We start from the raw sequence: 57,671 nt of genomic DNA, 5'->3' as shown, positions 1-57,671 counted from the left end.
CCATGTGTCCGAAACAGATACACCCCCAAAGCCGCTCCGATAATCATCCCCAAGCGTGCAGCCCAGGAAAAGACCACATTACCTGCGCTGCGAAAAGTGGAATTGGTGATATCGATGGCCAATGTGATGCCTGCCGTGGCAGCCATTCCAAAGGATAATCCCTGCACAATGCAAAGCATCAACAGATGTGTTGCGTTCTGCACCAACGTATAACCGGCTGTTGCTGCAACCATTACCCCAAACGAAAGCATACATATATATTTCCGCTTGTAAACATCGACCAAATAGGCATGGAACGGGCCGATAAAAAACATTGCAAGCGTAAAAAGTATAAATATGACTCCCGTCTGACTGACAGGCACGCCTAAACGTGAAGCCATCATTACCGGGAGTACAGGGTACAACAAATACAGGGACATGAACAACAATAAATTAGCAAGGCATATCCGCATAAAATGCAATGTCCATAATTTAGTCGCCATACGACAATTAATATTGTTCTTTCTCGTTCGGGAAGTCGCAGTTCTTTACATCTGAAACATAGTGACTGATAGCATCGGTCATTACCGTATAAAGATCGGCATAACGACGAAGGAAGCGCGGGCGGAAACCGTTATTCATACCCAACATATCCTGAATTACCAATACCTGTCCGTCTACATCTCCACCGGCACCGATACCGATCACCGGAATGGTCAGTTCGCTTGCGACACGTGATGCCAATGCTGCAGGAATCTTTTCAAGAACAAGTCCGAAACATCCGGCCTCCTCAAGTAAATGTGCATCACGAATCAATTTCTCTGCTTCGGCATCATCCTTGGCACGAACCGTGTATGTACCATATTTATTGATAGATTGTGGCATCAGTCCAAGATGTCCCATCACGGGGATACCGGCACTCAGAATACGTTTCACAGTATCTATAATCTCTTCACCACCTTCCAGTTTCAATGCATCGGCATGACTCTCCTTCATTATGCGGATAGCTGAAGCAAGCCCTTCCATTTCATTACCCTGATAAGAGCCAAAAGGCATATCCACTACTACCATTGCACGCTTTACACCACGTACAACCGATTTTCCATGATAGATCATCTGATCCAGGGTAATAGGAAGTGTAGTCACATTACCTGCCATCACATTCGATGCGGAATCGCCTACAAGAATTACATCGATACCGGCACCGTCGACAATCTGTGCCATTGTGTAGTCATACGATGTAAGCATAGATATTTTTTCGCCTCTTTGCTTCATTTCGATTAGGCGATGAGTCGTCACTTTTCTTGTGTCATCTGATATATAACCAGCCATATCCAATCTTTTTAAATTAAAAATCGGGCGCAAAGGTATAACTTTTAATTCATACCATACAAGTAAAAGTGAATAAATTAGCGGATCCACATTAAAAGGTCAGCAACCATTTTTGTAGTTCATCAGTCCATAACTCCTTATATATGAAACTGTCACGAAATCCGAAGCTATGTCCGCCTTCCGGATAAATATGCAGTCCGGCAGAGACTCCATGTTTCAATAATGCTGTATAATAGACAATACTGTTGAGAGGAGATACGGCCTGATCATCCTCGGCCAAAACGATGAATGTAGGAGGAGTATCGGCTGTGACGTGAAGTTCAAGGGATAGTGTTTCTTTCAAACCTTCAGAGATAGTTTCTCCCAACATACGTTCGCGTGAAGGCCAATGAGTCAGCCTGTCGGTCATGCTGATAACGGGATAAAGCAATACTTGAAAGTCGGGCCGGTCTGTTCCGGTATAAAGAGTTGCGGCAGTAGCAGCGATATAGCCTCCGATAGAAGCTCCCATAACACCCAGTTGATGGATTCCCCACTCTGCCGACTGACGGCGGATCAGGCGAATCGCTTCACGAATATCCTCACGAATCACTTCAACATCACCGTGAGGCATGCGATAATTCAGTACGGCATATGTGATGCCCTGATTATTAAACCACGCAGCAAAATCACGTCCTTCATGATCTGAAGCTATCTGATTGAACCCACCACCGGGACACATAATAATGGCTTTACCTCTTGGCTTGCGAGCCGGATAAACCCAAAGGACAGCCGAAGAAGCATCTTTTCCTAATGAATATTCGATAAAACTCTGTTCCATAACTTTATTCCTTATCATTTAATTTCCTGAATCATTTTTTTCACTATACCCGGCCCTTCATAAATAAACGAAGAATAGATTTGTATCAGATTGGCCCCCGCATCCAACATCCTACGGGCATCAGCGGGAGTAATGATTCCGCCTGCCCCTACTATCAGAAGGCTTTTTCCGGCATGGGCACGCAAATAGCTGACGGCTTTTAATGACCTCTCCCCTATCCCGCGTCCACTGATTCCACCGGAGCCGATCTTCTGTAATTGTGCAGGTGAATAACCTTTTAAGTAACTCCGCTCCATGGTAGGTCCGGTAGCTATCACTCCATCTACCCGGTACAGACGAGTACAGTCGATCACATCATCCATTCCTTCTTCTGTGATATCGGCAGGAAGTTTGAGTAACAACGGAACATGTATGTTTTGCTCCACACGAAAAACTGCCAACCCCTGTAGCACCTGTTTCATCAGAGCAACATCCACAGATCCCCAATTAAGTGTGAAATAACCGACATGAGGATGTAACTCCTTATACAGACGCAAAAAGTCAGCCACCGCCTGCTCTCCTTCCGAAGAGGGATTCTTATTTATATTTACACCTAAAACATACGAACCGCTTTTCTGTTCAAGACGGCGTTTAATAACATCCAATCCGGGATTATTGAAGCCCGTACGGGAAATTAAAGATTCACACTGAGGCAAGCGAAAAATACGCGGACGGGGATTTCCATCCTGAGAATCGGGAGTTACAGTACCTACTTCGATAAATCCGAAACCACAATCGGCCAATTCATCAAAAATTTCGGCTCCTTTATCGAAACCGGCCGACAGACCGATACGGTTTCGAAAAGTAAGATGATTCCATATCAACTGTTTGTCGGAACAAGTATAAAGGTGACGTATCCAGCATCTGCACCATGGCAAATGCCGGTAACATTTGAGGCAGGAAACCAACAAGGCATGTACCTTTTCGGGTTCCATCAGAAATAAAACAGGACGAATCGTTTGCTTATACATGGCTTTCTCTCTTTTTAAATACCATGCAAAGCTAAGGGATTCTTCCCTGAGATGCTATTCAATCTTTCTTATCAGATATAACGTGAAGTTATAGTCAGCAGTTTTTCGTAAGTCATCCCTCTGAAATCGTCTATTACATAGTCTGCCTTGTCGGCAATGGCTTCGCGTGAATTCGTAGTTGCCAATCCGACAACAATGGCTCCGGATGATCTACCGGCCTGCAAACCATGAAATGAATCTTCGAACACATACGAATCTTTTGAATCGGAACCGAAAATTGTCATTCCCAACAAGAAACATTCAGGATCAGGCTTAGAACGCTTAAAACGCTCTGCAGTCAATATTTCATCAAAAAGGGATTTAAACTCGGGATGGGCATGATAAACATTCTCCATTTTTGCCGTATTGGAACTGGTAACCAAAGCTATTTTCACACCATGCCGACGCAGATCTGCTATAAACTCAACTATTCCGGGAACATAGTCATAATTCATTTTTATTTCAAAGCGGTTCAATGCCTCGGTTATATCCCGCTGTTTTTCCGGTTCTCCTGCAAAGTATTTATCATAAATCTGTACCAGTGTCTGGCCCTTAACCTTGGAACCAAAGTTTGCATCATTTACATACTTTTGGCCCATTTCATTCCAGAAAACGGTATACTGCCCTTCTGTATCGACAATTACACCATCACAATCGAATAATGCCGTTATTTTCTTTGTTGCATCCATAAACATTCTTTTACGTGTTTGTTAAACTCTGTGGGCAAAGTTCAGAATAATCATCGAATCAGGCAAATTATTTGTACCTTTGCTGCACTTAAAAATATGTAACGCTTCACTATATGGCACAACAAACCGATCCCCGCATACTGGGTACAGAACCTATTGGCAAACTTCTGTTACAATATTCCATCCCGGCCATCATCGGAATGACTATTACGTCACTTTATAATATCATCGACAGTATTTTTATCGGGCACGGTGTCGGTCCCATGGCTATCTCCGGACTGGCGATCACCTTCCCGCTAATGAATCTGGTCGTAGCGTTCTGTGTACTGATTTCGGCAGGTGGAGCTACCATCTCATCCATACGCTTGGGACAAAAAGACATCAAGGGTGCGACCGATGTTCTGGGAAATACATTGATGCTTTGCCTGACGAATGCAGTGCTGTTCGGTGGATTGGCTTATCTATTCCTGGACCCGATATTGTTTTTCTTCGGCGCCAGTACCGGTACACTTCCCTATGCCCGTGATTTTATGCAAGTGATTCTCTTGGGAACTCCCATCACTTATACCATGATAGGGTTGAACAACGTGATGCGTGCTACGGGATATCCGAAAAAGGCCATGTTGACATCCCTGGTGACAGTTATTGCCAATGTCATCATCGCTCCTGTCTTCATTTTCCATTTCGGCTGGGGGATTCGGGGAGCTGCTATGGCTACAGTCCTGTCACAGTTTATCGGAATGATATGGGTAGTAAACCACTTCCGTAACAAAGAGAGTTTTGTCCATTTCATGCCGGGTTTCTGGAAAATGAAGAAACGCATCATCGGCAGTATCTTCTCCATAGGAATGTCTCCTTTTGCCATGAATGTTACGGCATGTATCATTGTCATACTCATTAATAATAGTTTGCAAAAATACGGTGGCGATATGGCTATCGGTGCCTATGGTATCATTAATCGCCTGCTGATGCTGTATGTAATGGTGGTAATGGGGTTGACTATGGGAATGCAACCCATCGTCGGATACAATTACGGTGCACAGAAGATCGACCGTGTAAAGCATACACTCCGTCTCGGTATCATTGTCGGTGTATTGATAACGAGTAGCGGTTTCATTATCTGTGAACTTTTTCCGCACACAGTTTCGGCCATCTTTACCGATAGCGATGAATTGATTGACATGGCATCGTCCGGGCTGCGCATTTGCACGTTGATGTTCCCGTTTGTAGGTGCACAAATCGTTATATCAAATTTCTTCCAGAGTATAGGAATGGCTAAGATCAGTATTTTTCTGTCACTTTCGCGCCAGTTAGTATACCTGCTCCCGGGATTACTTCTGCTTCCACCCTTATATGGTGTAAAGGGGGTATGGATCAGCATGCCTGTCTCTGACGGATTGGCTTTTGTAACAGCGGTAGTGATTTTGATGGTGTATATCAAGAAAGTAAAAGAGAAAACATCCGGACAGAAGCTATAAACCGGTGAAACAGAGACTTGATACAGACAAAAGAAAGGCCCGGTTTCAGCGAAACCGAGCCTTTCTTTCATGGAATTGAAACATTACTCAGACTTGATGCTGTTCACCGGATTTTCATTAGCGATATGCCAGGATCTCCCTATAATGAAAACAAAGATAAAGACCAATAAACAAATAGCTGTCACTACATACCAACCTGCATAAACACAGATTGTATCTTCAAATTGACTTATCCACAACAGACTCATGTAGTAAGCTCCGTATGTACCGATGGCAACCGAGAGAATTGCAACCCAGAAGATATCTTTAGATAATAAAAAGAGAATAGATCTGGCTTCGGCACCATTTATTTTACGAATAGCTATCTCTTTGCTACGCCGACGGACTTCATCATTTATATAACCAATCAATCCCATCAGAGTGATAAACAGTATCGTTATAAAAGCCAAAAAAGTGGCGTCACGAAAAATTATTGTGGGGCGATAGTATCGTTCTAAATCCTGTTCTAAAGACCTAAACTCTATATCCTCTTGCGGATATATCTTTTTCATTTCATTATTCAGTCTATGCAAGTTCTCTGTAAAAGGTTCCTTGAGACGAACATGGACATTCCTCAAATTAGTACCATATTCAATTTCCAAAGGTTCATTATCAGCCGGAAGCACACCACAACAAAAAGGAGCAAGCACGCCAACCACCGTACCTCGATTAGGAACTATCTCGCCAACCCCACTACCCTTCCAGCCCATCTTCTCTACATATGGCTGATTAACCAGAAACTGCCTTTCACCTGTAAAATTACGCCCGGTCTTGATATGAAGTCCCAATAATGGAACAAAGTCTTTGTCGAATGCCGCACAACGAGGAGTGAAAAGAACTTTTCCACCTTCATCAGTTACCTCCCGATTCCCAAACCAGGTCATACTTCCACGAATAGAAGCTACCCCCTCCACATAAGGTAAAGATTTCAGGTTATTACGTGCGTTGTCAGGTTCAGCAAAATCATGCTTACAAGATGCAACACCCTTCGGCTGATATCCCATATCCCTATTTATAATGTAGTGACACTGAAGATATGCCACACACATCAATCCAAAGATAAAAGCCACCCCTGCAAATTCAATAAACAACAATATCCTTTTCCATCCCCTATTCTCTTTAATATAGGGATGGAAGACCTGAGTAACGGGAATCAAAGAAAATATTTTTCCGGGCAATATGCCTCCAATAACAAACAGAAAGGTAACTACCGATAATGGAGCCCATAAATTATGCCAGGTAAAAAGAGATGATAAGGATACCTCTGCCAATTCTTCGATCTTTTCCTGAAATTGGAATAGAAATATGATCATAAGCACCAAGGAAACACCGATAATCAAAGCCGTTTCATATATAAACATAGAAAATATAGCCTTATCGGATGCACCGTTACACTTATGAATTCCAATTCCTTTGGCACGCTGAGAAAGTGAGGAAACAAAAATAAGCACATAGTTCATGGTGGCCGCAAAAAGAATGGCGAATCCTAACAAAGATAATATGAGAATCGTCCTTTTCACATCTGAATGTTCCAGGTGAATAGTCCGCAAAGGAACCACAAACATATGTAAGTGCATATTCATGTCTGAGGGAATATGTTTTGCAATTACTTTATCAATGTCAGTATTAATAACATCAGCACTCCTTTCTCCATCTTTTAAACGAATAAAGGCATTGTAATTACCACCACTCGTCCAGCCAGGACGTCCCCAACCATATTTACTATGACTGGCAAAAGACAGGACTGCTTCGTGACGTTCCAACGATACATTATACGGAAGATCGGCAAATACTCCTTTTACCAAAGCTTCTACGGGAGTGCCCCAAACCATCATATGCAAAGTCTTTCCAATAGGATTTTCTTCACCGAATGCTTCTCGTGCAACCGACTGTGATAAAAAGAGCACATCAGGATTGGTCAAATCATTCGGATTACCACTAATGACCTCAATTCCCATAGTACGGAAATAAAGGGAGTCTGATAAAATAAAAGATTTATTCATCTTCCGATTACCTATTTTGAAAATAGCTTCAAAAGATATACTTGAGCAAACCGCACTTTCCACCTCCTTCGGAAACTCCTCAGCAACTGTCGATGCTATCGGTATTAATGTATATGATCCTGCATTTCCTTTGATCACTCCATCCTTAATCCATTCCGTCTTTACAATGTAAAGGTTGTCCACATCCTGAAAACAGTTATCATAGCTCAGTTCGAAAGCTACCCGAGAAAATAAAATGATAGATACCAATAATCCCAACGACAATGAGATCACCTTAATGACACAACTTCTACGATCGCGAATTAATGTCTGAATGGTATAATGGAATTGTTTCATTGTTTTGTCTTTTTACATATTAAATCATCACTATTCGTTCTTGATACTGTTCACCGGATTCTCATTAGCCACATTCCAGGACCTCCCGATGACACTTCCTATGATCAACAACAAGATAATTATGATCACGACAAGAAAATGTCCCCCATTGACTGATACCCGGTCAGAAAACTGTTCCAGCCATTTATTACTTACAATATATGCAAATACTATTCCGACCAGAACAGCACTTAGTGCCGTCCAGAAAATATTCCCGGAAACCAAACGAAGAATATCCGGCACTTCGGCACCGTTCACTTTACGAATGGCAATTTCTTTGCTACGACGTTGAATTTCATCATTTACAAAGCCGAACAGTCCCATCAAAGCAATCAACAGGATAGCAATAGAAGCTATAATCACGACATTACGGAAACGGCGGACCTCTTGATATTGCTTATCAATCTCCTGACGGGCAGAACGGAATACAATATCTACTGTCGGAAAAGCCTCTTTCATCAATGTGTTAATCTTAGCCAGGTTCTCACCAAAAGGTTCTTTCAAAATAATATTCCGTTTATTAAGCACATTCATCCATTCCAAATTACTCATCAGTGCTACAGGAGCCTGTGGCATGTACGCACTTTGTACAACATAGTCTTTCACAACTCCGACAATCGTACCAAAGTTATTTTTGCCATCTTCCAGATTCTTACCGATGGGACTATCCGTCCAACCAATTTGACGAACCATCTCTTCATTAATCAAGATCTCTTTATCTTGCTGGATATTCCTGCCTTTTATAATCTGAAGTCCCATAACCGGAACATAATGTTCATCAACAAATTCGATACGTCCCATAAATTCCTTCCCATGTGCATCTGTGTAAGGTTGACCCATGTAGCCACCATAAATAATCGTACTTGCATTACAAAACTCCTCAACTATGGGCAGTCCTCGGAGAATACCGTCCATTTTATCAATTTCTCTATATGGCGACCACCCAACTGCCAAATTATCGACCTTATATCCCATGTCACGGGTCATCACCTGATGATACTGTAAAAGAATAACCATCAACAGGCCTAAAATAAATGCAATTCCCGCAAACTGTATAAAAAGCAATGATCGCTTCCAGACAAAACGATGTGCAGTAAAACGATGGAAAACTTGTGTCACAGGAATAGCGGCAAACAACTTGCCCGGAAATAGTCCGATGACCAGAAATAAAACCAAAGAAACCAAAATCGGTACCCACAGAGTTTGCCATGTAAATAAAGCCTTTAATGAAGCTCCGGAAAGATCTTCTATCTCCAACTTAAAAGTGAATAACAGGACTGTCACGAACAATAAAGAAAGCAATATCAATAGTGCTGATTCATACAGAAACATACGATAGATATGCCCATCAGAAGCACCATTACACTTATGTATGCCAACAGACTTAGCTCGTTGAGCCAATGATGAAACAGAAATCAAGACATTATTCATGCCGGCAACCAACAAGATGGCAAATCCGAGTATTGAAAGAATCATAACTATTTTACGAGATTCCGGTTTTTGCAAATGATACTGTGAAGGAGTCATAAACGAATACTCCTCTGATTGACCCTTATAGTTGTGTATATACTTTTTCAGCATTTCAGGCATACGTACCTCCACTTTCTCTCTTTCATCGGGATGGCGGAAACGAACCATACAATGATAACTGGAATCATATCCCCAGCCACCACGTTCAGAACCATATTGCTTAGATCGGGTATCGAAGGAATAAACTCCGTCAAAATGAAATTCGGTATTTTCCGGAATATCCTCAAAAACTCCTTGCACAGTCAACGGATAATCAATTTCAATATTGATTGTTTTTCCGATCGGATTTGCGTCTGCAAACAAACGCCGGGCAAGTGAACGGGAGATAAAAATAACATCCACTCTGTCGAGTTGGGAAACATCTCCGAGTAAGACTTTAATACCTAAAGTAGAAAAAACGTGACTTTTAGAGGTTGCTAAGATTACATGTTCCATCTTCTTACCCTCATGATAGAGAGGACTCTGGCTAAAGAGATCAAGCACGGTCGCATCTTCTACTTCATCTGGGAAATTTTCGCGAATGGCCTCTGCTAACTTACCATAGTTATCGATATTCGGCTCTTTTTTTATCCCATCCGAAATACCCGTACGTAAAGTTATACACAAATTCTCCGGTTCCGAATAATAACTATCATAATTCAGCTCGAATGCAACGCGAGCAAACAGCAGAATTCCTACCAGCAATCCCAGTGTCAGTGAAATTACTTTAATTACATTACTTCCACGTCCCCGTAGTAATGTTTGAATGGTATAGTAGAGTTGTTTCATTATGTTTTTTTATTGGTTAAGCTTTCACACTGGCCACTATGCTACCATCGAACAGATGTATCGTACGATGTGCAAACGAAGCATCGTGCTGAGAGTGCGTAACCATAATTATCGTTGTACCTTCACGATTCAGCTCTGTCAACAGATTCATCACTTCTGCACCATTTTTAGAATCAAGATTTCCTGTAGGCTCATCGGCAAGAATCAGTTTTGGATTGGTAACCACAGCGCGGGCTATGGCCACACGTTGTTGCTGCCCACCCGAAAGCTGTTGGGGAAAGTGTTTGGCACGATGGCTAATATTCATCCGATGAAGAATATTGTCTACCATTCGGCGGCGTTCCGAAGCCTTGATATTTAAATAAGTAAGCGGAAGTTCCACATTTTCATAAACATTCAATTCATCTATCAGATTGAAACTTTGGAATACGAACCCCAACTTCCCTTTACGCACACGGGTACGTTCCTTTTCATGAAGATCGGCTACCTCCTGTCCTATGAGTTTATAAGAACCCTCCGTAGGATTATCGAGAAGTCCCAGGATATTGAGTAAAGTAGACTTTCCACAACCGGAAGGCCCCATAATGGCCACAAATTCACCTTCTTCTACATTCAGGCTTACATGATTTAACGCTACGGTTTCTACTTCTGAAGTACGAAACACTTTACTAATGTCATTAATTTCTATCATAATCATTATTTTTAATTACTCGTTCTTAATACTGTTTACCGGATTTTCGTTAGCAATGCGCCAAGATTTTCCGGTGACACTTCCTAAAATCAATAATAATATTAATAAGAGAAGCAAAAGAAAATGCCCTGCGTTGAGATTGATCTGATCGGTAAATTGTTCCACCCATTTATGTCCGACGACATAGGCTAAAGCGATTCCAACAAAGATAGCCGGTAAAGCAATCCAGAAAATATTATGATTCAAAAGATTAATAATATTTCCCGACTCAGCCCCATTCACCTTACGAATGGCAATTTCTTTACTGCGCCGTTGTACTTCATCATTCACAAATCCGAATAACCCCATCAATACGATTACTACAATCGAAACGGAAGCTACAATCACAATATTGCGGAAACGGCGTACTACCTGATACAGATTATCGACCTCCTGACGAGCAGAACGGAACTGAATATCCTCCGTAGGAAATGTTTCTTTCATCAAAGCCCTGATTCTAGAAAGATTCTCTTTAAATGGTTCTTTCAAAATCAGATTCCGTTTATTGGCTTCCCATCTCCTTTCCAAGCTATTCACCAATGCCACAGAGGCTTGTGGCTGATACGCACTTTGTGCTACATAATCTTTGACTACCCCAACCACAGTCCCCCATTCATAGTTATCTTCCATCAGTTTCCGTCCTATAGGCGAATCAGTCCAACCTACTTGCCGTAGCAATTCTTCATTTACCAATACTTCACCATCCTGATGAACGTTACGCCCTTGCAAAATCTGCAAACCTAAAATCGGGACGTAATGCTCATCTATAAAATCGATACACCCCATAAAACGTTTTCCGTTAATATCAGTAAAAGATTGTCTTGTATGACCATTATAGATAAATGAAGCACTATTACAAGATGCTTCAATAAAAGGCAATCCCCGGAGAATGCCATCTATTTTATCCATTGAATCAAATGGCCCCCACCCTATAACTAAATTATCTATTTTATAGCCCATACTTCGATTCATGACTTGATTGTACTGTAAAAGAATGATCATTAGCAATCCCAATATGAAAGCAACTCCTGTAAATTGTACAAACAACAACGGATATTTCCAGGAAGCACGATACCCGGTAAAACGATGGAAAACTTGTGTCACAGGGATGGAAGAGAAAAGCTTTCCCGGAAGCAAGCCAATCAGTAAAAATAAAAAAATGGTTACTAATGCAGGAACCCATAGGGTACGCCATGTAAACAGGGTTGCTAATGAGGCACCAGACAAGTCTTCTATTTCCGGTTTAAAATAGAGCAGAAGGACTATAACCCCCAAAAGAGAAACGAGAATCAATAATGCCGATTCCCATAAGAACATACGATATATATGTCCGGTTGAAGCTCCGCTGCATTTATGCACTCCTACTGATTTGGCCCGCTGTGGCAAAGAAGAAATAGAAATAAGTACATTATTCATCCCGGCAATCAGCAAAATAGCAAATCCGAGAATCGATAGAATACTGATAATTTTACGTGATTCCTTTTTCTGCAAATGAAACTGTGAAGGAGTTATAAACGAAAATTCTTCAAACCAGTCTTTATTATACTGTATATACTTCTTCATCATATCAGGCATACGTGCCGCCACTTTCTCTACATCTTCCGGATGGCGAAAACGAACCATACATGTATAGCTGATATCACCCCGCCATCCACCACGTTCATCTCTGAATCTATTAGCACGAGTCACAAATGAATAGACCCCATCAAACCGAAACTCGGCATTTTCCGGAATATCTTCGAAAACACCTCGAACAGTCAATGGATAATCAATATTAATCATTACTGTCTTTCCAATAGGATCGGCATCTGCAAAAAGACTTTGAGCAAGAGAACGGGATATAAACAGTGCATCCATATTATCCAATTCAGACACATTTCCGGAAAGTACTTTAACGCCCAAAGTGGAAAAAATATGGCTTCGGGAAGTAGCCAGTATTGCATCTTTCTTTTCCTGGCCTTCATGGTAAAGCGAACTGCGACTAAATAAGTCAATCAAAGTTGCATCTTCCACTTCATCAGGAAAATTTTCACGAATTGCTGCTGGAAGTTTTCCGTAATTACTACAAACAGGCTCTTTCTTTTCACCTTGCGAAACAACTGTACGTAAAGTTAGAAAAAGATTTTCCGGTTCTTGATAATAGCTATCATAGTTTAATTCAAATGCTACGCGGGAAAAAAGTAATATTCCGACGAATAATCCCAAAGTCAGTGAAACTATCTTGATCATATTGTTTCCCTGCCCTCGTAGCAATGTCTGAATAGTATAATAAAATTGTTTCATCATATCTGCCGTTAAGTTAAGCTTTCACACTGGCGACAATACTTCCATCAAAAAGATGCACTGTGCGATGAGCGAATGAAGCGTCATGCTGTGAGTGAGTCACCATAATTATAGTTGTTCCTTCATGGTTGAGTTCCGTCAGCAGATTCATTACTTCAGCACCGTTTTTAGAGTCGAGATTGCCCGTAGGTTCGTCGGCCAAGATCAGCTTCGGGTTAGTAACCACCGCCCGCGCAATAGCTACACGCTGTTGCTGACCACCCGAAAGCTGTTGGGGAAAATGTTTGGCACGATGACTGATATTCATCCGATGAAGTATATTATTTACCATCTGACGACGTTCTGAGGCTTTTATACCCAGATAAGTAAGCGGAAGCTCTACATTCTCATACACATTCAGTTCGTCTATCAGATTAAAACTTTGGAACACAAATCCTAATTTACCCTTACGAACACGGGTACGTTCCTTTTCATGAAGAATAGCTACTTCCTGTCCCATAAGTTTATAAGAACCTTCTGTAGGATTATCAAGAAGACCCAAAATATTGAGAAGTGTAGATTTACCACAACCGGAAGGTCCCATAATGGCTACAAATTCACCTTCTTCTACATTCAGACTAACATGATTCAACGCTACTGTTTCTACTTCTGAAGTGCGGAACACTTTACTAATGTCACTAATCTGTATCATAATCATTTCTATTTAATTCATTTGTTTATTCACTTTTAATACTCTTTACCGGATTCTCGTTGGCAATATGCCAAACCTTAATCACTGCACTCAAAAAAATCATAGCCAATACAACTATAGCTATCAGTACAAACCAATATACCTGTAAACTGATTCGTTCAGCGAACTGTCCGAGCCATTGTATGCCCACAAAGTATGCACCGGCAGTTCCAAACAACACCGCAGGCGAGGCAGTCCAAATAATATCTTTGGAAAGCAAGTTCAAAATATGAGATACTTCCGCCCCATTGACTTTACGTATAGCGATTTCTTTACTACGACGTTGTATTTCGTCAGAAATATACCCAATCAACCCCATCAGAGATATCAGCAAAATAACGACGAAAGCCAACATTACGGCATCACGAAAACGACGTACATTCTGATATTGATCCTCAATGCTATAAGACAGGGACTTAAAAACAATATCCTCTGTAGGATACATCTCTTCCATTGATTTATTAAGTGATCGCAAATTTTCCTCGTATGGTTGTTTGAGCCGGACATGATAGCAATTATTAATCTGCTGTTGACCGATGAATGCCACGGGATCTTGCTCTTCATAATAGCTGTTTACCGGGAAATTCTCCATGACTCCCACTATGGTGAAATTTTCATATTTCTTTCCGACAGCTCCATCAGTCCAACGCATTTGTCGTACAAACTCTTCGTTTACCAATGCCTGATCGGGACCATTGAGATTCCTTCCTTCTTTGATACGGATACCCATAAACGGAACATAGTTATATAAGCACGCATTCAAACGTGTAGTAAATAAAATAATCCCATTCTCATCGGTAACAGCCAAACCTCCATATCCCGAGATGATACTCGATTCACTATCTGAAACATCGCTGACCATAGGAAGTCGGCGAAGATTGTCTAATGCAGACTCCGAATCGGCAAAATTATGATATGTAAATGCGATTCCCTCCGGATTATAGCCTATCGGTTTCGTAGTGATCCGGTTATATTGAAGCAACACCACACATAAGATACCCAGCACAAAAGTAACTCCAGTAAACTGAAGAAAAAGTAAAGTACGCTTCCATCCCCCCTTTCTTTCGGTATAGTTCCGGAAGACATGGGTGACAGGAATAGAAGAAAACAAATGTCCCGGAATAATGCCGGCAACTATAAACAGAATCACGATAACACAAATAGGTACCCATAAAGTCTCCCAAGTGAAAAGAGCACCGATTGAAGCAGAAGCAAGATATTCAATATCCTCTCTGAAATTCAAAACCAATACACCCACCAGTATCAGCGATATCATTATAATGATACCCGTCTCCCAGAGAAACATCGAGAAAATATTCCTTTCACTGGCACCATTACATTTATGTACGCCTATTGCTTTGGCACGTCGGGCAAGTGAAGAGATAGAGATTAGCACATAATTCATGGCAGCGATAAAAAGAATCACCAATCCTAACAGTGACATAATCATCACCATCTTTTGTATGACAGGAGCGCTGGCATGAACTCCACGAATAGGTTGTAATGAATAGCGTATGGCAAATCCCTCTTCAGGTCTGAAAGGAAGATGTTTTTCGATTATAGGATCGATACGCGAGTTGACTTTATCCAGATCAGAGGCATTTTTCAATCGGATGTATCCTTGAAAACTATCTCCACATTCCCAACCCATACATTCCCAATGATGCTTTTCAATAGTAGAGAAAGAGATTACAACTTCGTGATATAAAGAACTGTTCTCCGGAATGTCTTCATAAACTCCTTTTATCGTCATGGGCAAAGTGCGATTATAAAGTAGCGTTTTCCCTATCGGACTTTCATCACCAAATATTCTACGAGCAAAACTCCGTGAAACAAACATGGTTTCAGGATTGACCAATTCACGTGGATCGCCGCTAATAATATCGATACCCATTGTCTTGAAGAAAAGTGAATCAGAAAGAATCATTTTCGGACACTGACGGACATTATTATAAAAAAGAGTGTTATCACCATACCGGATACGAACAACTGTAGATGATTCGATCTCGTCAGGAAAACCTTCGGCTATGGCACCCGGAACCGGAGCAAGAACGACCTGATGTGCCTCTCCTTTCTCTCCGCCAACGTAATAAACAGCATTAATCACACACAATCTATCAACTTCTTTATAATGACCATCAAAGCTCAACTCAAATGCAACCCTGGCAAATAACAGGATGCCGACCAAAAGCCCTAAAGTTAACGAAATTATTTTGGTCAGATTTATACCTCTTCCACGGAGAAGAGTTCGGAAAGTGTAGTACAATTGTCTCATATCAGCCCTGTTTGTATTTTAGAATTTTAATAAATATAAGGTGTCTCTTTCATGCAGATCACCTGAAATTCTTAATTGCACAAAGCGTGCCAAAAGAAGTAACAAACAATATAACAACGGATTACATAATTCATAGTGCGAGAATATTGTCTAATTATTAGACACAGTCGTCTATTAATTAGACAGCAACATTTTGTTTTTCATAAAGAAAACTTTATCTTTGCATCGAGTTTTCATGCACTAAAATAAAAATTATGAGACAAATAAAAGGAATTACCGCAATCTTTCTTTGTTGTCTGCTAGTTTCCGGATGTGACTTGATAGATTATCATCCATATGACGTCGACATAAAAGGAGAAAGAGACATTAATGCGAAAAATATTCAAAAGATCGAGGCCAAATGCCTGGGAAAGTCTACTATACGCTTTATCGCCATGGGTGACTCGCAACGCTGGTATGACGAAACCGTTGACTTTGTAAACGCTGTCAACAAAAGAGACGACATCGACTTTGTAGTTCATGGAGGCGACTTCAGTGACTTCGGACTTACCGATGAATTTCTTTGGCAAAGGGATATAATGAATAAACTAAAGGTTCCTTATGTAGGACTTATCGGAAACCATGATTGTTTGGGAACCGGAGAAGATGCATTCCGGCAAATATTCGGCGATACAAACTTTTCGTTCATAGCCGGAGGTGTGAAATTTGTATGCCTCAATACCAACGCAATGGAATATGATTATTCGGAACCGATCCCTGATTTTGACTATATTGAAAGACAACTCACAGAACGTGCCGACGAATTTAATAAAACCGTATTCTGTATGCATGCCCGTCCCCTTTGTGATCAGTTCAATAACAATGTGGCCAAAGTGTTTCAAATGTATGTTCGCCAATTTCCCGGTTTGCAATTTTGCACTGTAGCTCACGAACATCGGATCAGTGCGTCAGATGTGTTTGACGATGGCGTGATGTATTATGGAAGCAATTGTATGAAAAATCGCAGTTATTTAGTATTCACGATAAAACCTGATGGTTATGATTATGAAGTGGTTGAATTTTAATTCCATTATTGGCATGGCAGTACTATCGCTGCTGTTTTACACAGAAAACGTCGCTGCACAAACCGACAAAAACGATACCAAACAAAAGATAGATACCATCCAGACAACACAGTCGAAATACAGCAAATATGACAAACGTATTCACCGCTTTCGTAAAGGATGGAATTCACTTATACCTACACACAACAAAATACAATATGCGGGTAACATGGGAATGTTCTCGTTCGGAACCGGTTGGGATTACGGAAAAAGAGATCAGTGGGAAACGGATCTGTTCTTCGGCTTCATACCCAAACATGACTCCCATCGGGCTAAGATGACCATGACCTTAAAACAAAATTACATGCCTTGGAGCCTGGAGCTTGGGAAAGGATTTTCAACCGAACCTTTGGCATGTGGTATCTATTTTAATACTGTTTTCGGACACGAATTCTGGGTACACGAGCCTAGCCGTTATCCGGAAGGATACTACGGATTCTCGTCCAAGATACGCACACACATCTTTCTGGGACAACGGCTGACATACGATATAGATAGAGAACGCCGGTTCTTTGCAAAATCTGTGACTCTCTTTTATGAGCTGAGTACCTGTGACCTGTTATTGATCAGCCGCGTAACCAACAGTTACCTGCGGGCTCGGGATTATCTGAGTTTATCCTTCGGACTTAAATTCCAATGGCTTTAGTTGATACGGAAGTAAAATAGGTGCATAAAGACAAAGACACCTTATTTAAACTCTTTCGAAATTCATAAGAATAAGGAAATGTTGCTAACTTTGTTGCCGACAAATTATTATTCGTATTTAATATTCTATTGACCAAAATGGGAACTATCATCATTGTTGACGATAACAAAGGAGTGCTGACAGCCGTACAATTACTATTGAAAAATCATTTTTCGAAAGTCATTACCTTATCCTCTCCTGTCAGTCTGTCCACAGTGCTTAGAGAAGAAAACCCGGAAGTTGTCTTATTGGACATGAATTTCACTTCCGGAATCAATAATGGTAACGAAGGTCTGTTTTGGTTACATGAAATCAAACGGCAATACAGAGACCTTCCGGTAGTACTATTCACAGCTTATGCTGATATTGATCTTGCCGTACGGGGTATAAAAGAGGGAGCATCTGATTTTGTAGTGAAACCATGGGATAATCAAAAGCTGTTGGAAACTCTTTTAAATGCCGCTTCACAAGCAAAAGACGGAAAGAAAAAGAATCGCAAAAAGGAATCATCTCCGGTTTCTGCCATGTATTGGGGTGAAAGCAGTGCTATGCAGCAGCTCCACACGTTGATTGAGAAAGTAGCAACGACCAATGCGAATATACTGATAACAGGTGAAAACGGAACGGGAAAGGAAATGCTCGCACGTGAGATTCATGCTTTATCACCACGCTCTGCCGAGAGCATGATATCCGTTGATATGGGTGCTATCACCGAATCCTTGTTTGAGAGTGAACTGTTCGGACATGTGAAAGGTTCTTTTACTGACGCCCATGCCGACCGTACAGGTAAGTTTGAAGCAGCAGACCGAAGTTCCCTGTTTCTTGACGAAATAGGAAACCTTCCCTTTCATTTGCAGGCTAAGCTACTGACAGCCATTCAGCAGAGAAGCATAGTTCGTGTAGGTAGTAACCAATCTATCCCCGTAGACATTCGCCTAATCTGCGCAACTAACCGAAACTTGCAGGAGATGGTAGACAAAGGCTTATTCCGTGAAGATTTATTATACCGTATCAACACCATTCATGTAGAAATTCCTCCACTTCGCAAACGTAAAGAAGATATTGTTCCGCTAGCTGAGCGTTTTATAGCCCGCTTTTGCAAACAGTATGACAAAGCCTCTATCAGCCTGAGTCCGGCCGCTTGCGAGAAACTGACCGCACATGCCTGGTATGGCAATATCCGCGAATTGGAACATTCCATTGAGAAAGCAGTCATTATTAGCGATGGTGAAACCATCCCCGCTGAAATGTTCCAATTAGTGCAGAAAACGGAGAACCCGGAAACAGAGACCTCTACTCTTGAAGATATGGAGAAAGCCATGATTCGCAAGGCTCTCGACAAATGTGGAGGCAACCTTTCGGCTGTAGCCGCTCAATTAGGCATTACCCGCCAAACATTATATAATAAGATGAAAAAGTTTGGTTTATGAAAATCCATTTAAAGTTACTCACAGAGCGCTATTGGTTTCGTCTCGGACTAAGCCTCTGTTTCGCCATAACTGCGGCTCTGTCTTATGCCGACAGAGACTTCATTTGGATGGGATTGAGCCTCTGTTTGCTACTATTCAGCATTTGGTGGCAACTTTCACTTTACCGTATTCATACCAAACGAGTTCTTTTCATGATTGACGCCCTCGAGAACAATGACAGCGCCATTCACTTCCCAGAAGAGCAGATAATGCCTGAGACCCGAGAGGTCAACCGTGCACTCAACCGGGTCGGACGCATATTATATAATGTAAAGTCGGAAACGGTACAGCAAGAAAAGTATTACGAACTGATAATGGACTGTGTAAACACCGGTGTACTCGTTCTCAATGAAAATGGAGCGGTTTATCAAAAAAATAATGAAGCGCTTCGCCTGCTCGGATTAAATGTGTTTACCCATATCCGCCAACTGAACAAAGTGGATATACAGCTGATGAAGAAAATAGAATTCTGCCGTCCGGGAGATAAAATACAAACTATTTTCAACAATGAACGGGGTACAATCAATTTATCCATTCGTGTATCAGGCATCACTGTTCGTGAAGAACAATTGCGCATTCTCGCTTTTAACGACATCAACAGTGAATTGGATGAAAAAGAAATCGATTCGTGGATACGACTGACACGTGTATTGACTCATGAAATCATGAATTCGGTTACTCCCATCACCTCTCTTAGCGAAACACTACTATCGTTGGCCGATACCCGGGATGAAGAAATACGCCGGGGCTTACAAACAATCAGTACTACGGGAAAAGGCCTGCTCTCCTTCGTGGAATCCTACCGCCGTTTTACCCGTATCCCGACCCCGGAACCATCCTTATTTTATGTAAAAGCTTTTATTGACCGAATGGTAGAACTGGCACGCCATCAAAACAAATGTGACAACATAACGTTCCATATAGATATTGCTCCTGCTGATCTGATTGTGTATGCCGACGAAAATCTGATTTCGCAAGTAGTAATTAATCTATTGAAGAATGCCATACAAGCTATCGATACACAGGCCGATGGAAAGATTGAAATACAAGGACGATGTAATGCTGCTGAAGAAATATTGATTGAAATAAAAAATAATGGCCCTGCCATTCCTTCAGATATAGCAGATCATATATTCATTCCTTTTTTTACCACCAAAGAAGGAGGTAGTGGTATCGGATTGAGCATTTCACGTCAGATCATGCGCCTGTCAGGTGGAAGCATCACTCTGCTGCAAGGCAAAGAAACTAAATTTATTCTGAAATTTAAATAAGTACATAGATTCATAGTGTAATTACTTGCATCATTAACAATGTAATAGCAAGGATATCCGGCAAACAATAAGAAAAGATTTCTGTTATTAATAATATCATTTCAATCTTAAAATTATGACCTACCTCGCTACCAACCCCCTATTCCATGGAATCTCTCCAGAAACGCTTTCCCGTGATTTTGACGGAATCATATCTCACCTCCGCATGTTCCGTAAAGGAGACATTCTTGCCAGGCAAGGTGATGTATGCAATCGGCTGATGATATTACTGAAAGGCAGTGTCCGGGGAGAAATGATCGATTACTCGGGCAGATTGATTAAAGTGGAAGATATTATTGCTCCTCGTGCAATTGCCCCTCTTTTCTTATTTGGTGCAGACAATCGCTACCCGGTAGAAGTTACAGCAAACGAAGCTACCGAAGTTTTCGAAATTCCGAAAGAAAGCGTACTGAAATTATTTCGACGGAATGAGAAATTCTTAGAGAACTACATGAATCTTTCTGCCAATTATGCCCGAACACTTGCTGACAAACTGTTTTTTATGTCCTTTAAGACGATTCGGCAGAAACTTGCTTCCTATCTGCTACGGATGTTGAAACAACAAGGAGACAGTCCGATACAACTTGACCGCTCACAACAGGAACTGGCTGATTATTTCGGAGTATCTCGTCCCTCTCTGGCACGCGAGCTGGCTCATATGCAGGATGACGGTCTGATCAAAACGGACAGGAAATTAGTGCATATCTTGAGAAAAGAAGATATGATGCAACTGATACAATAAGTTTGAGCAAAATTTAAAGCCTGTTTAAGTATCAGACAGATGGAACGGTAACAGAGTGAGAATCGGACCTTTTTCGCTAAAGACATGGAGGAAAACAAAATGCTTTTATAGGCATAAACAGATAGAATAATAGATACATCACACTATATATCAAACCATTGCGCTTGATTTCTCTACCAAAATAGAAGGTGGAAGATGGAAGATCGAAATGCATTTTTGTAGGAAGAGTGTACAAAAGCTCCTCTTTGTATCAGTCACTCAAGCGTCCGGATCTTTGATACCTGTCTGTATCACCCGGACAGAAGGTCCGCTTATGGAGCAACGTTCGGTTGCCACATCCTCGTTATCGAAATAACGGTCTGAAATGATTCCGGAGGAAAATTAAAACAGTCTCTTAAACAAACTCTAAAATTTCCAATCTTTTTTCTCTTGTTTGTAACATTGGTTACAGAATTACCCCAAATCCTCCTCCTATCTTTGCATCCAGAAAAGAAACCTATTAATACGTAAAAATTATGAGTATGTTCTGTTTTCAGTGTCAGGAAACCGCAAAAGGTACAGGTTGTATCTTAAGCGGAGTATGCGGGAAAACTCCCGAAGTAGCCAATATGCAAGACTTGCTGCTTTTTGTAGTACGCGGAATCGCAGTCTACAATCAGGCGTTACGCAAAGATGGACGTTCTTCTGCCCGGGCAGATAAGTTTATCTTTGACGCATTGTTCACTACCATTACAAATGCCAACTTTGATAAACACGCCATTATCAAGAAAATAAAGAAAGGACTGGAGCTAAAGAAAGATCTAAGTAACCAAGTCACAATAGAACATGCGCCCGACGAATGTACTTGGTATGGTGACGAAACAGAGTTTGAAGAGAAAGCCCAAACGGTGGGGGTGCTGCGAACTTCTGACGAAGACATTCGATCATTGAAGGAGTTGGTTCACTATGGTATCAAAGGAATGGCTGCTTATGTGGAGCATGCCTATAATTTAGGATATGAGAATCCGGAGATATTTGCATTCATGCAATATGCTTTGGCTGAATTGACCCGCGAAGATATTACTGTGGACGAACTGATAACCCTCACACTCGCTACGGGTAACCATGGTGTGCAGGCTATGGCCCAACTCGATACTGCCAATACCAGCCATTACGGAAATCCGGAAATCTCCGAAGTAAACATTGGTGTTCGAAACAATCCGGGTATCCTTGTCAGTGGACATGACTTGAAAGATATTGAAGAACTTTTGCAACAGACTGAAGGTACCGGTATCGACATATACACACACAGTGAAATGCTACCGGCTCATTATTATCCTCAGTTGAAGAAATATAAACACCTGGTAGGAAACTACGGTAATGCCTGGTGGAAACAGAAAGAGGAATTTGAAAGTTTCAACGGTCCTATTCTCTTCACTACTAATTGCATTGTTCCACCACGCCCGAATGCGACTTATAAAGATCGCATCTATACGACAGGCGCAACCGGCTTGGAAGGTGCTACCTACATACCCGAACGAAAAGACGGAAAGCAGAAAGATTTCTCCGTTATTATTGAGCATGCACGGCGTTGCCAACCACCAGTGGCAATAGAAAGTGGTAAGATTGTAGGTGGATTTGCTCATGCGCAAGTAATCGCACTGGCCGATAAGGTGGTTGAAGCAGTAAAAAGCGGTGCTATCCGTAAATTTTTTGTTATGGCCGGATGTGACGGGCGAATGAAAAGTCGCAGTTACTACACAGAGTTTGCAGAAAAGCTACCGGCAGATACGGTAATCCTGACAGCAGGGTGCGCCAAATACCGATATAATAAATTACCTCTGGGGGATATTAATGGCATTCCTCGTGTACTGGATGCAGGACAGTGTAATGACAGTTACTCATTGGCTATAATTGCTATGAAGTTGCAGGAAGTCTTCGGACTAAAAGACATCAATGATCTTCCGATTGTATATAACATTGCGTGGTACGAACAAAAAGCCGTTATTGTTCTGCTGGCTCTGTTGGCACTTGGAGTGAAAAAGATTCATTTAGGGCCGACGCTTCCTGCATTCTTATCTCCTAACGTGAAGCAGGTACTGATCGATAATTTTGGAATTGGCGGTATCAGTACAGCAGACGAAGATATTGCAAAATTTTTAGCATGATAATGTACAAGTAAGTAAGAGGAGCGTTATAATTCACCACAGAGTAACACAGAGTGAACTTAATCTATTTATTTGTGTAATCCTGTGGTGAATATGAATACTGACACCTCTTCTTACTTTTTTCATTCATCTCTCTTCTCTTGGCAGTACCAGATTCAAGCCTACTCCTACCAATGCGGCAAGACCGATTCCCGACAGTGAGAATTCGCCCCATGCCAATACGGCACCACCGATGCCAATAGTCAGAGTCAGTGAGACAATAATGATATTACGTGTCCGGCTCAAGTCAATACAATTATTGACAAGGTTAGCAATTCCCGCGCAAGCGATCGTACCGAATAAGAGTAACATGATTCCTCCTAATACAGCCGAAGGAATAGACTTCAATAAAGCGCTGACTTTACCGATTACGGAAAACAGAATGGCCGTAATCGCCGCTATTCTTATTACTTGAGGATTCGTCACTTTAGTAAGCGACATGGCTCCTGTAACTTCCGAATAGGTAGTTACAGGAGGTCCTCCCAATAAACCGGCACAAAGACATGCCAAGCCATCACCTAATAGTGTGCGATGCAACCCGGGATCTTTTACATAGTCTTTTCCCGTCACAGTGTTTACCACATACACATCCCCAATGTGTTCTATCACCGGAGCAATAGCCACCGGCATCATAAACAAAATAGGTTCCCACGAAAACTGTGGAAACACAAACTGTGGAAAACCCAACCACGCAGCGTTTCTGACTCCCGACATATCAACATCATAAAAGATCAGCGCAGCAATATATCCCATAATAATTCCACAAAAAATAGGTATTAACTTCAATAGTCCCTTCGCCCGAATAGATACAATCACGGCAGTAAACAACGAAAGCAACGCCAATGTCCAGTTTTCCTTTGCCATATTCACTCCAGTCCCGGCAAGTGAAAGCCCTATCAATATAATTACCGGACCAATAACTACCGGTGGAAACAGGCGCTCGATCAACCTGATACCCTGCCATTTAACTAAAGCACTCATAACAAAGTAGACCATTGCAACGCCTACCATTCCCGAAAGTGTGCCGGCAAGTCCATACAGTTCGGTTGCTTTAATAATAGGAGCAATAAATGCAAAACTACTACCTAAAAAAATAGGGACCTTCCCTTTTGTTACCAGATGAAAAAGAAGTGTGCTGATACCGGCAGTAAACAAAGCTGTAGAAGGATCGAGCCCGACCAATAAGGGGACAAGTACAGTAGCTCCAAAAGCCACAAAAAGGAACTGTACTCCTACTACTCCTTTGCGTAAAGGAGAAAGATGATTTGAATCCATATAGAATAGAATAATATTATTTAAACTGCAAAAATAACATTTTTAAACTATTTTACAGCTATTTGGAACATAAATACATCCAAAGAGCGTTTCTATTTGTTACATAATTTAAGTAACTTCGCACAGTGAAATGTAAAATAACAAATTAACAACCCTTAGTACTCATTGCTTATGATTTTTACCGCTGAAAACATTCTACTCATTGGTTCTATTTTACTATTTGTCAGCATTGTTGTCGGAAAAACCGGATATCGCTTCGGAGTGCCGGCCTTATTATTATTCCTTCTTGTAGGTATGCTTTTCGGAAGCGACGGATTGGGATTACAATTTCATAATGCCAAGATAGCCCAATTTATAGGTATGGTTGCCCTTAGCGTCATTCTGTTCTCCGGAGGTATGGATACTAAATTCAAAGAAATTCGTCCTATTCTTTCTCCGGGAATCGTACTTTCAACAGTGGGAGTATTTCTCACGGCACTTTTTACCGGATTATTCATTTGGTATCTTTCGGGAATGAGTTGGACCAATATCCACTTTCCATTGATCACTTCCCTATTACTTGCATCTACCATGTCGTCAACGGATTCTGCTTCAGTATTCGCCATCCTCCGTTCGCAAAAGATGAATCTGAAACATAACCTACGTCCTATGCTTGAACTGGAGAGCGGAAGCAACGACCCAATGGCCTATATGCTTACCATAGTCCTGATACAATTCATTCAATCAGATGGCATGGGTACAGGCAACATAATCGGTTCATTCATCATCCAATTCTTGGTAGGTGCTGCTGCCGGATATATCTTGGGAAAACTGGCGATATTGATACTCAACAAAATAAATATCGATAACCAATCACTTTATCCCATTCTGTTATTGTCTTTTGTATTCTTCACTTTTGCCATCACCGATCTGCTTCGCGGTAATGGGTATTTGGCTGTATACATTGCCGGCATGATGGTAGGTAACCATAAAATAACTTTCCGAAAGGAAATTGCAACATTCATGGATGGTCTGACCTGGCTGTTCCAAATCATTATGTTCCTTATGTTAGGACTGCTTGTCAATCCTCACGAAATGATTGAAGTTGCCGTTGTAGCATTGCTTATCGGAGTATTCATGATCGTTATCGGACGACCATTAAGCGTATTCCTTTGTCTTTTACCATTTAGGAAGATTACTTTAAAATCCCGTCTGTTTGTCTCGTGGGTAGGGCTACGAGGAGCTGTACCCATCATTTTCGCAACTTATCCGGTAGTGGCAAACGTGGAAGGATCGAATATGATTTTCAATATCGTGTTTTTTATTACGATTGTTTCATTGATTGTACAAGGAACAAGTGTTTCGTTTGTGGCACGCTTGTTACACTTGTCCACTCCACTCGAAAAGACCGGAAATGACTTCGGTGTAGAACTTCCGGAAGAGATAGATACTGATCTTTCGGATATGACCATTACTATGGAAATGCTGAATGAGGCAGACACCCTGAAAGATATGAATTTGCCAAAAGGTACTTTAGTAATGATCGTCAAACGTGGTGATGAATTTCTTATCCCCAACGGCACACTAAAATTACATGTAGGAGACAAACTACTGCTGATCTCAGAGAAAAATAAGCAGGAAACGGTTAAGAATGAATAGAAAATCATGATAAAAACACAGAGAACGTGAAATCCACATATCATTTTCGATATTGGCAGAACGTGTCTCTGTGTTCATTCTATCTTAGATAATCGATAAATAGAATAATCTACCCTCCGTTAATTTAACGTAAAACTTTACGAGAGAATTCGGTTTCCGTTAATAGAATATTAATTTTGCGCAGTTTTTAACTGAATGTGCAGAAATTACAAAATGGAACAAGAACAACGGTTCATTGGTTATATTGAACAAAGCATCATAAACAACTGGGATGCAAACGCCCTGACAGACTACAAAGGAATCACCCTTCAATATAAGGATGTAGCCCGCAAAATAGCCAAATTTCACATTATATTAGAAATGGCCGGTATTCAACCGGGTGATAAGATCGCTGTCTGTGGCCGCAATAGTGCCCATTGGGCTGTAACCTTTTTGGCCACCGTGACTTATGGTGCTGTAATTGTTCCCATTTTACATGAATTTAAGGCTGACAATATCCATAATATCGTCAATCACTCTGAGGCAAAACTCCTCTTTGTAGGTGATCAGGTATGGGAAAACCTTAATGAAGATCGGATGCCTTTACTTGAAGGTATATCTTCTTTGACAGACTTTACTCCACTTGTGTCGCGCAATGACAAACTGACATATGCACATGAACACCGTAATGAGATATATGGACAGCGATATCCTAAAAATTTTCGTCCGGAACATATCTCCTACCGTAAAGATATGCCGGAAGAGCTGGCTGTTATAAATTACACATCAGGAACAACAGGTTATTCCAAAGGAGTGATGTTACCCTATCGTAGTCTTTGGTCAAACATTGCTTATTGTCACGAAATGCTTCCGGTAAAACCTGGTGATCACATCGTTTCGATGCTTCCCATGGGACACGTATTCGGCATGGTCTACGATTTTCTTTACGGATTTTCTGCGGGTGCACACCTCTACTTCTTGACACGTATGCCGTCTCCCAAAATCATTGCACAATCATTTGCCGAAATCAAACCGAAAGTAATTGCTTGTGTACCGTTGATTGTAGAAAAGATTATTAAAAAAGATATTCTCCCCAAACTGGATAATAAAATAGGTAAGTTATTGCTGAGAGTACCCATTGTTAACGATAAAATTAAAGCAGCTGCCCGGCAGGCAGCAATGGAAATTTTTGGTGGAAATTTTGATGAAATTATTATCGGAGGAGCTCCGTTCAATGCAGAAGTGGAAGCTTTTCTTAAACAAATAGGATTTCCATACACCATTGCCTATGGTATGACAGAATGTGGTCCCATCATTTGTTCCAGCCGCTGGGAAACCCTCAAACAGGCTTCATGCGGTAAAGCTACCAGCCGAATGGAAGTGAAAATAGATTCTCCTGATCCGGAAAATATTGCAGGAGAAATTATTTGTAAAGGTACAAACTTAATGTTGGGATACTACAAAAATACGGGGGCCACTTCACAAATCATCGATGTAAACGGATGGCTCCACACCGGAGATTTAGCTACCATGGATTCGGAAGGATATGTAACAGTACGAGGTCGAAGCAAGAATATGTTACTTACTTCAAGCGGGCAGAATATTTATCCGGAAGAAATAGAAAGTAAGTTGAATAACATGCCTTATGTGTCCGAATCGTTGGTTCTACTCCAGAAAGATAAACTTGTAGCACTAATCTACCCGGATTTTGACGATGCTTTCGCACACGGACTGTTGCAAAGCGATATTGAGAAGATAATGGAAACCAACCGAATAGAACTCAATCAACAACTTCCGGCCTACTGTCAGATTACTAAAATCAAAATCCACTTCGAGGAGTTTGAGAAAACAGCGAAGAAGAGCATTAAACGATTCATGTATCAGGAAGCAAAAGGATAAAAGGATCAAAGAACCAATTCCTCGAACAACCGCTCCAATGTTTCCTCTAAATTGTCAGAATAGCCAACATGAGGTCTTGAGGTCTGAATGCAGGAACTACGATGGGCTGTCAACCAACGAAAACGTTCCGGAACTTCCAGTTTAGCAATGACTCCTCCCGTCGGACAGCCTGCACACACTTTACTGAAAGCCTCCAAATATTTCCGGAAAGAATCGATATCAGGTTCCGGTGATAAGGCCTCCAACCTCTTCTTATTAATTTCATAACGCATCCGGATAAAGGCAGCCTGTTTAGAAAACAAGATAACCCCAACGTTGATAAATTCCTCACGTTCCACTTTCGGAACTATCCGAACAACGGCGTATTCATAAATATGCTTTTCTGGCATGTTGTGCTTCTTTTACAAATATTTCAGAATGTTCAATCCTTTCTTTCAAAAATCGATAATAGATATCACGAATATCTTGAGGAGTTTCATCTTTATCACGCCACTCTATCCAGCTGTCAGGAATCAGATCCACTATTTCACGTATTTTTTCCGAAGTCAGTAATTTCCGAAATTCGGCATCCACTTCGTCTAACTTACCGGCAAGCGGCAATAAGGCATGGTCTTTAACTTGGGTAAAAGAACTAAGTGCATGTTTATGCCAATTGACCCATGAATGATGAAAAAATAGAGATGCACCATGATCTATCAACCACAACTCTTTATGCCACATAAGCATATTGGTATTCTTCACTGTACGATCTACATTAGTCAATAAAGCATCTAACCATACCACCTGTGATGCCAGTTTTTCATCAACCTCAGTGACAACCGGATCGAATGGTAGAGCCCCTGAGAGAAAATGTAATCCCATATTTAATCCGCGGCTTCCTTGCAATAAATCCTGTATCTCTTCGTCACCCTCCGAACGTCCGAAAGCTTCATCTAAATTCAAAAACACTAACTCCGGTACACGAAAGCCTAATACTCGTGCAACCTCACCGCCAATCAGTTCTGCAATTAATGCCTTGGTTCCATGTCCCGCTCCCCGAAACTTGACAACATACTTAAAACTGTCATCAGCTTCTGCCAATGCAGGCAGTGAACCACCTTCACGCAGAGGCATAATATAACGAGTGACATTGACAGTACGCAACTCCATAGATAAAGCTCCTTTCTATATGCTATTACAGGTGATAAAGATACGATATTGTTTCTATTTCACCAATTTCAATCGATAACACTTTCTTATGAATATATGTTTATAGAACCTATTGATAGACAAAAATACAACTATGCCTGATTTTGGCAGAAAAATCTCTTAAATTTGCACAAAATTCAGAGATTACATGAAAACTGTCAAAACACATATCACCCAATTATTGCATGCCATGAACAAGGGAATTTTCGAAAAAGAACATCCCATCGCATTATCACTACTCTCCGCAATTTCAGGAGAAAGTATTTTCTTCCTCGGGCCTCCGGGAGTTGCCAAGAGCCTTATTGCAAGGCGCTTGAAACTGGCTTTCGACCAAAGTACTGCTTTTGAATATCTGATGTCTCGTTTTAGCACCCCTGATGAAATATTCGGTCCGGTATCTATCTCAAAATTGAAAGATGAAGACAAATACGAACGCATTATTGAAGGTTATCTCCCCTCGGCAACAATCGTTTTTTTAGATGAAATATGGAAAGCAGGACCAAGCATACAAAACTCACTGCTAACAGTTATCAACGAAAAGGTATACCGCAATGGACAATATACCATACAGTTACCATTAAAAGGATTAATTGCAGCTTCCAATGAATTGCCGGCTCAGGGAGAAGGATTAGAAGCCCTGTGGGATCGTTTCTTAATACGCTATTTTATAGGGAATATCGAACAGGAATTCGCTTTCGATCAAATGATAGCCTCTGTCAATGACATGGAAGCAGAAATTCCCACCGGACTTTCTATTACAGAAGAACAATATACAGATTGGAGAACTCAAATCAGCCAAATCAAGATACATTATACTGTCTTTGAATTAATTCATTCCATCAAGCGGCAAATTGAAAAATATAACATACAGAAAGAAGAGGTTCCACACTCAACGCTCTATATTTCCGACCGTCGATGGAAGAAAATCATATCGCTGCTCAGAACTTCTGCTTTTCTGAATGAAACAGATACCATCCGCTTTTCAGATTGTACTTTATTACTTCATTGCTTATGGAATGAAATAGAACAAATACCAATTATCGAACAAATGGTGTCATCGGCACTTGACGAATGTATCAGCCATTATCTTTGTGGCGAACGGACTTTAGAACAAAAGCTGAGCAGTATTCGGGAAGACATGAAGTCAGAACACAGTTTGCGTGAAACAAAAGATCCGGCCTTGCAAATTGTAGACACCTTCTATCATCAAATTGAAAGATATCCTGTAGCAGGCAATCTGTTGATTTTTGCTTCCGACTACCAAAGTTTACAAAAAGATACTCAAAAATTATTTTACGTTCAAAGAGATAAATATCGTCCTGTTAACTGGATATTAAAAGTATATGACCATGTCCGCAACCGGAACATATCCCAATCAGCCATAGTTTCACTCAAGAAAGGCACACGTTCTGTATTCATCAACAATCAAGAGTATCCACTAGCTTGCAACGCAGGATACGACATAGCTTACCCTCAAGAAGCCTCTTTACCCTTTGAATTTCGTTTTCAGGAAGTGATCGATTTATATCACAACAGGGAGAACGAATTAAAGCGCATGACCGACATTGAACTGACCTATTGTAAAGAACATCTATTCATGGATGACAAACAACGTAATATGGTCAAACAAATATTAAACAGACAAAAAGAAATGTTGGAAATTTACCAAAATGAAATCAGAGAAATAGCTTATACGCATGGATTGGAAAATAAGGAATATTAGGCTACAAGAACTCAGGGAGATTTATCAAGAGAAGCTGAAAAACATTGCTTATAGAGTATACGAGTCACATTTTCAAAATGGTATCGTGAAACAAGAGGAACTTGAGGGAGAAATTATGTCTTATTATCAACATACACAACCTTCTCTACAAGAGTTTTATTCACACTACGCTACACAGTGGGAACATTTTTACGAGGGACATGAGCTTACAGACAGTGCATTTTTACGCTTTCTTGAAAATTCGGCTTACCCTCTACAAATGAAATATAACCGTGGTGATTTAAATCTTCAATATTATATTGACCGATTTCATACACTCAAAAAACGATCAAAAGAGTGGAAACACCTTCGTAATCTTTTTTTTGATAAATGGTATCACCTGTTGGCAAATAATGAATATAATTACCAAATAGAACGTATCAACAATCTTTGTGAGAGATTCTATCGCTTACAGAAAAATATTGCAGATCAACTTCCCCAACGAGGCAATGCCCGTTTAATGTGGCTGTTGAGAACACACCAAGAACTTGCCAAACAACTGTTTCATTATGATGAAATAGCCAAAAATCATCCGGCTATCAGAGAACTGACAAAGATACTGGGAAAGCAGCATTATGGTAAAGAAAAGAAATTCCGTATGGTTGCAGGTATCCACCGGGAACAAATCATCACTCATGCCACTAAAAGTGATATTACCGGAGTATGTGAAGGTAATGATTTAAACAGCCTCCTACCCATAGAGTATTGTTATCTGTCAGATCCTGCTTTGCAACCACTTTTCTTTGAGCGATTCAACAAGAAGAAGCTGCAAATGATGGATTATGAATCAAAAGATCAACATCGCATTAAAGATATAAAAATACAAGGGAATGAAATTGTAGAAGAACAATCAGGCCCATTTATCATTTGCGTGGATACTTCAGGATCCATGAGTGGAGAAAGAGAAGAGTTCGTGAAATCGGCCATTCTTGCCATTGCAGAACTTACAGAACAACAAGATCGAAAATGTTATCTTATAAATTTCTCCAACGACATAGCTTGTATCGAAATCGAACGTCTGGGACAAAATATACAGGAACTGGCAAACTTTCTTTGTCAAAGTTTTCATGGGGGTACAGATTTAACTCCCGCACTTCTACACGCAATATACATTCTAAAAACAAAGTCCTATCGAAATGCCGATTTAGTAATGATGTCAGATTTTGAAATGCCTCCTTTAAACGAAGAACTTTCAGAGGAAATAAAAAAAATAAAGCAAAATAAGACTCATTTATACGCCCTCTCTGTACATAAACAAAGTGAAAATACCTATTTAAACGTCTGCAATAAGTTCTGGTTTGTTTAAAGTATGTTATAAAACACATTTTCCATTCTGAATAATTTGCTATTTAAACCAAAGTACGTACATTTGCAATGTGTTTTTCATAGTATTAGATTTTAAGGTTAACAAAGGTTGGAGTACGGCGGTACTCCTTTTTTATTTCTATCCTTAACAGGATTATATTTCCACCATAAATTTCATTTGTCCTCTTGCTTCTTTATTACCCATTGATAAATGCAATAAAGGTTATTTGCCAGATCCTTTTCTTCGTCTGTCTGTCGATAATACCATATATACCATCTACAAAAAGTCCGATTGATTTTTCTAAAGTTTTGATTTTATACTTTTAGACCGTTAAGAGTTTCCTTACATAATTTTATAGAGTCCATCTCCACATCCTCTATAAAATAGCTAAAGACTATATCCCAGCTTGGTAATACAGAATAATATATTAATTAAAAAGCCGTAGGGTCCTTTTATAAACTCTACGGCTTGGGGTTGTGTGTGTTCAGATTTTCATGTGTATTAGTTAGCTAATCCCGGATTGGCAGCAATAGCATCTCTCGGAATAGGAATTGTATAACGAGGATCGTCCTGTTCCAATATATAAGTTTTACCTTGAAGTACTTTCACCATCCGAGGACGTGTAGTACGACGAAGATCAAACCAACGATGTCCCTCAAAAGCTAATTCACGAGCACGCTCGTTCAGTATTTCACTAATCAAGGCATTTTTATCCATCACATTCACTGCATTCTCTTTCTTGTCATATGCTTCGGGAGTATAACGCTTCCGCATTAATTCTAAAAGACGCATACGTGCATGTGGCAGTTTATCCATGTTTGCTGCAGCTTCGGCTGCGTTAAGATAAAGTTCACCTACACGAAAAGTACAAGAAAATTCTCTTTTTCCTCCTTTAGAACTTTTTCGGTTCCCATTTTCATCCGGAGCAGCAAAATAAGCGGCCAATCTCTTATCTCCTTCCTGATAAAGAGCCAGAAAAGTAGCAGGTACCCACACAGCATTGTTGACAGAAGAACCCATAACCTGTTCCAAAGCAGTTATCGATTCAACCGACTCAAAATGATTGGGAAGAGCCAAAGGAGTTTCATTCATATCGACAAGAACAGATTTCTTTGCCAATACTGCTTCAGCCGATTCCAAACACTTCGGCCATGCTCCCATATATAAGCTGACACGAGACTGTAACGCATCTACAGACAAAACATTGAACCGATATGAAAAGACAGTTTCCCACTTTTCCTTATTTATTAATTCACGGGCATGCTCTATATCCGATAAAATAGAAGTATAAACTTCTTCTACCGTATTACGTCCCAACGTTTTTTCAAGATCCGTGTCCAATTTTAAAGGTATTGATTTTGAATTTAAAGCACCGGACTTCGTATATGGCTGTCCATGCAGGTTCACTAATACAAAATGCAAATAAGCCCGAAGCAAATGAGCTTCACCCACCAACTGATTCACGACCTCCGGAGTTCCTTCTGTAATCTCCTTTTGACTCTCAATTACTTGATTAGCAATAAAAAGTACATTATAGAAATTAGACCAGGTAAACTGGCTGGTTCCCGGAAATGGTGACACATCGTTCCAACGTTCAATGTCTCCATACGAATTTCGGTCATATTCATTATCATTAACCAACATTTCATCAGAACGAAGACAAGCCAGCCCTCTGTCATTGGGCACATTCAGATAAGCACGTGCCAGCAAAGCACGATACTCCTCAGCGGTTTGAGGAATCACGCTCCCCACGGGTCTGATATCAAGATAACTGTCACAAGCTGATAACATCAACAGACAGCTCAACAAAGCCAAAACATATATTTTCTTCATCTTCTTTTTTTCGACTTAATGATTAAAAATTTAAATTCAAGCTAAACGTAATTGATTTAGGGATAGGCGGTGCATACGGATTATACATCGACTCCGGATCAAGAAAATTCTTATAACTTGAACCAAAAACAAGTAAATTGCGTCCTTCAATAGCCACAGAAGCCGATCCCATTCCTAAAGATTTAGTCATTTTCTCAGGTAGACGGTAACCTAAACGCAAATTTTGCAACCGGAAATAATTTAATTTCTTTACCCAAATATCTAAATTCTTGTAAATTTCGCTCTTCTGATCATACCAATAATACTCGTCAGCCCGTTTCTCGCTGGTGATTAATGCCGGCAGACGCCCATCGGTATTCTCCGGAGTCCAACGATCTAAAATATCACTATTTACGTTCTGCCCTCTATCAAAATTAATGAAATTATAGGAAGGCGTTGTACGCACATATCCTCCCAGATTAAATGATAAATTGGCTGTTAATTCCCAATTTTTATAACTGAATGTATTGATCAGGCCACCCGTATAAGGAGTATCTTGTGAACCAATATACGAATAAAAGCTACGCTCTTCTGCCGGAGTTACATCCGAATTAACCGTAAAACCTAATCCAAAAGGATCCTGCAAGCGATACAGTTCTTTCAAAGTTACTTTTTTCCCTTCTTTATCATAAAACAAAGGATAACCTTCTTCATCCAGACCGGCAGTTTTTATCGCGAAGATAGCATCTACCGGATACCCCTCACGTCCCGGAATAGTTTGCGCTTCAGGAATAGCTTCTCTCAATACCTTGTTATTGTTATAAGCAAAATTTAAATTAGTATACCACGAGAAATTTTTTGTTGCAACGTTTCGCGTAGAAAGAGATACCTCAACACCTTTATTGACCATACTTGCCCAGTTTATATTGGTCGAAACAAAGCCGGTTTCAAGTGGAAGCATTTGTTTTCCGATTAGGTCTGTACCTTTACGATAATAGTAATCTACACTCAGATTAATCGCCTGATTGAGTACCGAAAAATCAAGTCCAACATTTACTGATTGAGTTTTCTCCCAACGAAGTTTCTTGTTTGGAGCAGAATTTATATCAATCATATGTTCCGAACCACCCGGCAAAATATTATCTACAATATATTTACCCAACAGAAAGGGAGATGTATTTTTATCAATATTTCCCTGAATACCATACGAAACACGGAATGCAAGGTTATCCATCCATTTTCTAGTTCCCTGCATAAAAGGTTCATTTGACAATCTCCATAATCCACTTACAGAGTACAGAGGCAAATAACGGTATTTCTTGTCTACGCCAAATAAGTCAGAACCATCAAAACGGATACTTCCTCCGAATGTATAACGGTTCATCAACGAATAGGAAGCTGTAGAGAAGAAAGAGACATAGGCATTTTCTTTATACGTTTTCTGATGAAGAGGAAACTGTCTGGCACGGTCTTCATCCGGAAAGACAACCGGTTTTGTAGTCAACGTCTGGCGATCAAAACCATATCCTGCAGAGAAAAGTGTTTCATACCAAGTTTTACGCAACTCGGTACCTACCATTACTTCCAGTTCGTGGATATCATTGAAACTGTCCCGGTACTCTCCCATTGCTTTCCAGGTAATCTGGGAGTTCGTATTCTCATACGCTTTATGCACTCCTCCGTCCGGAATAAAGTATTTATTGCTTTGAGAGGCAGAATCCCAATATTTACTGTTTTTGCGAATTATACGCATTGAAAAACTCTCCTTATCGGCAATCTGTTCTTTCGATGCTTTATCCAATTGCAAACCAAGTTGAGTTGTAAACTTCAGTTTATCATTAAAACGTAACTCTGCATCAAAAATAGACGAAAGCGCATTAATCGTTTCCTCATTCGAAGTATTTTTACGCTCTTCAAAAATATTAAACCCTAAATCCGTATCAGAATTGTTCTGAACATCGAAATCATATACATAATTTCCGTTTGCATCGAAAGGTTGATAGTATGGATTAGCCTTACGCGAATAGTATACCGGATTCACCAATCCATAAGTATCGGTCAGGTAGGTTTTATTGTTGCGGCGATTAACAAATAAAGAAACTCCGAATTTCAACATCCGGTTGACTTTATATGAAGTCTTCGCTACAATATTCAGACGATCCAGCCCGACGCCTTTAACATTACCATTTTCTTGATAATATCCGATAGAAGTATAATAAGTCACCCGTTCGTTACCTCCCGAAAGACTTAAACTATACTCCTGATTGAATGCATCGCGGAAAAGAATATCGCCCCAATCAGTTTCTGTATTCCGCAACCGACTTATATCCGTTTGGGCTTCGGGAGTCAGCGCACTCCACCCCCCCTTTTTATAGGCATCAGTCAATCCGTAACCGGAAATTATTTTAGAAACTCCCCCCTTATTGTCACCGTACGCAAAATTAGAACGAAGCAATTCAAGTTCCAAATCTACTTTCTCTTGTGAATTCAACATATTGAGTCGGTTTGTACTCAATGTAGGCATATAAGTAAACTTCGAGGAGAAATTAATCACCGGTTTCCCTACTTTTCCTTTTTTAGTCGTTATCACAATTACACCATTTGCAGCACGTGCTCCATAAATGGCTGTAGCTGCCGCATCCTTTAGCACGGTAATATTTTCAATATCTGCAGGATTCAGTCCGGCAATAGACGATTGCTGTATATTAGAAACATCATTCAATACATTCGACTGAGGTACATCCGTACCTTCCAACGGAATACCATCCAATACCCACAATGGATCCTGAGTTCCGTTCAATGACGAAGTTCCACGAATACGTATTTTTGCAGGTGCACCCGGCGCTCCGGAAGTAGAGGTTACGGAAAGACCGGCAATTTGCCCGGCCAGTGCCTGGTCAATACTTTTCACAGCACCGATGGTTTCATCCGAAATGTTCAGTTTCCCGACAGCTGCTGTCAACTTACGGCGTTCCACTGTCTGATAACCAGTCACTACCACAGCATCAAGCATCTGAGCTGATGGAAAAAGCGTGATTTCATATTGATCTTTTCCGGGAACGAGCTTGAGTTCCTGTACTTCATGTCCTACATAACTGCAGAATAAACGTGTCACCCCCTCCGGTACTGAAATATTGAATTTTCCATCTATATCGGTAATTACTCCTGTTATTGTCGGAGAATTACCATCTTTCGACAGGTCTTCTGCTTTTATATAGACAGAAGCACCGATCAACGGCATATTATCTTCTGAAGAGATCACCACTCCTTGTACTTGCCTACTGGCAGCAAAAGCAGAAGTCAAAACTCCGGCAAAAGACAATAAAAGAATAAAAACGTGTCTTTTCATTTGTTACATCCTATAAAATTAATACTCATTTTGAAAACTGTCTGTTTTGGTATAAATACACAAAGTCCCTCGCTCAGCAAATAAATTCGTTGAGTGTTTGTCAGAGAGAACTTTGTGTTTTGGTGTTTTTATTTCGAAATGCCCAACGCAGTATTTATGCGTAAAATCAAATCTTTATAGTGATATTTGGTAGCTACATCCGATGTGCCCAAACGGCTTTGAAGCAAATCTTTAATGCGAAGCAATTCACCACGTTTTACTGAAATGGCATCGGAAATACGGTTTATCTGAGACCCATAAAAATTCAGTTCACGGCGAGCCCCCATGCGATCAGTATGTGCCGAACGATGTGCATGGTCATCACAACTACAAATCGGTGTCTGAAGGTCGAACAAGAAGTGATTATCAATCAATTTCTTGTTAACTTTCACTCCCTCGCTTTCGGCAGCAGCAGTAATCAATGCATCTACAAAACCTTTCTGTAAGTTACGTGTCATAACATCGGGCAGTCCACCACGCTCTGTTACAGCAAAAATACTTTTATGCAAACCATCCATCAATTCAACAGCTGTGAAGGCTTTTTTCCCGTTTACCGATTCATTCTCAAGCATACGCATCAGGCGATTATTCGACAGTAAATCCCAGAAAACATAAGCCTGTGCATTTTTCAGCACTTGTGTTGGGGCATTCTCTACTACTCCCAAAGGAGTATTTTTAAGCAGATAAGTATATTGAGCTATTTCAGGGTCGAACAACCATTTCGGATAGCATAGCACCTCATCAAGCAAAAACCTCAAAGCAGCCTGCTGCTTCTCCTTTTCCACAAACGTATAAGTTTTCTCACCATCACCTACCGTTGTATTTTCAATATAAATACCTCCAATGTTCGCCATTACATGATAAAGATAATTATTCCATTGATTAATAACGGCATAATACAAACGAGAAGCCTCTTCGTACGTCTGTCCTTTCTCTCCGGTAGTTGTCCATTGAATGATTTGGGGAACAATACATTTCAAATTGGCAATGCCATACTGTGAAGAACGGATCGGATCATCGCCAAGATCTTCGTTCTGTGCACGAGGGTCAACGGCATCCCGCGGATCCTGTGCCTCACTATATTTATAAAGCCGATCAGTGTGTTTCGCTAAAAAATCCTGCAACAATTCTTTTTCTTCTTCCGGTGTTTGCTTGCCATACCAACGATAACCATATTCTATAGCAAACATATCATACGGCCCGATGTGAGGAGAAAGTGCCTTTATACCATCACCCGGCTGTGCCACATAGTTAAAGCGGGCATAATCCATGATAGACGATGAAGTCGAATTCATTCGGTCGGTAAATGTTTTCGAACGGAGAGAATCTGTAGGAAAAGCCCATGACCCCATCATGTTATGGCGCAGTCCGAGTGAATGTCCCACTTCATGACAGGCAACAAAGCGCATGGCATCTCCCATCAGACTATCCGGTAAAGCAACACCACGAGCCTCAGGACGCACTACACCTGTTTGTACCGTAATCCACTCCTGAAGCATTGAAAGTACATTATGCCACCACATGATATCAGCCTCAAGGATTTCTCCCGAACGCGGATCAAGAATAGAAGGTCCCATTGCATTTGCTTTGGTAGATGCGGCATAAGTCAGCACAGAATAATTCACATCATCCATATCTACCTCCATGTCCTCGGTAATATCTTTAGCGATAATGGCATTTTTAAATCCGGCACGTTCAAAGGCTACTTGCCAGTCTTCAATTCCTTGTTTAATATACTTCCTCCAACGATAAGGTGTCGAATTTTCTATATAAAAGACAATAGGTTTTCGGGGTTCTACCAATTCTCCACGTAAATACGCTGCCCGATCTTCAGGCCTGGGCTCCAGACGCCATCGAGTTATAAATTGTTTTTTATTTACCCGTTGTTGTCCATCACTGAAATTAGTCAGAGGATTAGTGAAATATCCCACACGCGGATTATCCAAACGTCCGGTCATCGGCACTTCAGGAAGCAACAAAATAGAGGAACTAACCTCTACCGTCACATAGATAGTAGTAGTACCTTCGGTCACACGAGTAGTCAGTTCGGAGGTTGCTACCACATTATTATCAAAGGACTTGATGGATAGAATTCTTGATAAATTCTTGATGGCCGATGTGCCAAGATTAATATTGGTAAATACGTTATTTATGCTTGTCTCTGTACCATCATATATATCGTTCACTTTAATCAGTATGCTGGTAGAATCATTATTATATGCTTCTACCTTAAACCCGGCTATCAGCGGAGAAATATAATTATCCTTCACCGATTGGCTAATGGCATCTTCAGATGGTGAAATAGGTAACGGACGACTTTGACGGATTAATAATTTATTAGCCGATTTATCCAACTCAAAGCGGATCATCTGATTCTCATAATTAGTTCCACGATTCACTCCGGCTTCATTCAGTTCTGCAGGTACCCGTTGCAGTTTATTCACCACCAGCATATCACGCCCCAACAGGGTGGAAGGAATCTCAAAGTAATAATCGTTCTTCTTTTGGTATACATTGAACATACCACGACGAACGACACTATCGCTTCCTGTTAATTTCTCATACTCATTCTTAACCTTAATACTGTCTTGGGGATTACTCTTTTTTTTCTTTTTCAAAAACCATCCCATATCAGGAGTTGCGGGAGGTTCAATACACATAGCAGCAACAGGCTCGCACAAAAATGAACCGGTGGCCATAGTGGTCAGTAGGATTGTTTTTAGTCTCATGTTAAATCTAATTAGCACTTAACCTTATTCTACGCTATGGAATAAGGGGGCGCAAAGGTAACAAAATAGCTCATATTACCTAATAAGAATGATCTATTTTTATCTTTTTTCTCTATTTCGCGAATGAATCTCACATTTTTATGCAAAATTCTAATCGAAAAGAAAGTATCGGCATACTCTCTTTCTGTGCTGAAGTGTCCGTTTTCTCGTACAAAAACTGTATATTTGCCACGAAACTAATTAATAAATTAACCCCATGAAAAACTATTTAGGACTGATTTTCCTCTTGTTTGCTTTTACAGCAACCGCACAAAACAATCGTTCAGCCCTGTTGCCTATGCCCAATCACATAGAGCAAGTGCAAGGTAAACCTTTTAGCTTAACAGGTAAGAACATCACGATTCACCCCGGACAACCGGAATTAAAGTTTGCGGCTACTACTCTGCAAAGTATACTGAAAGACCGCATGCAAGTAGACATTCCCCTTTCCGGCTCTCGCCAATCCCCCATCCGGTTAATTATTGATCCACAATTGGAAGGAAAAGAACATTATCAACTCAAAGTTGACCAGAAAGGGATGACCATTAGCGGAGCCAGTGCAGCAGCCGTTTTCTATGGTGTAATGACTGTCGATCAAGTTCTCTTGGGAGATGTATGCTCCAGCAATCGGAAAGAAATGACTCCTATCAGTATCGATGATGCGCCTCGCTTTGGCTACCGGGCTTTAATGCTAGACCCTGCCCGGCATTTTTTACCAATAGAAGATGTAAAGTTCTACATCGATCAGATGGTACGCTACAAATATAATGTGCTTCAACTTCACCTGACAGATGATCAAGGATGGAGAATCGAAATTAGAAAGCATCCGAAACTTACCGCAGGACAATCTTTTTATACTCAAGAAGAGTTGGCCGACCTGATTCGTTATGCAGCCGAACGCCATGTTGAAATAGTGCCGGAATTGGATATTCCGGGACACACTGTCGCTGTATTAGCCGCTTATCCTGAACTGGGATGTACACACACCGATACCATTGCAAAGAATGTAGGTGAGACTGTAAACTTAATGCTTTGTGCCAATAATGAAAAAGTGTATGAAGTGTACAAAGATATTATTGATGAAGTAAGTGCTCTCTTTCCTTCACGTTATATTCACCTGGGTGGTGACGAAGCAGTTATAGAAAAGAACTGGACCAAATGTGAACGCTGTCAAAAAATGATGAAGGAACTGAAATACGAAAAGGCTTCCCAATTAATGATTCCTTTTTTCAGCCGTATGCTCAGTTTCGTAGAGGCTGATGGAAAATACCCTATTCTCTGGTGTGAATTAGATAACATTCGCATGCCGGCCAACGATTATCTGTTCCCTTACCCTAAAAATGTAACACTTGTGAGCTGGAGATACGGATTGACGCCAACTTGCCAGAAACTGACCCAACAGCATGGTAACCCTCTGATTATGGCTCCGGGAGAATTTGCATATCTGGATTATCCGCAGTTCAAAGGAGATCTTCCGGAATTTAATAACTGGGGAATGCCGGTAACTACACTCGAAACATGCTATCAGTTTGATCCGGGATACGGAAAACCCGCAGCAGAACAGGCACACATTCTGGGAGTAATGGGAACACTTTGGGGAGAAGCAATAAAGGACATTAACCGAGTGACATATATGACCTATCCCCGCGGTCTGGCACTGGCAGAAGCAGGATGGACCCAAATGGAACATCGCAATTGGGATTCTTTCAAAGAACGTTTATATCCCAATCTGAATAACTTAATGAAAAAAGGCGTTTCAATACGTGTACCATTCGAAATAGTAAAAAGAAAATAATCATTATCCAATACAAACTGTGAATGAGCGAACTCATTGTCTATAAAGCCTCCGCCGGGTCCGGAAAAACCTTCACCCTGGCTGTTGAATATATCAAGTTACTAATCCGGAATCCGCGTGCCTATCGCCAGATTTTAGCAGTAACCTTTACTAATAAAGCTACTGCTGAAATGAAGGAGCGTATTCTTAGTCAATTATATGGAATACAGATAGGCGATCCGGATTCGGATGCCTATCTAAAACGCATAATTGCCGAGACAGGGCATTCAGAAGACGAGATACGAACAACGGCAGGCATAGCTTTGGGTTATATGCTTCATGACTACAGTCGGTTCCGCGTCGAAACCATTGATTCCTTTTTTCAATCGGTCATGCGTAATCTGGCTCGTGAACTTGAATTGAGTCCCAATCTGAATATCGAACTGAACAACGTAGAAGTATTGAGCGATGCTGTGGACAGTATGATTGAAAAGTTGGGACCCAATTCACCTGTACTGGTATGGCTGCTCGATTATATAGATGAACGTATCGCTGACGATAAACGCTGGAATGTTTCGGATGAGATCAAAAGTTTCGGACGGAATATTTTTGATGAAGGATACATCGAGAAAGGTGATGGTCTCCGCCGACGCCTCCGTGACCCGAATGTAATCCATAATTATCGTAAGACATTAAAAGAGATGGAAACAGCCGCTCTTGAACAGATGAAAGAGTTCGCTCAACAGTTTGAAAATGTACTTTCCAGTCAATCACTGAAACCAACTGATTTAAAGAACGGAGCCAAAGGAATAGGAAGCTATTTCAATAAACTAAAAAACGGTATACTCGGAGACGAGATAGTCAATGCTACTGTAATCAAATGCCTCGATGACGAGACTAATTGGGCTGCAAAAACATCAAAACAATATACGGATATTATATTGTTGGCTTCTTCCATCTTAATGCCACTTCTACAAAATGCCGAACAATATCGCTCACGCAACAATCGAATAGTGAACAGCTGCCGACTGTCGACACAGCACCTGAACAAAGTCCGGCTTTTAACCAATATTGATGAAGAAGTACGTCAACTGAATCGTGAAAACAATCGTTTCCTCCTTTCGGATACCAACGCTTTGCTCCACCAATTAGTGAAAGACGGTGACTCCTCTTTTGTTTTCGAAAAAATCGGAACTAACATCCGCAATGTGATGATAGACGAATTTCAAGACACCAGTCGAATGCAATGGGATAATTTTAAACTCCTGCTACTTGAAGGATTGTCTCAAGGAGCCGACAGCTTGATTGTAGGTGATGTCAAGCAATCTATTTATCGTTGGCGAAACGGCGATTGGGGAATCCTTAACGGATTAAACAAGCAACTTGGATATTTTTCTATCCGTACAGAAACGTTAAAAACCAACCGTCGAAGTGAAACCAATATCATACGATTCAACAATAGTATATTCTCCGCGGCTGTGGACTATCTCAACGAAATGTATAATAAGCAGTTGGGAAGTATTTGTGAGCCTCTGATCAATGCATATGCCGACGTGGAACAGGAATCCCCCCGAAACAAACAACAAGGATACGTTAAGGTAGAGTTTCTCGAACCGGACGAAGAACACGATTATACAGAACAAACCCTTATCAGCCTGGGAATGGAAGTAGAACATCTGTTACAATCCGGCGTTAAACTGAACGATATAGCTATTCTCGTAAGAAAGAATAAAAGTATTCCGCGTATTGCCGATTACTTCGATAAACAACTAAATTATAAGATTGTGTCTGACGAAGCCTTCCGTCTGGATGCCTCGCTCGCCATCTGTATGATGTTGGATGCCTTGCGCTATCTTTCCGATCCGGAGAATCGGATCGTGAAAGCACAGTTGGCCACTAATTACCAATTACAAATACTTCATTCGGAGTATGATCTCAATTCGCTGCTCCTCCATAAAGCCGAAGAATTATTTCCACCGGCTTTTCTGGAACGAATGGCAGAACTACGGTTGATGCCTCTGTATGAACTGTTAGAGGAACTTTTCAGTTTATTTGAACTGCACCGTATTGAACAACAGGACGCTTACCTGTTTGCTTTCTTTGATGCAGTAACCGATTATCTGCAAAGCCACTCTTCTGATCCGGACAGCTTTATACGATATTGGAACGAGACGTTATCCGGGAAAACAATTCCGAGCGGCGAAGTGGAGGGTATACGTATCTTTTCAATACATAAATCCAAAGGACTGGAATTTCATACGGTACTCCTACCCTTCTGCGACTGGAAACTGGAAAATGAAACAAACAACCAACTCGTCTGGTGCGTACCTCAAGAAGCCCCTTTCAACGAGTTGGATATTGTGCCGGTAAATTACTCTTCCGCCATGGCAGAATCAGTATACCGCACAGATTATTTACACGAACGCCTGCAACTATGGGTAGACAATCTGAATCTGCTTTACGTAGCATTTACACGTGCCGGAAAAAATTTGATTATCTGGAGTCGGAAAGGACAAAGAAATACAATGGCCGAATTGCTAACCGGAGCACTACCACAGGCTGCCAACAAATTAGATCAGGAATGGGATGAAGAACAGGTATATGAATTAGGTGACCTTTGCCCATCCGAAAATGAGAAAAAAATCGATTCAGGTAACAAGCTGACTCGCAAACCGGAAAAACTTCCGGTCAATATGGAATCTATGCATCCGGATATAGAATTCCGACAGTCCAACCGATCTGCTGATTTTATCAAGGGGCTTTCTGAAGAAGAATCCGATGACCGCTTCATAAATCACGGACAATTGTTGCATACTTTATTTTCTGCCATTGAGACCAAGGATGACATAGAACCGGCCATTCAGCGCTTGATATTCGAGGGAATCATTGGCAGCAAAGAAGCGGAAAAACAAATACGTTCTCTGACCGTAAAGGCCTTCTCCCTGCCTGAAGTACAAGAGTGGTACTCCGGTGAATGGAGATTGTTCAACGAGTGCGCAATCATTTACAAAGACAAAGGTGTATTACAAACCCGTCGCCCTGATCGTGTAATGATGAAAAACGAGCAAGTAGTTGTGGTAGACTTCAAATTTGGTAAAGCAAACAAAAAATACAACAAACAGGTAAAAGGATACATGCAGCTCCTCTCCCGAATGGGATACAAAAACATCACAGGTTATCTGTGGTATGTAGAAGAAGAAATAATCGAAAAAGTATGAAAACATTTCTCCAATTGGTCGCGCAGGACCTTTACTGTAAAATAGGAAATGATCTGTCACGCACAGCTATCATATTCCCTAACAAACGTGCCAGTCTGTTCTTTAATGAACATTTGGCAAATCAGTCCGATCAACCTCTTTGGTCACCGGCATATTTAAGTATCAGCGAATTATTTCAGCATTTATCGGTGTTAAAACTAGGAGATCCGATTCGGTTAGTATGCGAGCTTTATAAAATATTCCGTGAAGAAACAAATAGTGACGAATCACTGGACGACTTCTACTTCTGGGGTGAGTTATTAATCAGTGATTTTGATGATGTAGACAAAAATCTGGTTCATGCAGATAAGTTATTTACTAATCTGCAGGACTTAAAGAATGTCATGGATGATTATGAATTTCTCGACCAAGAGCAAGAACAGGCTATCCAGCAGTTTTTCCAAAATTTTTCTATCGAAAAGAGAACACTGTTAAAAGAAAAGTTTATTTCTCTTTGGGATAAATTGGGTGATATTTATCGCCGATATCATAAAAAGCTGGAAGAATTAGGATTTGCCTACGAAGGTATGCTCTACCGAAACGTTATTGAACAACTTGAACCGGATTCATTGAAATATGACTGCTATGTATTTGTCGGCTTCAACGTACTGAACAAGGTGGAAACTCACTTCTTCCAACAATTGCAGAATGCGGGTAAGGCTCTTTTCTATTGGGATTATGACGTGTTTTACACTCAGCTTCCTTCCCGGCAAAAACAACGCCATGAGGCCGGAGAATTTATCAACCGCAATCTCAAACTCTTCCCCAATGAGCTTCCTGCCGAATTGTTCAATGAATTGATAAAACCCAAAAAAGTTCGTTTTATCTCTTCCCCAACCGAGAACGCACAAGCCCGTTATCTGCCTCAATGGGTACATGAGAACCTGAGTAACGAAGAAAAAGAAAATGCCGTTGTGCTGTGCAATGAGGCTTTACTTCTCCCTGTTTTGCACTCTATACCGGAGGTAGTAAGGAATGTCAATATCACCATGGGATTTCCGTTAGCACAGACTCCGGTATATAGTTTTATCAACGCCATACTCGAACTGCAAACCAGCGGATACCGGACAGACTCGGGACGATATATCTATGATGCCGTACAGACGGTATTGAAACATCCCTATACCCGCCGCCTCTCAGATAAAGCTGAGCCGCTGCAACGGGAACTTACAAAGACCAACCGTTTTTATCCTTTTCCATCCGAATTAAAGAAAGACAAATTTCTGGACATATTGTTTACGCCTCGCAATGGTATCCGTGAACTCTGTGTCTACATCACGGAACTGCTGAAAGAAGTATCTGTTTTATATCGTCAGGAACAGGAAAGCGATGACATTTTCAATCAGCTGTACCGTGAATCTCTCTTCAAAAGTTTCACATTAGTCAACAGGTTGCTCAATCTGATAGACAACAACGAATTGCAGGTACGCATAGAAACTCTGAAACGTTTATTAAATAAAATACTGAATGCAGCCAACATTCCTTTTCATGGTGAACCGGCTATAGGAATGCAGATCATGGGAGTATTGGAAACACGTAACCTCGACTTCCGTAACTTGCTCCTTCTATCGCTTAATGAAGGCCAATTGCCCAAATCGGGAGGTGAGTCATCATTCATCCCTTATAATTTACGCAAAGCTTTCGGCATGACTACTATTGAACATAAGAATGCTGTTTATGCCTATTATTTCTATCGCCTGATTCAGCGTGCAGAAAATATAACCTTAATGTATAACACCTCATCAGATGGGTTAAACAGAGGAGAATGGTCACGTTTCATGCTACAGTTTCTGATTGAATGGCCACATGAAATCAGCCGTGAATATCTTGAAGCCGGACAATCGCCACAAAACAGCAAGGAAATCCGCATTACAAAAACCCCGGAAATTATTGACCGTTTATACCGGACTTATGACTTCTCACGCAACCCGGATGCCCTAATACTTTCGCCTTCAGCATTAAACACCTATCTTGATTGTCGGCTGAAGTTTTATTTCCGTTATGTGGCACGCCTTAAAGCTCCCGATGAAGTCAGTGCTGAAATTGACTCCGCCCTGTTCGGAACCATCTTCCACCGTTCTGCCCAATTGGTTTATTTAGATCTGACAGCCAACAAACGAGATGTCCATAAAGAAGATCTTGAACGCCTATTGCGCGATAATATCCGTCTTCAAAACTACGTGGATATAGCTTTTAAAGAAATATTTTTTCATGTTCCTATCGACGAGAAGCCCGAGTATAACGGAATCCAGCTAATAAACTCAAAGGTTATCACTTCGTATCTCCGCCAACTGCTGCGTAATGACCTGCAATATGCCCCTTTCCGAATGATGGGTATGGAACAGGAAGTAGTGGAGGATATCCGGATAGAAGGGCCTGTGGGAAAGTTATCACTAAGAATCGGAGGCACCATCGACCGTATGGATAGCAAAGAAGGTACACTCCGAATTGTGGATTATAAGACCGGAGGCAGCCCCAAAGTACCGGCAAATATAGAACAATTATTCACACCTGCCGAAGGACGCCCCAACTACATCTTCCAAACTTTCCTATACGCCGCCATTATGGCACGGCAACAGGCACTAAAAGTAGCTCCCTCGCTACTCTATATTCATCGGGCAGCTTCCGAGAGTTACTCTCCTGTAATTGAAATAGGAGAAGCTCGCAAGCCTAAACTGCCGGTCGATGATTTTTCGGTTTATGAAGATGAATTCCGTGAGCGTCTCCTGAAATTGCTTGAAGAGATATACGATGACAAAGAGGAATTCACTCAAACAAAGGATACAAAGAAATGTGAATATTGCGATTTTAAAGCAATGTGCAAACGATAATAAAAACCTCCTATCCATATATAACACCGGAATCCGGCAATAGAAAAAATGGAGCTGTGTCGAAATGAAGTAAACCCCGAAAGTTTTTTGTCCAACTTTCGGGGTTTACTTATTATGTTAAGACATCACAGATAACACAGATAAAGTTCACCCTGTGATGAATGGGAGTACATCTCCATTTTTATTAGAATAATCTATACTCGGAACGATTCTTCCATCGCTATCGGAATCCTTATTTTTTCAGTGGAATCGAGAAATAGAAAGTTGAACCTTCATCTTTAACAGAAGTAAACCACAACTTTCCTCCATTTTTCACAACAAAATCCTGGCACAAAAGTAACCCGAGTCCCGAACCTTCTTCATTATTAGTACCGAATGTACTGAAATGTGTATCGGTATGCAACAGTTTTTTCTGGCTTTCTTCGTCAATACCGCATCCGCTATCTTTAACACTAACTACCGACATTCCATCCGACTCTTCAACTTTTATAAGAACTTCGGAACCTTCATTACTGAATTTAATGGCATTGCTTATTAAATTGCGTATCACTGTCTTTATCATATCGATATCGGCATGTACCGCCTGACATTCCGGCGATTCAATTCGCAAACGAATATTCTTCAGGCCGGCAACCATTGCGAAGATTTCTCCTACTCCTTCTACAACTTCCACCATGTCGATATCCTGATATACGACTTTAAGCTTACCTATCTGGCTTTTTGTCCATTTCAGTAAGTTATCCAACAACGAAAACACATCTTCGGTAGTCTGATTGGCCATAGTCAGCAGCTCATACATATCTTCGCCGATTTTTTCTTTGGGCAAACTAAGAATCAGCATATTAAGCACCATCTTAATAGATCCCATAGGCGAACGGAGGTCATGGGCAATCACAGAATAAAGCTTATCACGCCCGATAATAGTCTTTTTAAGTTCCTCCGTTTTGGCTTCAATAATACGTTTGGCCGCTACTAAAGAAATCTGATGACTGACCCGAATAATCAGTTCTTCTTTATTAAAAGGTTTAGAGATAAAATCGTTGCCGCCTACCTGAAATCCTTTGACTATATCGGCGGTACTATTCAGTGCGGTCAAAAAGATGATCGGAATATGGGCCGCTTCGGGATCCGCCTTCAACTTTTGAGAAACTTCAAAACCACTCATATCCGGCATCATCACATCCAGCAATATCAGGTCGGGATTCTCTTTCTTTACTTGGTCCAATGCCTGATTCCCATTGCTAGCTGTCACTATGTTAAACTTCTCATTGGTCAGCAATACCTTCAATAAAAGGACATTGGACATAACATCGTCTACAATGAGAATTTTATATTCCGAGGGATTAATTTCCATATTCATCTTTATGTAGCTTTAATCTTGAGTTCTTATTTTATTATAACTTATACTTCATTTTGAAATAGTCAATCATACGATCCAAACCTTCATCCAGCAAAATAGTCGGTTGCCAACCCAATTTCTCCTGTGCCAGTCTGATATCAGGCTTACGCTGTTGGGGATCGTCGTGCGGCAGGGGCTTAAAAGTAATCTTCGACTTCGATCCGGTCTTCCGGATGATCTTCTCCGCTAACTGAAGCATGGAAAATTCATTCGGATTGCCAAGATTTACCGGTCCGGTAAAATCATCACCCGTATTCATCATCCGGATCATTCCCTCGACCAAATCATCAATATACTGGAAACTACGGGTTTGCTCACCTGTCCCATAGATAGTAATATCGTCGTTCTTCAGTGCCTGGATAAGAAAATTAGAAACCACTCTCCCGTCGTTCGGCAACATCCGAGGACCGTATGTATTGAAAATACGAACAATTTTAATGCGTACGTTATTCTGCCGATGATAATCCATAAAGAGAGTTTCAGAACAACGTTTCCCTTCATCATAACAAGAACGGATGCCGATCGGATTGACATTTCCCCAATAAGATTCAGGTTGCGGATGAACCTCCGGATCTCCGTAAACCTCACTGGTTGAAGCTTGCAATATTTTAGCATTGAGTCTACGGGCCAACCCCAACATATTGATAGCTCCCATTACGGATGTTTTAATGGTTTGAATGGCATCGTACTGATAATGTATGGGAGAAGCCGGGCAGGCAAGGTTGTATATTTCGTCTACTTCAGCACTATATGGAAATGTTATATCATGACGTACCACTTCGAAATGGTGGTTATCCATCAAATGGATAATATTTTCTTTTGATCCGGTAAAAAAATTATCCAGACAAATAACGTCGTGCCCCTCGTTGATTAGCCGGGTACAAAGATGCGAACCAATAAAACCCGCACCTCCGCTAACTAAGATTCTTTTCATGTAATTATTTTATAATGACAAAGGGCAAATACATGCTCTCTTCTCATCTATATCTGGACAAATGTATAAGATTTGATTAAAATATGCAAGTTTTTCGAACATATATTTTTAATAAAAAGAAACTGATTCTAAAAATTCTTTTATAAGCCGGACGTACTACGCCAGCTTTCTAATTCTGCTCTTTTTTCTTTTGGAATGCAGATTTCAATTTCATCTTCATGAACCGTACTCACCAATGTATGTTCGATAAACTTCTCAATCATTGCATTACTCAACATAACGCACTTTAATACAATCTCATACGCCTGATAAATGCGATCATACGCGTTGAACTGAGAATATAAAAAGCAAAGATGCCGTGCGGAATTATCGTGCGCACTCCAGCAATCTCCCTCTTTATACAGAAAAATACGACTATCATTGTTTATCTCTCTAATTAATACCTTTTCTAAATCCATCGTAATCACTTTAGGAGTTTGACATAAAAAAACAAGCTTTCCGGCTTATGTCACAAAACTACATCGGGATTGAAGGATATTTGTGACCGGCAGAATGTTTCTGTCCCTCCGGCCCTTTCTCTATATGTAGATTGATCGTGACAGACTTCCTCTTTTTGCAAGTAAGGGCATCAAATAAAAAATAGTTGCGAATTGCGAAACAAGCCGGGGGATAAAAGTGTTAAACAGAGAAACAGTACAAACTGAAAATTATGATAACAAACGAATTAAATATAGGCTTAATAGAAGCCGCAAAAGAAAAGATGCCGACCGGAACCAACCTGGCAAACACTCTAATGGACATTTTATATATAGGTAAGGAGGCCATCTATCGCCGACTGCGGGGAGAAGTACCGTTTACTTTGGCAGAAGCTGCCGTCATCTCGAGAAAATTGGGAATATCGCTCGACAAGATGATCGGTGTGAGTTTCAGCAACAATGCGGTATTCGACCTGAACGTCGTACACCATACCAATACATTCGAAACCTATCACGATATTCTCACGAAATATGTCGATGCATTCGATAACATCCGGGAAGATCCCACTACAGAAATGGCAACCTCTTCAAACATATTGCCTCAAGCATTATATCTCAAACATGATGTACTTTCAAAGTTTCGTCTGTTTAAATGGATGTACCAGAATGAAAATATCAAATGCAAGCATTTTGATGAACTGGAGATTCCCCACAAAATATATAACATCCAGAAAGACTTTGTCAATATGACACAGCAGATGAAGACGACTGATTATATCTGGGACAATACCGTATTCGAACATGTAGTGAGAGACATACAGTTCTTTTCGGAAATCCACCTGGTTTCGGAAGAAGACAAAGAGTTGATAAAAGACGATTTATTGCTTCTGACGGATGAATTGGAAGAGTTGGCCGGAAAAGGTAAGTATGAAACCGGTAACGATGTACGTATCTATATCTCAAATATCAAGTTCGATGCCACCTATAGCTATGTGGCAACCAGCAACAGCCATATCAGTATGATACGCATATACTCTATCAATGCCATTACAACGCAGGATGACGGCATGTTCCGCAGCCTGAAAGAGTGGGTACAATCACTCAAAAAATTCTCAACTCAAATATCCGAAAGCGGAGAGATGCAACGTATACGTTTCTTTAATGAACAGCGTGAAATAATAAATACCTTATAACTTTATTAAAAACGAAAAACGAAACAAGGTAGGAGAACAGTGACAATTATCGGAAACAGATGGCAATGCCATCTGTTTTTTTTCATTCTCCAGCCATCCCTCCGGCAATAATTCTCCAATCAGAAAATCCCTCTTTTTTCTACACATGATATACCATACAAAAGTTCGGTCTACTTACTCTATATTTGCATATGTCACAAGCCATTGTGATTCTCGCAATATTATTAATCAATAACCCAAACGGCAGTTATGAAAAATTATATCGTTAACGAACTCATTGCAGCAATGAAAGAACGGATTCCCCGTGGAATAAATCTGGCCAACTACCTGACAGATGCCCTATGTATGGGAAAAGAGGCTGTATACCGAAGATTACGAGGCGAAGTGGCTTTCACCTTTGACGAAATTGCCATGATTTCATGCAAACTGGGAATATCAATTGATCAGATTATTGGAAATCACCAGTCGAACCGTGTGACTTTCGATTTAAACCTGCTTCACTCACCCGATCCTCTGGAAAGTTATTATGAGATTATAGAACGCTATCTGCGCATATTCAACTACGTAAAAGATGATATCAGCACGAAGATATATACCGCTTCGAACGTAATTCCTTTCACCCTCTATTCTTCGTACGAATACTTATCAAAGTTTCGCCTGTGCAGATGGATTTATCAAAATGGAAAAATACGTACCCCAAACAGCTTATCGGGAATGCACATACCGGACAAAGCGGTCCATGCCCATAAACTGTTGAGTGAGGCTGTCAAAGCGTGCAGAAAGACCTGTTTTATATGGGACAGCAATGTCTTCTACTCGTTTGTAAAAGAGATGAAGTATTTTGCCGGCCTCAATCTGATTTCGGAAACAGACCTGATACATTTAAAAAACGAACTGGAACTGTTGCTGCATGAACTGGAACAGATATCCGCAAAAGGTGAATTCAGTAACGGAAACAAAGTAGCCATTTACTTATCCAATATCGATTTTGAAGCAACCTACAGCTATATAGAAAAGAAAGATTTCCAAATCAGTCTCCTCCGGGTATATTCTATTAACTCAATGGACTCTCAAAGCCCACGAATTTGCGGCATACAAAAAGACTGGATACAATCATTGAAAAGACACTCCACACTGATTTCAGAAAGCGGAGAGTCCCAAAGAATTACTTTCCTGGAACAGCAGAAGAGTTTCATCGACACCCTGTAACCCCCGACCGACCAATACCTGTATAAAAATATGGCTACACCCTTTCTTCTGTAGGGTGTAGCCATATCGGCATTAGGGTGTAGCCATCCGGAACGGATAGCTACACCCTGATACTTAAACTCCATCGACCTCTTGCTTCCGGATCAGCCAACCGTTGATCTGTACATCCACACTTATATAATTTCCGTTGCCATCCATACCTTTAAAGAATAGAATAATACCGTGTTTATCGGCACGGTCCAGATATTCCTGCAAGGGTATATCAGCATATTGCTGAAGCCTCAGCGCATTAAGATATTTATTCAAGGGGATGTCAAGAATCACATTACCCGATGACTTATGCGTGATAACCAATCTGTTTTCGGTATCAGTCATCAGACGCAACGTATTCAGTTCGGCTATAGCTCCGGTCTCAGGATCGTCTTCGGTATGATAAGCAGTATATTCCACTTTCTCGTCCGTTTCGTCTCCCAAAAGCCCATTTTCATGGTTGTACCTCCCATTGGGCGAAATAATTCGAAAATCATAATCATCCACGTGAATACTGCTGTCGTCGAGCATCTGCATGATGATACGGAATTTCTTCGTATTCTTCAGCAAAGAGACAGTGGTGATATCATTATTATACTGTGGAGATACCTCCGTCTGTTTGCCATGCCACAGTAAATGGAGTTCTCTGTCGACCACCCCTCCTCCAATCCGGGTTTTCAGATTGTTGACACTGACTTCCAGATCTTCCAACGTAGATACCCCGGGAGTCAGGGTAACTTTGTCGTACGACTCGCCATACAACCCCGACCAAGCCACAAAAATATATCTTCTGCCTGCCATGGCTCCGGGTAAAGTCATCAGGTAATCCGGTGCAAAAGCACCGGATTCTTCTTTCAATTCTGTCACAAATACACCTTTTTCATCGAATACATACAGGTTCATCTTGGTTGCCTGCTTATGAAACAAGTCTATGTATTCCAGGTTGTAGTCGTATACAAAGCGGACATAAGAGTTGCAATCTTCATCCATCCCGTCTCTGACGCAGGAAGCACATAGCAGAAGGCAGCAACATGCAACCTGTATGTATCCGATAAATCTGTTCATAGTTACTTCAGTTTAGTTTATAAGAAAGAATTTATAAAAGTTCCTCTACATTCTGATTACGGATATACCACCGCATAATGTTGACGTCAGCCGAGATCCAGGAAGTGTCTTCGTCATCCGGATCTGTTCCGGGAGGATTGATCACCGGCTGTCCCGGACCGATAATCTTATTGATACTAAGCTGATATACATTATTCCGTACCACGCCATAGCGTCCGTATCCCATCAATACAGGTACCATGTTATTGGAGAAATGACGAATCAGAACCGTATAATAGCACACTCCTTGATAGTAGAAATTAATGCCACCCTCCGAAAAAGAAACCGTAGGTGAATTAAATGCATTCGGGTTCCAGGCCAGTACGTTCTCTATAGCCTGTTCCAAACCTGCATCACGTAATTCCTGAGGAATCTGCCCCCTGTCATTTACCATATCCCGCATGGCTTCCACTCTGATAGCATTGCCTTTGAAATAGTAGAAACTGATGCCCCCTCCGTTACGAGTCGCAACCGATCCGAAGCCATTCGGCGTGTAAGTTCCGCTAATCACTACACGGGTAGTTACGTCATGCCGCTGGTCGGCAGCGTCCATCGTATTTTCCAGCGTATAATCATAGTCATCAAAATTCTTGCTCAACTCCGGAGTCCCTGACAAATACTCAAACTGTCCGACAGGGTTTCCTCCATTCCAGGAACTGAATCTTGTAAAGTTAGGATCTTCGGCATAGCGTTCCTCGCGGTATCCGGCATTGAGTTGTTCCATTTCATTCGGAACACCACCCGAGTTAGCTATAAAAGTCATCTTACGCATCCAGTAGGTATACATATTGGTCACATCCAGTCCCCATTTCAGATTGTCAATCCGATCACCGTGCGGTACTACCTCAGGCACTCCGCTGACAACGACTTTAGCTACCGCACGTTCCACCTCGACCCTTACCGGATTTTCTTCGGCCATCCGTTGATTATCCCTCAACTCCACCTCAGGAACAAAAGTAAGGTCCTGATGATTAGTCATATAAAAGTTATTATCGGCAGCAATACCATAAGGCTGTATCAGCGACTCTTTTGTCATATTGGCTGCACGCGATAAATAACTTCTGGGATTTCCCTGTTCGGTAATCTCCAGCAATTCACCGGGAGGATTGATCAATATCAATAACTCATAATCCTGTTTCACCACTTCACGACCTACTGTAACAAAACGACTCACAGTCGGCGTAGCCGATGGCACATCTTCTCCTCTCACTACATCTCCTCCGGTAAATTCATTCATTCCGTCAGTAGATACATTCAGGTCCCAAGAGTAACGCACGGTATTATTCTTGGTTTCATACAGCACCATGCGTACATGATTCACGACTTGCTCTTCAGTACGTCCCGAAGTTGTCGGGTCGACTGCCACCCGGGTACCGGCCAACGAACCGGTAGACAGGCGCATGGAGAGAAATGCTTTCTCGGTCGGTTCCGGAGTTTCCTTACCGGTACTTCCACCAGGGTCAAAATTCTCTTCATCACTACAAGATGCCATCATCATCATTCCGGCTCCGATTGCGAGGCCGAACATTAGTTTTTTCCATTCTACTTTCATAGTTCTACAATTGTTTAATTAAAAAAAAATACATTTATAAGTCACTCCTGGGTCTTTAGCCAAGCTGCTAATTGCCCCATATTATATGCTGCCGCTTGAATGCCGGCATCAATCGCTTTTTCCAGATACTCTCCTCCTTTCTTATAATCTTGTTTCAAGATGTATGCGATTCCTAAATTATTCCATGCTTCAGGCATATCCGACTTCTGAAGTCGGACTATGGCAGCATCTATAGCGCCATTCTCCAGTTCAAGTGCCGCAGTGTTGAGCCGCGCTACCGGGTCATCGGGATAAATGCGGGCAGCAATGTCAAACACCTCTTTAAATTCACCGCTGTCCTTGGGGTAAGTATTCGCCACGAGAAACATTTCATTCAGACTGAGGTACTGAGGTTTGGTTTTAATAAGTTGCTTCGCCTCGTCTACATTAAAAGCACGCGCCACATAAGAAATGGTATATTCATTACGACGTAAAGGCGGATAATAGTCCCTCAGTAACATCCGGTAGGTAGTTCCTCCATTCAGCGCCTGCAACCGATTTTTTCGTGTGGCGAAATCCGTATGTCCGTCGATAACGGCAAGTATAGCTCCCTTATCAATCAGACTCGAAGCCGCAACTTCACGACGCAGGCCGGACCAGTCTTCTCCTTTCCAATCGACTGTCAGCAGAGATTCGTCAACTCCTCCGTGATTCTGCAGATAACCGACAAATGCCAATGCACGGTTTTCGGACAATTTCATGTTGCGGCTATAGTTACCTTCAGGAGATGCATAGCCTGTCACCCGAAATTCCGTTACGGTCAGGTTGGAATCGTTTTGTATCTCATTGACAATCCGGTCGACATCAGCAAGCACGTTGGCATTATTCTTATAATTGCGCAGCAATACATATTTGTCCACCTCAAAATTCAGATAGGCTGTATGTGTCTCGCTACGCTGCTTCAACGGTTCTACCGGCGGAGTCACATAACTCAACTCATAACGAGGTGTAAATTGTTCGTCGAATACCGATGTTATAACGGTATGGTCACCCTGACTGACAGGACAATCGGCACAACCGGTCACCTCTTCACGTAAAATCAGCTCTGCCCGGCGCATCCATTCATGATAGGGTAATCCGAAGTGGAGATTCACAGTCTGGGGAGTACCGCTCTTTCGTTTCTCGACAAGCATAGGAGACATTTCAAAATTGTCAGTGCCGAAAGCTAAAGATCGTTTCAGCACCCGATAGCGACGGGGTCCGGCTATCACTACCGGAGCTAATTGCTGTTGTTCTTCTCCTTCTGTAGATCGCAAGACCGGTGTAAGCACAATCATTTGCTG

39 protein-coding genes (2 of these 39 cut by a window edge) are annotated in these 57,671 nt (G+C 41.0%); 16 read left to right on the top strand and 23 right to left on the bottom strand.

Annotated features, from left to right (window positions below; genetic code table 11):
* From BF9343_RS10440 to BF9343_RS10420, 5 genes are all read right to left on the bottom strand, one after another.
* Nucleotides 1-482, bottom strand: the start of a protein-coding gene (locus BF9343_RS10440) for an MFS transporter (RefSeq protein WP_005794210.1). The gene continues 685 nt to the left of window position 1, outside the view; the window shows 482 of its 1,167 coding nt (coding positions 1-482); it begins with the start codon at nucleotides 480-482; its stop codon lies beyond the left edge, outside the window.
* A gap of 7 nt (nucleotides 483-489) precedes the next feature.
* Nucleotides 490-1,311, bottom strand: a complete 822-nt coding sequence (gene panB, locus BF9343_RS10435) for a 3-methyl-2-oxobutanoate hydroxymethyltransferase (RefSeq protein WP_005787461.1) — start codon at nucleotides 1,309-1,311, stop codon at nucleotides 490-492.
* Between the two features lie 91 nt (nucleotides 1,312-1,402).
* A complete protein-coding gene (locus BF9343_RS10430; RefSeq protein WP_005794212.1) occupies nucleotides 1,403-2,131 on the bottom strand; it encodes an alpha/beta hydrolase in 729 nt (242 codons plus the stop codon).
* Between the two features lie 14 nt (nucleotides 2,132-2,145).
* Nucleotides 2,146-3,141 (bottom strand): quinone-dependent dihydroorotate dehydrogenase, encoded by a 996-nt coding sequence (locus BF9343_RS10425; RefSeq protein ID WP_010992910.1) that lies wholly within the window; start codon nucleotides 3,139-3,141, stop codon nucleotides 2,146-2,148.
* A 71-nt stretch (nucleotides 3,142-3,212) separates the two neighbouring features.
* Complete coding sequence (locus BF9343_RS10420; protein WP_005794216.1) at nucleotides 3,213-3,875, bottom strand: HAD family hydrolase; 663 nt, start codon at nucleotides 3,873-3,875, stop codon at nucleotides 3,213-3,215.
* A gap of 107 nt (nucleotides 3,876-3,982) precedes the next feature.
* Between BF9343_RS10420 and BF9343_RS10415 the strand changes: the two genes are divergently transcribed.
* Nucleotides 3,983-5,347 carry an MATE family efflux transporter gene (locus tag BF9343_RS10415; protein ID WP_005794219.1) on the top strand — a complete coding sequence of 455 codons (1,365 nt, stop codon included), beginning with the start codon at nucleotides 3,983-3,985 and terminating at the stop codon, nucleotides 5,345-5,347.
* A gap of 83 nt (nucleotides 5,348-5,430) precedes the next feature.
* Here BF9343_RS10415 and BF9343_RS10410 read toward each other — a convergent pair whose 3' ends face one another.
* The 6 genes from BF9343_RS10410 to BF9343_RS10385 are packed head-to-tail and all read right to left on the bottom strand — an operon-like array spanning nucleotide 5,431 to nucleotide 16,080.
* Nucleotides 5,431-7,725: an ABC transporter permease gene (locus BF9343_RS10410; protein ID WP_010992909.1), complete on the bottom strand. Its 2,295-nt coding sequence runs from the start codon at nucleotides 7,723-7,725 to the stop codon at nucleotides 5,431-5,433.
* A gap of 30 nt (nucleotides 7,726-7,755) precedes the next feature.
* Nucleotides 7,756-10,062: an ABC transporter permease gene (locus tag BF9343_RS10405; RefSeq protein ID WP_010992908.1), complete on the bottom strand. Its 2,307-nt coding sequence runs from the start codon at nucleotides 10,060-10,062 to the stop codon at nucleotides 7,756-7,758.
* A 16-nt stretch (nucleotides 10,063-10,078) separates the two neighbouring features.
* Nucleotides 10,079-10,753 carry an ABC transporter ATP-binding protein gene (locus BF9343_RS10400; RefSeq protein WP_005794222.1) on the bottom strand — a complete coding sequence of 225 codons (675 nt, stop codon included), beginning with the start codon at nucleotides 10,751-10,753 and terminating at the stop codon, nucleotides 10,079-10,081.
* Nucleotides 10,754-10,768: 15 nt separating this feature from the next.
* Entirely contained in the window at nucleotides 10,769-13,075 is a 2,307-nt protein-coding gene (locus BF9343_RS10395; protein WP_008768704.1) for an ABC transporter permease, read from the bottom strand.
* A 16-nt stretch (nucleotides 13,076-13,091) separates the two neighbouring features.
* On the bottom strand, nucleotides 13,092-13,766 hold the full coding sequence (locus tag BF9343_RS10390; RefSeq protein WP_008660099.1) for an ABC transporter ATP-binding protein: 675 nt from the start codon (nucleotides 13,764-13,766) through the stop codon (nucleotides 13,092-13,094).
* A gap of 25 nt (nucleotides 13,767-13,791) precedes the next feature.
* Nucleotides 13,792-16,080 carry an ABC transporter permease gene (locus BF9343_RS10385; RefSeq protein WP_010992906.1) on the bottom strand — a complete coding sequence of 763 codons (2,289 nt, stop codon included), beginning with the start codon at nucleotides 16,078-16,080 and terminating at the stop codon, nucleotides 13,792-13,794.
* A 254-nt stretch (nucleotides 16,081-16,334) separates the two neighbouring features.
* Here BF9343_RS10385 and BF9343_RS10380 point away from each other — a divergent pair, with 254 nt between their 5' ends.
* From BF9343_RS10380 to hcp, 6 genes are all read left to right on the top strand, one after another.
* Nucleotides 16,335-17,144: a metallophosphoesterase family protein gene (locus BF9343_RS10380; RefSeq protein ID WP_005817720.1), complete on the top strand. Its 810-nt coding sequence runs from the start codon at nucleotides 16,335-16,337 to the stop codon at nucleotides 17,142-17,144.
* Nucleotides 17,119-17,829, top strand: coding sequence for a hypothetical protein (locus tag BF9343_RS10375; RefSeq protein ID WP_005787437.1), 711 nt, complete (start codon nucleotides 17,119-17,121; stop codon nucleotides 17,827-17,829). Before BF9343_RS10380 ends, BF9343_RS10375 begins: the two co-directional genes overlap by 26 nt.
* Nucleotides 17,830-17,966: 137 nt before the next feature.
* Nucleotides 17,967-19,298, top strand: a complete 1,332-nt coding sequence (locus tag BF9343_RS10370) for a sigma-54-dependent transcriptional regulator (RefSeq protein ID WP_077687766.1) — start codon at nucleotides 17,967-17,969, stop codon at nucleotides 19,296-19,298.
* Entirely contained in the window at nucleotides 19,295-20,608 is a 1,314-nt protein-coding gene (locus tag BF9343_RS10365) for a sensor histidine kinase (protein ID WP_010992903.1), read from the top strand. Before BF9343_RS10370 ends, BF9343_RS10365 begins: the two co-directional genes overlap by 4 nt.
* Before the next feature lie 115 nt (nucleotides 20,609-20,723).
* Nucleotides 20,724-21,389 carry a Crp/Fnr family transcriptional regulator gene (locus BF9343_RS10360; RefSeq protein ID WP_010992902.1) on the top strand — a complete coding sequence of 222 codons (666 nt, stop codon included), beginning with the start codon at nucleotides 20,724-20,726 and terminating at the stop codon, nucleotides 21,387-21,389.
* 515 nt (nucleotides 21,390-21,904) lie between these two features.
* Nucleotides 21,905-23,536 (top strand): hydroxylamine reductase, encoded by a 1,632-nt coding sequence (gene hcp / locus BF9343_RS10355; protein WP_024264291.1) that lies wholly within the window; start codon nucleotides 21,905-21,907, stop codon nucleotides 23,534-23,536.
* A gap of 126 nt (nucleotides 23,537-23,662) precedes the next feature.
* Here hcp and BF9343_RS10350 read toward each other — a convergent pair whose 3' ends face one another.
* Nucleotides 23,663-24,850 (bottom strand): uracil-xanthine permease family protein, encoded by a 1,188-nt coding sequence (locus BF9343_RS10350; protein ID WP_010992900.1) that lies wholly within the window; start codon nucleotides 24,848-24,850, stop codon nucleotides 23,663-23,665.
* 171 nt (nucleotides 24,851-25,021) lie between these two features.
* Between BF9343_RS10350 and BF9343_RS10345 the strand changes: the two genes are divergently transcribed.
* The gene (locus BF9343_RS10345) at nucleotides 25,022-26,488 is read left to right on the top strand and encodes a potassium/proton antiporter (RefSeq protein WP_005787423.1); all 1,467 of its coding nucleotides are present in this window, start codon (nucleotides 25,022-25,024) and stop codon (nucleotides 26,486-26,488) included.
* Nucleotides 26,489-26,701: 213 nt separating this feature from the next.
* Complete coding sequence (locus BF9343_RS10340) at nucleotides 26,702-28,366, top strand: long-chain fatty acid--CoA ligase (protein WP_010992898.1); 1,665 nt, start codon at nucleotides 26,702-26,704, stop codon at nucleotides 28,364-28,366.
* 5 nt (nucleotides 28,367-28,371) lie between these two features.
* Here BF9343_RS10340 and BF9343_RS10335 read toward each other — a convergent pair whose 3' ends face one another.
* Both BF9343_RS10335 and BF9343_RS10330 read right to left on the bottom strand, forming a co-directional pair.
* Nucleotides 28,372-28,755: a DUF3037 domain-containing protein gene (locus BF9343_RS10335; RefSeq protein WP_005787420.1), complete on the bottom strand. Its 384-nt coding sequence runs from the start codon at nucleotides 28,753-28,755 to the stop codon at nucleotides 28,372-28,374.
* Nucleotides 28,733-29,515 (bottom strand): HipA family kinase, encoded by a 783-nt coding sequence (locus tag BF9343_RS10330; RefSeq protein ID WP_005787419.1) that lies wholly within the window; start codon nucleotides 29,513-29,515, stop codon nucleotides 28,733-28,735. The genes BF9343_RS10335 and BF9343_RS10330 overlap by 23 nt, the downstream gene beginning before the upstream one ends.
* Nucleotides 29,516-29,702: 187 nt before the next feature.
* Here BF9343_RS10330 and BF9343_RS10325 point away from each other — a divergent pair, with 187 nt between their 5' ends.
* The gene (locus BF9343_RS10325; RefSeq protein WP_005787418.1) at nucleotides 29,703-31,277 is read left to right on the top strand and encodes an AAA family ATPase; all 1,575 of its coding nucleotides are present in this window, start codon (nucleotides 29,703-29,705) and stop codon (nucleotides 31,275-31,277) included.
* Nucleotides 31,252-32,622, top strand: a complete 1,371-nt coding sequence (locus BF9343_RS10320) for a VWA domain-containing protein (protein WP_041926220.1) — start codon at nucleotides 31,252-31,254, stop codon at nucleotides 32,620-32,622. Before BF9343_RS10325 ends, BF9343_RS10320 begins: the two co-directional genes overlap by 26 nt.
* A 501-nt stretch (nucleotides 32,623-33,123) precedes the next feature.
* Here the strand turns inward: BF9343_RS10320 and BF9343_RS10315 are convergent.
* From BF9343_RS10315 to BF9343_RS10305, 3 genes are all read right to left on the bottom strand, one after another.
* Nucleotides 33,124-34,455, bottom strand: coding sequence for a RagB/SusD family nutrient uptake outer membrane protein (locus BF9343_RS10315; protein ID WP_005787416.1), 1,332 nt, complete (start codon nucleotides 34,453-34,455; stop codon nucleotides 33,124-33,126).
* A gap of 22 nt (nucleotides 34,456-34,477) precedes the next feature.
* A complete protein-coding gene (locus tag BF9343_RS10310) occupies nucleotides 34,478-37,783 on the bottom strand; it encodes a SusC/RagA family TonB-linked outer membrane protein (protein WP_010992896.1) in 3,306 nt (1,101 codons plus the stop codon).
* Between the two features lie 128 nt (nucleotides 37,784-37,911).
* On the bottom strand, nucleotides 37,912-40,551 hold the full coding sequence (locus BF9343_RS10305; RefSeq protein WP_032576344.1) for a zinc-dependent metalloprotease: 2,640 nt from the start codon (nucleotides 40,549-40,551) through the stop codon (nucleotides 37,912-37,914).
* Between the two features lie 256 nt (nucleotides 40,552-40,807).
* Between BF9343_RS10305 and BF9343_RS10300 the strand changes: the two genes are divergently transcribed.
* Genes BF9343_RS10300 through BF9343_RS10290 form a run of 3 tightly spaced genes read left to right on the top strand, consistent with a single transcriptional unit; the run spans nucleotide 40,808 to nucleotide 48,452 of the window.
* Nucleotides 40,808-42,385 carry a beta-N-acetylhexosaminidase gene (locus BF9343_RS10300; protein WP_005787412.1) on the top strand — a complete coding sequence of 526 codons (1,578 nt, stop codon included), beginning with the start codon at nucleotides 40,808-40,810 and terminating at the stop codon, nucleotides 42,383-42,385.
* A 23-nt stretch (nucleotides 42,386-42,408) separates the two neighbouring features.
* Entirely contained in the window at nucleotides 42,409-45,582 is a 3,174-nt protein-coding gene (locus BF9343_RS10295) for a UvrD-helicase domain-containing protein (RefSeq protein ID WP_010992894.1), read from the top strand.
* Nucleotides 45,579-48,452: a PD-(D/E)XK nuclease family protein gene (locus tag BF9343_RS10290; RefSeq protein ID WP_010992893.1), complete on the top strand. Its 2,874-nt coding sequence runs from the start codon at nucleotides 45,579-45,581 to the stop codon at nucleotides 48,450-48,452. Before BF9343_RS10295 ends, BF9343_RS10290 begins: the two co-directional genes overlap by 4 nt.
* A 232-nt stretch (nucleotides 48,453-48,684) precedes the next feature.
* Here BF9343_RS10290 and BF9343_RS10285 read toward each other — a convergent pair whose 3' ends face one another.
* The 3 genes from BF9343_RS10285 to BF9343_RS10275 form a co-directional block, all read right to left on the bottom strand.
* The gene (locus BF9343_RS10285; RefSeq protein WP_005787406.1) at nucleotides 48,685-49,812 is read right to left on the bottom strand and encodes an ATP-binding response regulator; all 1,128 of its coding nucleotides are present in this window, start codon (nucleotides 49,810-49,812) and stop codon (nucleotides 48,685-48,687) included.
* A gap of 34 nt (nucleotides 49,813-49,846) precedes the next feature.
* Nucleotides 49,847-50,785, bottom strand: coding sequence for a UDP-glucuronic acid decarboxylase family protein (locus tag BF9343_RS10280; RefSeq protein WP_005803392.1), 939 nt, complete (start codon nucleotides 50,783-50,785; stop codon nucleotides 49,847-49,849).
* A gap of 140 nt (nucleotides 50,786-50,925) precedes the next feature.
* Nucleotides 50,926-51,243, bottom strand: a complete 318-nt coding sequence (locus BF9343_RS10275) for a hypothetical protein (RefSeq protein ID WP_022348024.1) — start codon at nucleotides 51,241-51,243, stop codon at nucleotides 50,926-50,928.
* Nucleotides 51,244-51,494: 251 nt separating this feature from the next.
* Between BF9343_RS10275 and BF9343_RS10270 the strand changes: the two genes are divergently transcribed.
* Both BF9343_RS10270 and BF9343_RS10265 read left to right on the top strand, forming a co-directional pair.
* On the top strand, nucleotides 51,495-52,454 hold the full coding sequence (locus BF9343_RS10270) for a hypothetical protein (RefSeq protein ID WP_005803390.1): 960 nt from the start codon (nucleotides 51,495-51,497) through the stop codon (nucleotides 52,452-52,454).
* 249 nt (nucleotides 52,455-52,703) lie between these two features.
* A complete protein-coding gene (locus BF9343_RS10265) occupies nucleotides 52,704-53,663 on the top strand; it encodes a hypothetical protein (RefSeq protein ID WP_005794255.1) in 960 nt (319 codons plus the stop codon).
* Nucleotides 53,664-53,777: 114 nt separating this feature from the next.
* On the opposite strand, the gene BF9343_RS10260 is transcribed toward BF9343_RS10265, so the two are convergent.
* The 3 genes in view from BF9343_RS10260 to BF9343_RS10250 are tightly spaced (at most 41 nt apart) and all read right to left on the bottom strand, a layout consistent with a single transcriptional unit that may run on beyond the window.
* Nucleotides 53,778-54,758 (bottom strand): FimB/Mfa2 family fimbrial subunit, encoded by a 981-nt coding sequence (locus BF9343_RS10260; RefSeq protein WP_005803389.1) that lies wholly within the window; start codon nucleotides 54,756-54,758, stop codon nucleotides 53,778-53,780.
* A gap of 31 nt (nucleotides 54,759-54,789) precedes the next feature.
* Nucleotides 54,790-56,349 carry an Mfa1 family fimbria major subunit gene (locus BF9343_RS10255; RefSeq protein ID WP_010992891.1) on the bottom strand — a complete coding sequence of 520 codons (1,560 nt, stop codon included), beginning with the start codon at nucleotides 56,347-56,349 and terminating at the stop codon, nucleotides 54,790-54,792.
* A 41-nt stretch (nucleotides 56,350-56,390) separates the two neighbouring features.
* Nucleotides 56,391-57,671, bottom strand: partial view of a DUF3868 domain-containing protein gene (locus BF9343_RS10250; protein WP_005787396.1) — the 3' portion only. It continues 171 nt past the right edge of the window; only the last 1,281 of its 1,452 coding nucleotides appear in the window; its start codon lies beyond the right edge, outside the window; it ends in the stop codon at nucleotides 56,391-56,393.

The organism is Bacteroides fragilis NCTC 9343, assembly GCF_000025985.1.
GTDB lineage: Bacteria > Bacteroidota > Bacteroidia > Bacteroidales > Bacteroidaceae > Bacteroides > Bacteroides fragilis.
This window is presented reverse-complemented; position numbering and strand designations above follow the sequence as displayed.

Bases quoted from the DNA above. Each gene is read 5' to 3' on its own strand.
- BF9343_RS10360 (WP_010992902.1), top strand. From the start codon at position 20,724: ATGACCTACCTCGCTACCAACCCCCTATTCCATGGAATCTCTCCAGAA.
- BF9343_RS10410 (WP_010992909.1), bottom strand. From the start codon at position 7,725: ATGAAACAATTCCATTATACCATTCAGACATTAATTCGCGATCGTAGA.
- BF9343_RS10415 (WP_005794219.1), top strand. From the start codon at position 3,983: ATGGCACAACAAACCGATCCCCGCATACTGGGTACAGAACCTATTGGC.
- BF9343_RS10345 (WP_005787423.1), top strand. From the start codon at position 25,022: ATGATTTTTACCGCTGAAAACATTCTACTCATTGGTTCTATTTTACTA.
- BF9343_RS10305 (WP_032576344.1), bottom strand. From the start codon at position 40,551: ATGAGACTAAAAACAATCCTACTGACCACTATGGCCACCGGTTCATTT.
- BF9343_RS10310 (WP_010992896.1), bottom strand. From the start codon at position 37,783: ATGAAAAGACACGTTTTTATTCTTTTATTGTCTTTTGCCGGAGTTTTG.
- BF9343_RS10300 (WP_005787412.1), top strand. From the start codon at position 40,808: ATGAAAAACTATTTAGGACTGATTTTCCTCTTGTTTGCTTTTACAGCA.
- BF9343_RS10320 (WP_041926220.1), top strand. From the start codon at position 31,252: ATGGATTGGAAAATAAGGAATATTAGGCTACAAGAACTCAGGGAGATT.
- BF9343_RS10335 (WP_005787420.1), bottom strand. From the start codon at position 28,755: ATGCCAGAAAAGCATATTTATGAATACGCCGTTGTTCGGATAGTTCCG.
- BF9343_RS10365 (WP_010992903.1), top strand. From the start codon at position 19,295: ATGAAAATCCATTTAAAGTTACTCACAGAGCGCTATTGGTTTCGTCTC.
- BF9343_RS10405 (WP_010992908.1), bottom strand. From the start codon at position 10,062: ATGAAACAACTCTACTATACCATTCAAACATTACTACGGGGACGTGGA.
- BF9343_RS10315 (WP_005787416.1), bottom strand. From the start codon at position 34,455: ATGAAGAAAATATATGTTTTGGCTTTGTTGAGCTGTCTGTTGATGTTA.
- BF9343_RS10385 (WP_010992906.1), bottom strand. From the start codon at position 16,080: ATGAGACAATTGTACTACACTTTCCGAACTCTTCTCCGTGGAAGAGGT.
- BF9343_RS10260 (WP_005803389.1), bottom strand. From the start codon at position 54,758: ATGAACAGATTTATCGGATACATACAGGTTGCATGTTGCTGCCTTCTG.
- BF9343_RS10370 (WP_077687766.1), top strand. From the start codon at position 17,967: ATGGGAACTATCATCATTGTTGACGATAACAAAGGAGTGCTGACAGCC.
- BF9343_RS10295 (WP_010992894.1), top strand. From the start codon at position 42,409: ATGAGCGAACTCATTGTCTATAAAGCCTCCGCCGGGTCCGGAAAAACC.
- BF9343_RS10325 (WP_005787418.1), top strand. From the start codon at position 29,703: ATGAAAACTGTCAAAACACATATCACCCAATTATTGCATGCCATGAAC.
- BF9343_RS10290 (WP_010992893.1), top strand. From the start codon at position 45,579: ATGAAAACATTTCTCCAATTGGTCGCGCAGGACCTTTACTGTAAAATA.
- BF9343_RS10280 (WP_005803392.1), bottom strand. From the start codon at position 50,785: ATGAAAAGAATCTTAGTTAGCGGAGGTGCGGGTTTTATTGGTTCGCAT.
- BF9343_RS10275 (WP_022348024.1), bottom strand. From the start codon at position 51,243: ATGGATTTAGAAAAGGTATTAATTAGAGAGATAAACAATGATAGTCGT.
- BF9343_RS10390 (WP_008660099.1), bottom strand. From the start codon at position 13,766: ATGATACAGATTAGTGACATTAGTAAAGTGTTCCGCACTTCAGAAGTA.
- BF9343_RS10425 (WP_010992910.1), bottom strand. From the start codon at position 3,141: ATGTATAAGCAAACGATTCGTCCTGTTTTATTTCTGATGGAACCCGAA.
- BF9343_RS10430 (WP_005794212.1), bottom strand. From the start codon at position 2,131: ATGGAACAGAGTTTTATCGAATATTCATTAGGAAAAGATGCTTCTTCG.
- BF9343_RS10270 (WP_005803390.1), top strand. From the start codon at position 51,495: ATGATAACAAACGAATTAAATATAGGCTTAATAGAAGCCGCAAAAGAA.
- BF9343_RS10350 (WP_010992900.1), bottom strand. From the start codon at position 24,850: ATGGATTCAAATCATCTTTCTCCTTTACGCAAAGGAGTAGTAGGAGTA.
- BF9343_RS10420 (WP_005794216.1), bottom strand. From the start codon at position 3,875: ATGTTTATGGATGCAACAAAGAAAATAACGGCATTATTCGATTGTGAT.
- BF9343_RS10285 (WP_005787406.1), bottom strand. From the start codon at position 49,812: ATGAATATGGAAATTAATCCCTCGGAATATAAAATTCTCATTGTAGAC.
- BF9343_RS10375 (WP_005787437.1), top strand. From the start codon at position 17,119: ATGATTATGAAGTGGTTGAATTTTAATTCCATTATTGGCATGGCAGTA.
- panB (WP_005787461.1), bottom strand. From the start codon at position 1,311: ATGGCTGGTTATATATCAGATGACACAAGAAAAGTGACGACTCATCGC.
- BF9343_RS10340 (WP_010992898.1), top strand. From the start codon at position 26,702: ATGGAACAAGAACAACGGTTCATTGGTTATATTGAACAAAGCATCATA.
- BF9343_RS10330 (WP_005787419.1), bottom strand. From the start codon at position 29,515: ATGGAGTTGCGTACTGTCAATGTCACTCGTTATATTATGCCTCTGCGT.
- BF9343_RS10255 (WP_010992891.1), bottom strand. From the start codon at position 56,349: ATGAAAGTAGAATGGAAAAAACTAATGTTCGGCCTCGCAATCGGAGCC.
- BF9343_RS10400 (WP_005794222.1), bottom strand. From the start codon at position 10,753: ATGATAGAAATTAATGACATTAGTAAAGTGTTTCGTACTTCAGAAGTA.
- BF9343_RS10395 (WP_008768704.1), bottom strand. From the start codon at position 13,075: ATGAAACAATTTTATTATACTATTCAGACATTGCTACGAGGGCAGGGA.
- BF9343_RS10380 (WP_005817720.1), top strand. From the start codon at position 16,335: ATGAGACAAATAAAAGGAATTACCGCAATCTTTCTTTGTTGTCTGCTA.
- BF9343_RS10265 (WP_005794255.1), top strand. From the start codon at position 52,704: ATGAAAAATTATATCGTTAACGAACTCATTGCAGCAATGAAAGAACGG.
- hcp (WP_024264291.1), top strand. From the start codon at position 21,905: ATGAGTATGTTCTGTTTTCAGTGTCAGGAAACCGCAAAAGGTACAGGT.